Raw genomic sequence first — 54,479 nt, forward strand, 5'->3', positions numbered from 1 at the left:
CATGCCCGAGGCGGAGCGGGCCAGGCTGCACGCCTACGTGGAGACCGCCCACGCGGCAGGTTACAGGGTGCGCTTCTGGGCCACTCCGGACCAGCCCGGAACGGCTCGCGAGGCAATGTGGACCGAGCTCGCCGACGCCGGTGTTGACCACATCAACACCGATGACCTCCCTGCGCTGCAATCCTTCCTGCTCGCCCGGGACTAGTCACCCGGCATCACCCCTCACACGCAAAAGTTCCGAACTCCCCAAGGAATCCACCATGACCTTCAAGACTCTTTCCGCGGCGACAGCTGCTGCCCTCCTCGCGGTCGGGGCCCTTGCCCCCGCCGCCTCAGCCACGGCCAGCGAAGAGGAGGCCGCCAACCAGCAGGCGTTCAGCTTCGGTGTCATCGGCGACATCCCCTACGGCGAGGCCGAGATCGCAAAGTTCCCCTCGCGCATCCAGGACATTAATTCCGACCGCAGCCTGGATTTTGTGGCGCACGTGGGCGACATCAAGAACGGATCCTCCGTGTGTTCGGATGACTACTTCGAACACATCCGCTCCGAGTTCGATACGTTCGAGCATCCGCTGGTCTACACGCCCGGTGACAACGAATGGGTGGACTGCCACCGCGGAAACAACGGCGCGTACAACCCGCTGGAACGGCTGGCCAAGCTCCGGGAGGTGTTCTTTGACGCGCCCGGCAAGACCCTCGGTGCGACGATGCCGGTCAAGAGCCAGGAAGAGCTGGGGCTGCCGGAAAACGTCCGCTTCACCAGGAACCGTGTGGCGTTCTCCGTGGTGAACATCCAGGGCAGCAACAACTCGCTCCAGCCATGGACCGGCATCGGTGAAACGGCGGTCACGCCCGAACAGCAGGCTGAAGTGGACCACCGGACGAAGGCCGTCCTGGAACAGGTGCGGGACACGTTCAACGACGCGGCCCGCCGCGACGACCGGGCAGTCGTCCTGATGACCCAGGCCGACATGTTCGACCCCTCGCTCCTCGCTGCTGCCACCGCCAACCCGGACGCGGTATCAGGCTTCCGGGAAGTCATCGCGGCCATCGTCGAAGAGACCAACCGCTTCGACGGCCCGGTCTATCTCATCAACGGCGACAGCCACGTCTATGCCGAAAACCAGCCGCTCGCGCAAGGATCGCCCTGGCTGGACATCTACAACCAGGAGGCTGCCGATGATCTGCAGCGCATCACCGTGGACGGGTCCGCCAACGCCACCAACTATGTGAGGTTCACTGTCGCTTCCAACAGTGCCACCGGCCCGGGCGCGCTGTCCTGGGAAAAGGTCCCCTTCAAGCAGTAGCCGGGTGATAATGAAGGCCCGGACCGGAAGGCGCCACCATGGAAATGGCAAAGCCCACTGAGGCTGACAAAGAGCAGTTCAGATCGCTGGTGAGCGGGCTGCCCGGCATTGACGTCAAACCGATGTTCGGCAACCTGGGCGCCTTCGTCAACGGAAACATGTTCGCCGGGCTTTTCGGTTCCACCCTGGGCCTGAGGCTCGCGGATGCTGACCGCGAGGAGCTGGCGGGCAGCCGCGAAACCCTGCCCTTCGGCCCGGCCGAACGGCCCATGGGCGGCTACGTCGGGCTCCCGGTCCAGGGTCCGCCGGAGGAGATTGAGCCATGGCTGGCCCGGGCGCTGGCCCATGTCGCAGCACTGGCGCCCAAGGTTCCCAAAACGGCGAAGGCCCCGAAGGCCCCGAAAGTTCCCAAACCGAAAACGGAATGAACGACGACGGCGGGACGTCCCGCCGTCGTCCGCGGTCCCCTCGCTGTCCTAAGCGCTGTTCCGCAACCGCCGTACGAGGGCGTCAAGGATGGGAAGCTGGCCTTTCACCAGCTTGGTTCGCGCTTCGGTCTGGTTGAACCAGCGGGCGTCGTCGATCTCCGGGTAGTGCTTGATGACGCCGGACCCGCGGGGCCATTCCAGCGGGAAGGTGTTGCTCACAATGCTTTCGGGCCGGAAGTCCCACTCGGCCGCGAACGCTGTGATGACCTTTCCTGACGGCTGCCTGAAAGAGCCCAGATCGCTGTAGTCGGCCGGCGGCGGCGGATTGCCCATTTCCTCGGCGAACTCCCGCCGGGCGGCCGTTAGCGGGTCCTCGTCCTCAGCGTATTCACCCTTCGGGATGGACCACGCGTGCTCGTCCTTGCGGGCCCAGAAGGGTCCGCCCATGTGGGCTATCCAGACCTCCAGCCCGGCGGCCGGGGACCACCGGTAGAGCAAGATGCCTGCACTACGAACCGTCATGTCGCCTCCTGTTCCAAGGCTATATGCGGGCGGCGGCGAGGGCCGGCTCTCGGGTAGTGTGTGGGCATGGTGCGTGGACTTGCCGACATGGGGGCGGAAGCCGTCCTGCTCGCCGGGGCGGGACGCGCAATTTTGCTGCAGATCGCGAACCCTGCGGTAGGTCACGGCGTGGCCGAGCACAGCAACTTCGCGGACCGTCCGCTCGAACGGCTCCGCTCCACCCTGACCTACGTCTACGCCGTGGTGTACGGGACGGAGGACCAGGTAGCGGCCGTGCGCCGCAGCGTCAACCGAGCCCATGGGCCGGTCCGCAGGAAGCCCGATGCAGGTTCCCCCGGCTACAGCGCCTTCGACGCGGAATCACAGCTCTGGGTGGTGGCCACGCTGTACGACACCGCCGTCACCGTCTACGAAAAAATCTACGGTCCGCTGGACGACGAGACGGCCGACCTCATGTACCGGGACTACGCCAGAATCGGCACGGCCCTGCAGCTTCCCCCGGAGCTGTGGCCTGCCGACCGCGAGGCGTTCAGCCGCTACTGGCAGGGTTGCCTGCAGCGGCTGGAAGCCGACGCCGTGACGTCAGGCGTGGCCCGCAGCCTGCTGTATCCGCGGGAACCCCCGACCTGGCAGCGTGTGGTCATGCCGCTGGCCCGCTTCATCACCGCAGGGCTTCTGCCGGACCAGCTGCGCCAAGGGTTCGGGCTACCGTGGACTGCACGTCACGGCCGCTGGTTCGACCGCACCGTACGGTGGTCCGCGGTGGTGTATCCACGGCTGCCGCGCCGAGTCCGGCACTGGCCAAAGAACTACTGCCTGGGCAGGCTCGGTGCAGCCTAGGGAAATGGGGGATCCGTGCGGAGCTTCACATCCGTAGAGCTTTTGATCGATCAGCGGGCACACCGGTTTTTGGACAGCGCGCCCGCGGGCGTTACCCGGTCCAGGCTCACCGAGTTTGTGGTTTTCGGGCTCAAACAGGGCTGGGCATGCATCTTTGGCGCAGCGCTCCTCGCCGTACTGCTGGCAGCGCGCCTGTGGTATCCGGACGACGCCGGTTTGGCCCGGAACGACTTCCTGACCCTCGCTGCCGTCGTCATCCAGATCCTGATGGTGGCAGCACGGCTGGAAACCGTCCGCAGCTCAGGGTCATTGTGCTGTTCCACATTGTGGGGACGGTGATGGAGCTGTTCAAGACCGACGTCGGCTCATGGTCCTACGAGGCCGAAGGGTTCCTGCGCGTCGGGGCGGTCCCGCTCTTCAGCGGCTTCATGTACGCCGCGGTGGGCTCCTACATGGTGCGCGTCTACCGGCTTTTCGACCTGCGCTTCGCCCGGTACCCGCGGCGGTGGATCACGGCGGTCGTCGCCGCGGCCATCTACGTGAACTTCTTCACCCACCACTACATCTGGGACGCGCGCTGGGTGCTGCTGGCCGCCGTCGTGATCGTCTTTGGACGGTGCGTCATGCATTTCCGCGTGTTCCGCGGGAAGTTCCGGATGCCTCTGGTGGCCGCGTTCCTGCTGGTGGCGCTGTTCATCTGGATTGCGGAGAACATCGCCACCTGGTCCGGGGCATGGCTTTACCCGAGCCAGGTGGACGGCTGGCACATGGTCTCGCTCGACAAACTGGTGTCCTGGTTCCTGCTGATGATCATCTCGGTGGTGCTGGTGGCCTGGGTGTACAAGCCGGAGCCGCCGGAGGAGCTTGAGGATGCCCGCGGTGAAGCTGCCCGCGCACTATCGGCCGGGCCGCTGGCCGCGCCGGCCAGCCAGCCGCGCCGATAGCGGTGTCGCTTGGCTCTACAGCCCGGCATTGGAGAACACGCTGCCGAAGAATGCCGCCAGCCGGTCGGCGGTGGCCCGGGCTTCGTCCTGTGACGATGTCCTGGTATTGGCCTCCACGGACAACATCTCCTTGCGCGCGCCGGCACGGACGTGCCATTCGCCCGTCCCGTCCGATAACTGATAGGCGACGGCGTAGCTTGAGTCGGCGGCAATGGTTGTGTTCAGCTGCGAGACGGCCGACCACTCGCGCGAGCCGCCGCCAAGGATGTCCTCCCGGACCGTCGTGCAGTCACGGAGGGCGGCGGCCCGGGTGTCGAACGGATAAGGCGGCGCCGCCGCCGTAGGCATATTGATCACGCTGAACTCGGTATAGTCCAACTTGGTGGCACCCTGAATCTGCCCCTGGCCGCGGACCGAGCCCAGGAGCGAACCGTAATACGCCGAATCGCTAAAGGTACAGGGAGGCACGGGCCCCTGCGGCGAAGGAGCGGCACTGAAGCCCGGCGCCGAGCCGATGACCGAAGCGCCGGGCAGGGCTACGGGACTGCCGTCCGGGCCGGTGACGCCCTTGAACAGTGCCACGAGCTCGTCAGCGGTGCGGGAGTTGGACGGCGGCGGGACAACGGTCGGCGGCTTAGTCACGGCCAGGTCGATGAGCTCCCTCGCCACGCCGGCCATGGAATCGAGGGCAGCTTTGGCATCGGACTCGGAGTTGAGCACGGCCACCGAAAGACTCAGGGTGACGGAAACGGTTCCTGCAAGCACCCGCAACCCGACCAAGCCGAAATCCCCTGGCCCCTTCGGCTTCGTGGTCTGCATCAGGCCGTATTGTTTCTCCCCGAGGGGCTTCCCTCCGACGAGGGGAGCCGGCAGCAGTTGGAGTGCATATGTTGAGGACCGTCCGGACTCCGTCGATGCCAGGTCAAACTGGCTGCAGCGGGAGGCCAGATCGTCCGTGTACCCAAAATCGGCCTTGGCGATGGCATCCTTTTCGGCGCTGCGCAGGGTGACCATGATGGTGGTGGTCGGTCCCGACTGCGCCCCGATCGGCATTACACCCTCGGCGAAGTTCACGCTCTTGTCTACCCAGCGCACGAACGGGTGTTCGGGGACGAAGGCGATGCACTCGCTGGGGGTTGCCTGGGTGCTGACCTGGGGGAAGGAGCCGCTGGCCGCTCCGCTGCGCTGGCGCTCGGAGTCCTGGGCGGCGGGGAACTGCACGTTCCGGTTCTGCGCTACTCCGTTGATGATTGTCGCGAGCTCCTGGTCCGTGAAGACTGCCTCCGGAAAGCCGGTTGCGGCAGGGCTGCCCGATGAGGAGGCAGGCGGCGCAGTAGTTGTCGCCGTGGGTGTCCCGCCTGGTGAAGTGGCGCCCGGCGTCCCGCCTCCGGATGAACATCCCGCCAGAGCCACCAGGCTCACCACGGCGCAGGCCACCCGGCGCCGGCTCTTCGTGCCCACCCTGAACGTCACGGTTTCGACTCCACGAACGGACATCATCGGCCTCCTTAGCCAGAAGCCAAGGTTATGATCCAACGGGCATACCGGCTAGGGTATTTTGACCTCAGGGGCGGACCGCCGCCCCCGTAGTTTCGCGGGCACGTAGTCCGCGACGGCAATGCATGTGTGCGGCCGCATATTCAGGTGTCGGCTACTCGTGACGGGCCTGGTGGGACTCCTTAGACTTCGGTCACCGGCAGGTGCCGGCAGCCGGATCGCGGAAGGGCAACAGGCAGAGGGCGTGACGTGTCCCAGCAGAATACCTGCTCCTGTCGCACTTGAGCGGTTCACTTATTCGGAAGGAAGCTCGTCATGGGAATTCTCGGTTTTCTCCTGCTCGGCTTGATCGCGGGAGCTATCGCAAAGGCCATACTTCCCGGCAGGCAGGGTGGCGGCTGGGTAGTCACGATGGTTCTGGGTGTGGTCGGCGCCATCCTTGGAGGATGGATCGGCTCGCTGGTCTTCGGCGGCGGCCTCGCTGAATTCTTCGATCTCAGGACCTGGCTGCTGGCTATTCTGGGCGCCGTGATTGTGCTGGGCATCTACGGCGCCGTGACGCGCCGAAGCAGGGCCTAACCGCGCGGTCCGTGAGGCCGCACACCGCAGCAGACCGAGACAGACGACGGCGGCTCCTCCCCGCCGTCGTCCCCTCACTGACGCCTGCCGCGCGAACTACGCTTCCAGGTACCCGCCGCTGGCCCAGCGCCGCAGCGACACCTTCTCGCCGTCGTCGAACTCCATCAGCGCCACCCGGCACAGTTCCTCCACGTTCTCGGTCCAGGCCGCCGCCAGGCCGTCCGCCGTCGCAGTCTCATTGAGGGAGTAGTTGACGTAGCCCAGGCCTTGAATGACAAAGTTCACGGCACCACGGGAGACGGGCTGGCCCGCGGTGACACAGTCGTCCCGGACCAGCCGGGACAGTTCGTTGCGGTTGACCGGCTCGTTGCGGTTGACCGGCGTCTCGCGAAGCCTGGCAGCCATTGCCTGGAACAACTGCCGGAACTGGGCCTGCGACAGCGCGGGCACGTCCGTCACCCTGGTGACCCGCTCTTCGATGCCGGGCTCGACGTCGGCATCCGCGGGCAGGTCGTCACTGGAAAACCTCTGCGCGTCCCAGACCCAGCCGCCCCGGGAGGGGGAGTATTCAACACCGTTGCCGATCTGGGCCACCCAGGTCCCGAACTTTCCGCACCCTCCCCAGTCGGTCTTCAGGGAAGGATCCGCCGTCAGTGCACGGTGGGCCACCATTGCCCCGACAACCGGACCCGGGGCGGCGCGAACGAACTCGCAGACCTCGCGGACGGCAGCGGAAACACTCTTCGACGATGTTTTGGGCTTCGCTTTTGCGGCCGACTGGGCCTGCGGCGACTGAACCGAGGCCACGGCGTGGATCGGCTCTCCGGTGGTGCCGTTGAGGATGGCCACGAAGTCGTGGGACTCCACCACGCTGTCGGCCATCTCGCGGTAGGCAAAGGCCACGGCTCCGGCGGCGATCACGGTGGTCATCTTGTCCGCGGCACGGAAACGCTGGATCAGGGACGTGAAGTCAGCGTCTGCCGAGGCGATGAAGAACTCGTCGATGCCGCCGCCGCCGGACAGGGCGTCCATCGCATCCAGCACCAGGTTGATGTCGGTGCTGGATTTCCCGCGCTGCGTCAGCGACGGGCAGTCAATCACACGGAAACCCGCACGGGTCCAGTACGTCCGGTACTTCGAGTACACCACCGGGTTGAGGTAGCAGTTTCGGATCAGGAAGCGGCGGGAACTTTCGGCGGAGCCGCCGGCGGACAAGGCATCCGCCCAATGTTTGGGGTCTTCGGCGAACCGCTTCGCCGCCAAGGGATCGAGGGCCAGCAGGCCGGTGTACACGTTGTCGAAATCGACAAACATGGCCGCCCGGATTCCGGGCCGTCGGAAGGGAGATCGCGCCTCTTTCATTGGCTCAGTGTGCCAGCAAGCGGGGGTTCCGGGGAGCTTTTTCGCGAAACGCCCGACCAAGCAGACGACGGCGGGAGGTCCCGCCGTCGTCCGCCCGCCGTTGCCGGTGGTGCTTTAGCTCCATTCGGGCGGCTGGAAGGTCGCTCCGCCGTACATGGGGTAGGAGAGGATGCCGCGCTGGTCCTTGAGCTGGGACCAGGGTTTATTGATCCCGAACGTTCCGTATTCTCTGGCCTGTGTCACCCGGTCCAGGTCCAGGACGCCGTAGAGGATCTCCTCCCCGCCCCGGGCCCGCTGCATGATGGTGCCTTCCGGGTCCACGATGACGCTTTCGCCGACCCCTGACGGATCCGCACCGTTGACGTTCACCACAAAGACCTGGTTGACGAAGGCATTTGCCCGGGACATGACCACTTCCATTTCACGGTCCCGCGTGGTGGTGAGGGTGGGCTGGATGATTACCTCGGCCCCGAGCCAGGCCAGCTGCCGGGAGACCTCAGGGAAGCTGCCGTCAAAACAGATTGCCAGCCCCACGCGGCCTTTGCCGGGGATATCGAACGTGATGAACGAATCCCCTGGTGTTGTCGTTTCAAAGGGACGCCAAGGGAAAACCTTCCGGTAGCGGGCAACGATCTCACCCTCGGGTGACACGGCGATGGCCGTGTTGTAGGTGCGCCCGTTGTCCTCCTCCAGCAGTGATCCGGGGACGAGCCAGACTCCCAACCGCCGGGCCAGCCCGGTGATCCGCGTGGTGAGATCGCTGGGGATGGGTGCGGCGGACCGGGTGTCCGCGTCGGGATCCGGCTGGAGGAATTCGCCGGGGGCGGAGAGCAGAAGCTCGGGTGCGACAATGACGTCCACTTCCGGGCCGAGGTTCTTGGCGCACTCGGCCTGCCTGGCGAAGCGCTGCCAGGTCGCTTCGACGTCGTAGGGAACCGACTTGGTCTGAATGGCGGCTACGGACAGGACTCGCATTTATGCCTCAGTTTCGCTGGTGAGAGTGGTGGCCAGTTCGGCCCGGTTGGTGACGTTGCCGCGGGGGATGGTTTGCGCCGAGAAGAACTCCCGGAACCGGTTTTGCAGCAGGGCGGTGACGATCAGGCCGGTGACCAGGGCGCCGACGCCGGTCCAGAACACTGTTCCGATGCCCAGCCAGGAGAGCCCCACGTAGTCGGGGGAGTACATGTCGAGGGCGCTCAGGACGAATGCCGCGATCATCATGGCTGCGCCGACTGACGGCAGGATCCCCTTCATCAGGAGCGACCCGGCGGAGGTGCGCATCTGCGGGGCGAAATACACCACGCAGGCGAGGGCCGTTGCGGCGTAGTACGCGGCTATGAGCAGCCCGATCGACAGGACGGCGAAGCCGATGAAGTCCGCGGCGATGGCCGTTAGTCCCACAGTCATTCCGACGCTCAGCAGCGCCCACCAGAGAATCGAGGTGGTGGGTGTCCCCCGGATGGGATGCATGGTTGCGGCGGCGCGGGGAAGCGCACGGTAGGTGCCCATGCTGAGCCAGGACCGCGGCGTGCTGACGGCCACGGTCATGAGTGCGGCAAGGGCCGATAAGCCAACGGCGAGGATGATGATTTGGCCGAAGACGGTGCCTGTGGCCTGCGGTCCGAGCACCGAGAGCACGTCCGAGACGGTCCCCGGGTCCGTGATGCCGGCGACGCCCGCAAATCCGACAGCCGCCACTGCTGTGACCACATAGAACACCAGCAGAATGGTGGTTGTTATGACGACCGCGCGTCCAGGGGTGCTTTTGCGGTTTGTGGTTTCCTCGTTGACGGCGATCAGGGCATCCCATCCCCAGTAGATGAAGAGGCACAGAATCACGCCCGAGACGAGTCCCGAGGCGTCGTCGAAGGCGAAGGGATTCAGCCAGTCGAGGCTTGGCGGTTCGGCGCCTTCGAGCGTGCCGCTGGCGCCGATCGCGGTGAACGCGCCGACGCAGAAACCGCCAAGCGCCACGAGCTGCAACCCGATGAGGGCATATTGGAGCAAGGCCGAAAGCTCGATGCCCCGCGCTGAAACGACAGCGCTCAGCCCGATGAGGCTGCAGGCAAGGAGGGCCACCAGGATGGGCTGTTCGGCGATGCCCCCGAGGCCCAGGAACTCCAGCAGGTACGTCGCCGCAACCTGCGCAAGGGCTGCTGTGGCAATGAAGGTTGCGATCTGCGGAACCCAGCCGCCAAGGAACCACCCGGCTCGGGGTCCGAAGACCCGGGTAATCCAGACGAAGACTCCTCCGCAGTCAGGCATCTCCTTATTCAGCTCACGGAAGGCGAAGGCAGTGAACAGGATGGGGACGAAACCGAGGAGGAAAGCCGCAGGGGTGTGCACGCCCACAGCGAGGACGACGAAGCCCAATGTGACGGCCAGGCTGTAGGCCGGCGCCACGGCGGCCAGGCCGAGGGCGACGGTAGGGCCGATGCCGATGGACCCTGCTTTCAGGCCTTTGGCGGAGGCCGCGGGCGTGGCGGTTGGGGGCGGAGGTTGGGGAACGGGGCGGGACATGGAACTCCTCGTTGAGTCAGGAAATTTGAATGACATTCAAATTTGAACACCATTCAATATGTGACTAGGATCATTGTCAATAGCCGATTGTCAAGAAGAACGGGGCAGTGCGTTGATGACCGGTCCAACTAAGAAGGAGCTCCGGCGGGGCCATATCCTCGCGGCTGCCCAGGCCGTGGCAGCGCGGGACGGTGCGGGGGCGGCGACGCTGCGGGCGATTGCGTCAGAAGCGGGCATGGCGCCAAACGCCGTGCTCTATTACTTCGGCGGACTGGCCGAAATCGAAGCTGCGGCGGTGCAGGCATCCTCGGACCGGTTCCTGCTAAGTCTGGCGGCAGCTGTGGAATCCCGTGAGGGGCCTACTGACCGGCTCGCGGCCGCGCTGCAGGCTGGAATTTCGGGCGGACTGGAGGACGACGCCTCCCGGATTCTTTACGAGTATTGGTCCCACTCCCTCCGGAACGCTGAACTTCGGCGCATTCAGGAGGAGTTCACCAGGGCGCAGCAGTCCAGCTATGAGGGCATCATCGCCGACGGGATTGCCTCAGGCGAATTTCATCCCGTTCTGGAGCCATCGGACATTGCACGCATCATCGTGGCCCAGGAAGACGGGCTGGTCATGGACGTGCTTTCCGGGGTGGCCAGCAGCCGCCACGTTTTCGAACTCAACGCGCGGCTCGCAGCCGTTCTGCTCGCTGTGGACCCCGCACGACTGCTCCAGCCCGCCGCCGTCCGTTAGCGGAACCTCCGCCAGCGCGGGCTTCACAGTCCCGGCCATTCTGACCGCCCACTGCACCATAGCTACCGTTAGCTGGACAAAAAGGCCGGTGGACGACGGCGGGACCTCCCGGCGTCGTACCCTTCTGTCAGGCACCGCAGCGATGCAGCCTGTCTGGTCTCACCTGACATGAAGCAACGGCACAACGAAGGGTATGTGAATGACGAGGATGCTGATTATTGGCCCGCCCGGTTCCGGAAAAGGCACGCAGGCGGAGCGGATCTCCGAACGCCTCGGCGTCGTGGCGATCTCCACCGGCGACATCTTCCGCGCGAACGTGAAGGGCGGGACGCCCCTTGGCATCGAGGCCAGGAAGTACATGGACGTGGGTGACTTTGTCCCTGACAGCGTCACCAACGAAATGGTGCGCAGCCGCCTCAGCCAGGACGACGTCGAAACCGGCTTCCTGCTGGACGGCTACCCGCGCACTGAGGCCCAGGTGGACTATCTGGATGAGATCCTGGCCAACGGTGACCAGAAGCTGGAGGTGGTCCTGCAGTTGACCGCCGATGACGACGAACTGGTCCACCGCCTGTTGGGCCGCGCCCGGGAGACCGGCAGCAGCGACGACAACGAAGCCGTCATCCGGCACCGGCTGGACCTGTACCACGAGCAGACCGAGGCCGTCGTGGCGAAGTATGCCGAGCGGGGAATACTGACCAGGGTTGACGGCATCGGCGGCGTCGACGAAGTGACCGACAGGGTCATGATGGCCGTCGACAACCAGAAGAAAGTTACCGTCGCCAACTGACGGTGACCCCGGACCACGTAAACCCGTGGGGACCACAAGCCGGAGGACGGCGGCGGGATTTCCCGCCGTCGTCCTCCGCTTCTGTTACAGGGCACCGCACTACCGGCCGGCGCGGAGCAGCCGTCCGAGGATCTCGGGTGTCCCGGCAACAGCCGCGGCCTCTGCGGCTTCCGAAGGGTCTCCGTATCCCCAGGACACAAAGATCGTCGGGATCCCGTGCACGGCCGCGCCGGCAACGTCGTAGCTCCGGTCGCCCACCATGACCGGGCTGGAAATGTCCACACCCTGCGCCTTCAGCCGCGCCAGCGCTTCGGCAATGACATCCTCCTTGGAGGCCCTTCCGGCTGCGTCGGACGCGCCGCAGATGTCAACGAAATGACGGTCAATCCCGAAAGCGCGCGCCAGCCGGACGGCCTGATCCTCCACTTTTGACGTTGCCACCGCCATCCGGCACTGCACTGAACCCAACTGGTTCAAGAGGCCGGCAATACCGTCGAAAAGGCTGGATTGCCCGGCCCCTGTTTCGGCGTAGGCCGCGCGGTAGTGCCGGAGCGCTTCCCGGGCGGTTGCCGCGTCCAGGCCCGCGCTGTGCCGAAACGACTCGTACATGGGCGGTCCGACATATGTGAGCAGGTCCCGGTGCGGAGGGACCGGCGCATTCACTGCTTTGAGGGCCCGGGCAGCGCTGTCCATCACCCCCGGTGCCGAGTCCAGGAGCGTCCCGTCCATGTCGAACAGAATGCAGCTGACGGCGGCGGATGCCTGATTGTCCAGGTGTAGACGTATCATTTCTGCGGAGCCTTTCTGGCTACGGTTTCGGAGCGCACAGTCCCAGGGGCAGCGGCGCGCCGATGATTGCGGCGGAGGGTAGGGATGGACGGGACGGGTTTGGATCACATCGACCAGAAGATCCTTGCGGAGCTCACCAAGAACGCCCGGGTGTCCCATGCCGAGCTGGCCAGCAGGGTGCTCCTGTCCCGGAACGCCGTGCGGCAGCGTGTGGACCGCCTGGAGCGGCAGGGCTACATCCAGGGCTACACGATCGTGGCGGGGGCTGTGGGCCAGAGCATGGTTTCCGCCTTCCTCATGATTTACCGCAAGGACCGCATGCGCGGCGCAGACGTCCTCGCAGCATTGCGGACCATTCCCGAAGTGGTCCTATGTGATGTCCTGAGCGGCGACTTCGACCTGCTGGTCAGGCTGGAGGCGCGCTCGTTGGACAGGGTGCAGGAGATCTGGGAGCAGATCGCGGCTCTCCCCGGCGTGGCCGACACCGTTACCGCACTGACCCTGTCCAACGTCATCCGACGGCGGGGAGCCGACGGGCCCGGCGACGTGCCCGTCGCCGGGCTCTAGCCCGGCCGCCCCGCTAGCTCCTGATGCAGACCACCTTGGCCTGGGTCATCTCCTCGTAGGCGAACCGGACGCCTTCCCGGCCCATGCTGCCGTATTTGGACCCGCCGAACGGCATGCCGTCGAACCGGTAGTCGGAGCTGTCGTTGATCATCACGCCGCCTGCGTCCAGATCCCGGGCCGCACGCATGGCCGCCGCGAGGGAGCGGGTGAAGATGCCCGCATGAAGGCTGAAATCGATCGAGTTGGCCAGCTCGATCGCTTCGTCATAGGTGCTGAACACCTTGAGCATGACCACCGGTCCGAACACTTCCTCCTGCCAGAGGCGGCAATCCTCCGGAACGGACTCCAGGACCGTCGGCAGCAGGATGTTTCCCTCCGCACGGTTGCCGGCCAGGACTGTTCCGCCGCCGTCGATGGCGCCCTGGATCTTGAGCTGGACCTCCCTGACCGCGCCGCGGGTAATCATGGGACCAACGTCGGTCTGTTCCTCGGCGGGATCGCCGGTGACCAGTGCAGTAGTGGCCGCCACGAACTTCCGGCGGAATTCGCCGTAGACGGAGCGGTGGACCAGAATCCGCTGCACCCCCACACAGTTCTGCCCCGCGGCCCAGAACGCGCCGGACACACATGAGTCCACCGCCTGGTCCACGTCCGCATCGTCCAGGACGATCACCGGCGCGTTTCCGCCCAGGTCCATGGCGAGTTTCTTCAGCCCGGCCGCGCGGGCGATTGCCTCACCGGTCGCGAAACCGCCGGTAAAGGAAACCATCCGCACATCCCGGTTCCCGATGATGGCCGCCGCAACGTCCCTTCCGCCGTGGACCACCGTGAGGACCTCCGGCGGCAGGCCGGCGTCGAACAGGGAGTCGGCCAGCAGCTGGGCGGACAGCGGCGTGAGGGCTGACGGCTTGAGCACGACGGCGTTGCCTCCTGCGATCGCCGGGCCCACCTTGTGGGCCACCAGGTTAAGGGGATCGTTGAACGGCGTGATTGCCGCAATGATCCCGAGCGGCTCCCGCGTGAACCAGCCTGTCCGGTCCTCCGATCCGGCATAGGAGTCGAAGGGGATGACCTCGCCGGTACCGCGTTTGGCTTCCTCCGCGGACAGCCGAAGGGTGTTGATGGCCCGGTCCACCTCCTTGCGTGCCTGGCGGATGGTTTTCCCGGCCTCCGCCACGATGGTCCGGGCGAACACCTCGCTTCTGCGCTCAATGTCCGCCGCGGCCGCGGACAGGATGACGGCGCGTGCGTGGCGGGACAGGGACTTTGCCACCGCGGCGCCGGCGCGCGCCGCGGCCATCAGCGCAACAGCCGCGTTGGCATCGGTGGTGGGTACGGCTCCGACAACTCTGCCATCGTAGGGACTGGCCACCTCGTGCAGCTGGGGAACCCGGACGTCCTGAAGAACGGTGGTATCAGACACGGGCCAGACCTCCGGTGACCGTGGCAGCCTGGCGGGACTCCGCTGCTGCCTGGTGGATGGCGATGATGTCGGAGAGCAGCGCATAGGCCGTCTCGATGCGCCCGGCCCCGGGACCGGACACCGTCACCGGGCCCAGCAGGTCAGTGTCGAACGAAACCGCGTTCGTGGCACCCGAGATTCCTGCAAGGCTGTGTTCCACATCGAGGGCGCGCGGTGCAACGCTCGCCGCGATGCCGCCGTCGGGAGTCCGCCTGGCGGATCCGATCAGCTTCCAGCGCCGGCCGGCAGAAGCGGCTGCACGGATATCCTCCGGCGTTATTGCGGAGATGCCCTCCCGCCGGACGTCCTTGAGCTGGAGTTTCCCGCCGAGCAGCTCGTTGGCGAGGATCAGCACCTTCAGCTGCACGTCGAAACCCTCAAGGTCCGCGGCAGGATTCGCCTCTGCGTAACCCAGCTCCTGGGCCTCCCGGACCGCCTCGCCCAGGTCAAGGCCGGCTTCCATGCGTCCCAGAACGTAGTTGCTGGTGCCGTTCATGATTCCTTCGAAGCCATTAAGCTTCAGCCCGCTGAACATCTGCTTGGCGAGCCGGATCACCGGAGTGCCGCTCATGACGGCGCCTTCGAACTCAAAGCGGACTCCCTGCTGTTCCGCCAGGGCCGCAAGTTCCCCGCCCCGGAGCGCCACCGGTCCCTTGTTTGTGGTGCAGACGCTCTTGCCCGACTCCAGGGCCCAGCGCACATGCGAAACCGCGGGCTCGCCGTCGTCGGGGTTGGTGAAAGTGGCCTCACAGATGATGTCGGCCGTGCAGTTGCGGATTACCGACTCGTTGTCGGGCTCCGCGGAGCCGCCGTGCCGGGCAAAGGTCTCGCCGTCGCTGCCCCGCGCCAGGGCCATGGACAGATCAATGCCGTCCGCGTCTACCAGTGAACCGAGGCGCAGATCAGTGATGGCAACCACGCGCAGGCCGAAGCCCAGCTCGGTGCGGAGGGCTTCGCCGCGGGCGGCGATCAGCTCGGCCAGGCTGCGGTTCACGCCGCCGAAGCCAATAAGTGCAAGGTCGTAGGTGGTCATGCCGTGTCCTTCTCTCGGGATTGCCTGGTGGTTCCATGCTCAGGCCGGTCCGTGCCCGTCCCGCCATGTGATTCCGCCCAAAGGACTGCGCAAAGTGACCAAGGATGACGCCGTTTGTACCGTCGCCTCTTAATATTCGTGCAATATATGCATTTACGAATGTTTTTAAAGACCAGAAAAGCGTTTTGGTGTTACTTTCATCACAGCGGCTGGGTGTCCGGACTGGTCCCCAACCCCTCCGAGGCTTTCCGGTGCATCAATCCCGTTCGCACCTCGACTACTTTCCCGGGAGCAATTCATGGAACTCTCTTCCACTACACGCTTGGATCCGCAGACTTCTTCACCACTTGAACCGGGACCCGCCGAACCGGGACCCGCTGAATCAGGGCTGCCTGCGCCGGGGCTCCGTCGGTCCATGGGCCCGCGGCACCTGGTGATGATCGCCATGGGCGGCGTCATCGGGTCCGGCCTCTTCCTCAGTTCGGGCTACACGATTTCACAGGCCGGCCCGCTGGGCGCGGTCCTCGCGTATCTCGTGGGCGCCTTCGTCGTCTACCTGGTCATGGCCTGCCTCGGGGAGCTGGCCATCGCCTATCCGGTCTCAGGCGCGTTCCACATCTACGCTGCCAGATCCATCGGTCCGGCCACCGGGTTCACCACGGCCTGGTTGTACTGGCTGTGCTGGGCCGTGGCCCTGGGGTCGGAGTTCACCGCGGCCGGCCTGCTCATGCAGCGTTGGTTCCCGGGAATTGAGGTGTGGGTCTGGTGCGTCGTCTTCGCTTCCGTACTTTTTGCCCTGAACGCCGTCTCATCGCGCTTCTTCGGCGAATCCGAGTTCTGGTTTTCCATCATCAAGGTGGGCGCTATCGTCGTCCTGATTGCCTTCGGCGGCGCCGCGCTGGTCGGGTTCCACCCGCTGGCCGGGGGTCCCCACCCGTTCCTGCTCGAAAACTTCAACACGTCGGGCGGACTGTTCCCCAACGGCTTCTCCGGCGTCCTGGTGACTGCCCTGGCGGTCTTCTACGCGTTCTCCGGATCAGAACTGATCGGCGTCGCAGCGGGCGAAACGGCCAACCCCGAGACCAGCATTCCCAAGGCAATGCGGACCACGGTGTTCCGCCTGCTGATCTTCTTCGTGGGGGCTATCGCTGTCATCGCCGCCACCATTCCCTATGATCAAGTGGGCCTCGACGAGAGCCCCTTCGTCACCGTCTTTTCGTCCATCGGCATCCCCTACGCCGCTGACATCATGAACTTCGTCATCATCACCGCCCTGCTCTCCGCCGGAAACAGCGGCCTGTTCTCCTGCGCCAGGATGCTCTTTTCCCTGTCCGAGGAAGGGCATGCGCCGAAGGCTTTCCGGAAGCTGACCAAACAGGGGATTCCCCTCATCGCCCTTTGCGTCAGCATGGTCGGCGGGCTGGCCTCCCTCATCAGCAGCGTCGTCGCTCCGGAAACGGTGTATCTCGTGCTGGTCTCTGTCGCCGGGTTCGCCGTTGTGGGAGTCTGGATGTCCATCACGGCGTCGCACTTCTTCCACAGGAGGGCCTTCGTGCGGAACGGTGGAAACATCTACGATCTCGCCTACAGGGCCCCGCTGTTCCCGGCGGTTCCGATCCTTGCCTTCACGCTGTGCCTCATCTCGCTGATCGGCATCGCCTTCGACCCGAATCAGGTCGCTGCGCTGTACTTCGGCATTCCTTTCGTGGGCGCCTGCTACGCCTTCTTCTACTTCAAGTACGGACGACGGCGGCAGCTCGCGAAGTAGCCTCCTGTGGCAGTGTTGCAGTAACGTCTCCGGCCGGCGGCCCAACCAGTGTTGGGCCGCCGGGGCTGTGTGAGAATGGGCGTTGAAGTCCACCAGAGGGAGCGGTTCAGCTTGGAATTGTCGGAAGCGTCGTCGCTGGGCCAGGGCCTTCGCATTGTTCGGCTCATTGTGGACCGCGAGAAGCGGGGCAGGGGACTGCTGGGTGTATCGCAGCTCGCCGCCGAGCTGGACATGGACCAGGGCCGCGTGTCCCGGCTTACCCGGGAGCTGTGCGATCTAGCCATTCTGGAGCGGGTGGAACGCGGACCGTTCCGTGCCGGTCCGGCATTCTTCCAGCTTGCGGCCAGCCTCAATGCTGGTTGGATCGGCCGGGCCCGGAGCGAGCTGGAACTGTTCGTGGCGGAGTTCGGGCTCCGGGCGCGGCTGTCCGTCCGTGACGGTGTGCGCGTGATCCTGCTCAGGACGTCCAGCAATGACGGCGTGCCGGGAAGCTTTGTGAAACCCGGCATGGTCACTCCTGTCTGGTGCACAGGATCAGGCCGGGCACTCCTCTGGGACCACAAGGCCACCGACGTTGAGGAGCTTCTTCAGGGTGTGGACTTTATCGGCGTGGGCGGCCCCAGGGCAGCCCACTCTGTGTCGGAAGTGTGTGAGTTGATGGAACGGGACCGCCCGCAGGGCTTCGTCGGGGCGGCCGAGGAGTTCGAGCACGACGTCCATGAGGTGGCCGTTCCCGTCAGGGACCCGGGCGGACGCGTGACCGCAGCCCTCGCGGTCCTCGGCAGCAGTGCCGCTTTTGAGGGCCGGGCAGGGGAAATTGCCGAGGCGCTCCACTCGGCAGCAAAGCGCCTGTCAGCGGTAGGCTCAGGCCGCGGGGGAGTCAGCTAGGGGCTGGTCCGGCCAGAGCCTCAGGCCGCCCCAGGGCCGCTTCAAGCCATCCGCCCCACTTCCGGGCCGCGGCGGCAATCTCGTCGCGTTTCGGTTCCAGCCGCGCCTTTGCTCCGACCACCTGCAGGGCAGCGACGGCCTCACCGCGGAAGTCGCGTACTGGCACGGCCACTGAGTACAGATTGGGTTCTGCCTCTTCATCCACCACGGAATAGCCGCGTTCCCGCGCCCCGGCAAGGCGGGCCAGGAAGTCGTCAATGTTGGCGGGAGTGTTGGGGCCATGGCGGACAAAATCGGTCTGGCTAAAGACCGCCCGGACCTCGGCGTCGCTGGCGTCCCACAGCAGCGCCTGGCCCGCGTCGCTGCAGTAAGCAGGGTAGGGCCGGCCGATCCACGAACCCACCATCCTGCTGTTCGCCGGGACATGCTCACCGATCGTCACGGTGCTGTCCCCGCTGAGGACACCGAGGAAGCAGCCTTCCCCGGTGTCCTCGACGAGCGCCTCCAGCGCCGTCATCCCCTCGGTCCGGAGTCTTTGCTCAGTCAGTAGCTGGGCATCCGTGTAGAGGCTCCAGTCCAGCGAATACTCCCGGTGCTCGCCACGGAGCAGGAAATGCTCCTGCTGGGCGGCCTTAAGTCCCCGGGATATCTGGCTGCGGTCCTTGCCGAGGTCTGCGGCGATGTCCCCGACGGTCGAGCCCCGCGCTCCTCCCTCGTGACGGGCGCCGACGGCGAAAACGACCTGCATTCCGCGGCCCATGCTGGAGATCTTCGACATGGATCCGATCCTAGTTGCTGCCACCCGGCTGTGTGGGACCGAGTTTAGTGTGGGAGTGAATTTAGTGTGGGACCGGGTTTGGTGAGGGACTGCGTCTAATGGATCGCAAAGACCCGGGCGGGGAATCCGCTTCCGCCTTGAGGCTTCGGCCAGGTAGCCACAAGCACCGCTCCTGACTCCGGCAGGCTGTCCAGGTTTGCGAGCAGCTCTATCTGCCAGCAGTCCTGCGCAAGGATGTAGGTTTCCAGGCTGAAGTCCTGGTGCGACGTCGCTTGGCCCGGGTCCGTATCTGTCTGCTCGTGGCCGATCGCCATGATGTTCCGCTCGGCGACCAGGAAGGTCAGCACGTCCCTGGACCAGCCCGGGGTGTGGCTGACACCGTCGGAATCCCGGTTCGCCATCGCCTCGGCGTCCGGCCAGCGGTTGCTCCACCCGGTTCGGAGCGCCACAAACGCGCCCGCCGGAATCCGGCCGTTGCGCTGCTCCCATTCGCTGACGTCATCGAGGGTTGGCGTCGCGTCAGCGTCGCCCGCCGCCCGCGTGCTGATGTCCAGCACCACCAGGGGCAGCATCATCTCTTCCACCGGGATGTTGTCCAGGGTTCGCCCGCCCCGGATGAAGTGCGACGGCGGGTCCACGTGGGTGCCCCACTGGCCGACGATGGAGTAGACGTGCGCCGTGAAGCCATCGCCCTTTTCCAGGTCGAACAGGGCCGTCCTGCGTTCGTCCGGAAAAGCAGGGAAGTGTGGCTGGCCGGGGTGGAAGGAGTGCGTCAGGTCGGTGAATGACCGGCCGGCCAGCAGTGACCGAAAGTCCTGCCAGAGGCCGGTTGACTGGGCGCCGGTGGACTGGACTGTCATGACGCCTGTCCCAGGGCCGGACGAACTGACGCCGCCGTGGAAACCCGGACAGGATCGGAGAGTTCGATGACCGGCACCTCCCAGGGGTGGACTTCGATCATGCGCTCCAGGAGCCGGCATATGGCCTCTTCAGACAGATCCGCGTCCAGGTAGGTGGTCAGGACAAAGGTGGGCGAAAACGTCCGCTCACCTGCGCGGCCGAAGGTGGGATTCGCCGCCGCCGATGCCGTGAACCCCTCGAAGCCGAGACTCGATTCGAAGACATGCCGGTAGTTTCCAAAGTCCCCCAGATCGGGGCAGGACTCGAGTGTGTCAAAAAGTGACGCGAGTCCGGGGTCCGCTTTCAGGACGTCCAGGTCGCCCTCCACCAGGTGCCTCAGGGAGACTGCATCAATGGGCCAGTGGACGCGGAGTTTGCGCACACTTCTCATTCCAATATTCATGTCTGTTGCCTCTTCCGTGAATCGCGGAGCCCGCCCGTGCGGCTTGAGCATCATCCTGACAGAAAGGTGATGAGCGGCACAAGCATATTTACTTGTCTATAATGCACATAAAGCTTGTTCCGTCCATGAAAGCGAAGTGAACCGTCTTGAGCACCACCACCTCCCCGCTGCTTTTCGCCCTCTACGAACAGGCCAGCGTCGGTTGCGGCGGCGCCCCGAGCCTCTGGACGCACCCGCTTGATAACCGCCTGGAGCTCAACTCCCTGGACCGGTGGCGGGATGTGGCCATCACGGCGGAACAGGCCAATCTTGATGCGCTGTTCTTTGCCGATGTCCTGGGCCTCTATGACGTGTACGGCGGATCGGCCGACGCCGCCCTGGGCTGGGCTGTGGAAGCACCTGCCAATGATCCCTTTATGTATGTGCCCGCCCTGGCCGCCCTGACGCAGCGACTGTCGTTCGTCATTACGGCCTCGACGACCTATGAGCACCCGGTTTCCCTGGCCCGCCGATTCGGCACCCTGGACCATCTCAGCAACGGCCGGATCGGGTGGAATGTCGTCACGTCCTACCTTTCCAGCGCGGCCCGGAACTTCGGTATGGACGAGATGCTCAAGCACGCGGACCGGTATGGCCGCGCGGACGAGTTCATGGATGTGTTCTACAAACTGCTCGAAGGCAGCTGGGCGGGCGACGCCGTCGTCGGAAGCAAGAGCGAAAAGGTGTACGTGCGCCCCGGTTCGGTCCGTCCGGTCAACCACGACGGCGAGCATTTCCGCGTGGACGGACCGTCGCTGACCTCGCCGTCGCCGCAGCGGACACCCACGCTGTTCCAGGCGGGGTGGTCGCCCCGTGGCCGCGAATTCGCTGCCAGGCACGCCGAAGTGATCCTGCTGCCCAAGAAGGACCCGGAGGAAATAGCCGCCGGGCTGGCGGACATCAACCGCCGGGCGCTGGAGCGCGGCCGTCCCGCCGGCGAGGTGCGATCCATGGCACTGGCCCGGATCGTCACCGCGCCAACGGCGATCGAAGCGCAGGAAAAGTATGACGAACTTCAGCGCAACTACCACCTGGAGGCTCAGCTGGTCAGCTATGCCGGTGACACCGGGATCGACCTCAGTAAATATGCCGACGACGAGCCGCTGGCCACCGCGTCCAACGGACTCACCTCCTACGTGGTCAAGGGGGCGCCGCAGGACCAGCCGCTCACCGCAGGGGACGTGCGGCGTAAATTCTCCGAGGTCACGCGTGGAACGGACCTGCTGTTCATTGGCACGCCGGAGGATGTCGCGTCGCAGATCCAGGACCACGCGGCGGTGTCTGGGCTGGATGGCTACATGCTCAACCCGCTGGTGAGCCCGGGCTCCTTGAACGACTTCGCCGAAATGGTGGTGCCGGAACTTGCCAAGAGGGGACTCTACGACACGGAACCCAAGAGGGGCACCTTGCGCTCCCGGCTCCGGGCTGACGGGGCCGACCTGATGGCCGACACGTCCTACGGGGCGGCATTCCGCCAGCGCTAAACATTGACACTCATCTGAGCCGGTTGTATTCTACAACCAAATGGTTGTAGATCAGATGAGTGAAGCCGAACTGGACCGCCTCTTTCAGGCGCTCGCCGATGCCACCCGCCGCGACATTGTGCGGCGGGTGACAATCGGGGAGTATTCGGTCTCCGGCCTGGCCGCCCTCTACGCCATGAGCTTCGCTGCCGTCCAGAAACATGTGGCGGTGTTGGAGCGCGCTTCCCTGATCGCCAAGGAGAAGCGCGGAAGGGAGCAGATCGTGCGGGGAAACCGTGAAGGCCTGGAGAAAGCCCGCCGCCTGCTTGATGAGTACGAGGCGATCTGGCGGCAGCGTGCCGAGCGGATCGCGGACATTCTGGCTGAAGGATAGGAAAGGGTTTCGCAATGACTGTCATCAGTTCAACCAAGAATCTCGAGGCGCTCAGCCTTACCCTAGTGGCTGAGTTCGACGCCGGCGTCGAGCGCGTCTGGCAGATCTGGGAAGACCCCCGGCAGCTTGAGCGCTGGTGGGGCCCGCCCAACTACCCGGCCACGTTTGACCGGTTCGACTTCCAGCCCGGCGGGAAGGCCGACTATTACATGACCACCCCCGAAGGCGAGAAGCCCCGGGGCTGGTGGAAATTTAGAACCATCGAAGCGCCGCGCAAGCTCGAATTTGATGACGGTTTCGCGGACGAAACCGGAGCGCCCGTGGATGCCATGGGCAGTGCCCATGCCACTGTTGACCTTGAGGACATTGGCGGCCGCACCCGCATGACCATCATGTCCACCTTCGATTCCGAGGAGCAGATGGAAGAGATGGTCAAGATGGGCATGGAGGAAGGCATGAAGGAGGCCGCGGGCCAGATCGATGCCCTGCTCGCCGAGCACTCCCACGCCTGACGCGGTCCGCTGGCTTTTTGTTGCGTCTAAAGTCCGTGGCTACGCCTAGACTGCTGCGCCCTGGGCGGCGCTGCGGTTCAGGCTCACCGTGAAGGTGTTAGGACCGCTAAGGGTAACGGCGACGTCGTTCCGGTGGGCGTTGGCCTTCGAGGAAATGTCGTGCACGAGGGCGTCCAGCGTGTGGTCGATCGCGGAGCGGTCCCAGATTTTCACGGTCACGGAGTGATTGGTTTCGAACGTCATTATTCGGTGCCTCATTCATAAATTCGGTCGTGGGCTTCGCATCGGCGCGGAGCCCGGGACGGGTCTATTCATGAACGCTCAGAGGCCTTGCACAGCTCGGCGAGCTCACTGGTTTGGCCTCGTTGCGTCCACCAGGTTGGGTCGTTCCTTGCCGCTGCATTCTCTCCGCCGAAGCGCGAAATCAGGGCTGGTGCGGTTGTGAAATCGCGTTCTCAACCGTCCTTTCCATGATGCACAGAGGGGCGGGGGCGTCTCAAGCCAATATCGGTTCATTGCGCGTGAGACTCATCACAGGGCCATTATCGGCCGATGATCAGGGCCGGTGCCCTTGACAAGTGTACGGCGTACACCTAACGTCGATTCCGTAAGGTGTACGCCGTATACCAAGCCTGCAAAGGATCCGCCATGCCAACCGAAGTCATCAGTCCCGCCGCCACGTCCGTCCGGCGCTCACGGCCCCAGTGGCCCGTGCCCGCCGGCCTCATCCTGCTGAGCCTGATCCCCGTGATCTTTGGCGCCCTGCGGCTGACCGAGCTGACGTCCGGTTCGGCGGTCACGCCCCAGAATGCGCGGTTTTTCGCCTCTCCCGTCCCGGTGGTGACACACATTGTCAGCGTCACGGTGTACTCCCTGCTAGGGGCATTCCAGTTCGTGCCAGCCCTTCGGGGCAGGCGCGGCTGGCATCGCATCGCCGGGCGCATCCTCATCCCCGCCGGCTTGCTCGCGGCGCTTTCCGGACTGTGGATGTCCGTTTTCTATGCACTCCCGGATGGTCTCACCGACGTTCCGCTCCGGCTGTTCTTCGGCTCGGCCATGCTGGTGAGCCTCGTTTTGGGGGTGGCCGCAATTGTGCGCCGGGATTTCGTGGGGCACGGTGCCTGGATGACGCGCGCTTACGCGATCGCCGTCGGCGCGGGAACGCAGGCGTTGGTGGGCATCCCGTGGCTGCTGCTGATCGGGCCCACGGACGTGCCCACCCGTGCAGTGCTGCTAGGGGCGGGCTGGGTGATCAACGTGGCGGTGGCCGAGTACGTCATCCGGCGGGGCGCCACCCGCCGCAGGGTCGCGGGCGTGCCCCGCCGATAGGTCAGTACGCCTTCACCCGCTGCTCCACGATGAGGTGAATGAGGGCAAACGTCCCGTCCCGGTCGATGGCCTGGAACGCGGCGTCGAGGGCGGCCGGCACGTCCTCGTCCCGGGTGACCGTGATGCCGTACCCGCCGAAGGCCCTGGCCATCAGGCCGAAGTCGGGGTTCTTCAGCTGGGTCCCCGATACCCGGGACGGGTAGTGCCGTTCCTGGTGGGTGCGGATGGTGCCGTACTCCTGGTTGTCCATCACGACGATGAGCGGGGTGGCCCCGTACTGGGCGGCGGTGGCCAGTTCCTGCCCGTTCATCAGGAATTCACCGTCGCCTGCGATGGTCACCACCCGGCGCTGCGGACTGGCCAGCGATGCGGCGATGGCCGACGGGATGGAGTAGCCCATGGAGCCGTTCCTTGCGCTGATCATGGAGGCGTAGCGGCGCGTGGGGAAGTACCGGTGCGCCCAGTTGGTGTGCTCGCCTGCCCCGAACGTCACCATGGCGTCCTGGGGCAGCGGCGGGACGAGATTGGCCATCAGGGTGTCCATCTTCGCGGGACCTTCCGCCGCGGACTTGGGCAGGGCGGCAAAGGACGTCTGTTCGGCACGCATCCTGGCCGTCCAGGCTTTCCACTCCTCCTTCACCGGCAGGTTGATCTCCAGCAGATCGCGGACGAAGGCATCCGGCTTGGCCACGATCTGCCGCGAGACGGGGCCTGAGCGGCCCCGCAGCGAGGGGTCGATGGTGACCAGGAAGTTCTGCTTGTTCCAGTCCTGCCGGCAGAGGAATCCGTCCGTAATCACGTCCCCCGGGACTGTCCCGACGAAAACGAGCAGGTCGGTTTCCTCCAGGAGGTCGTACGTGGGGCGGGGGCGGCCGTAGCCAATCGGGCCCACGTAGGACGGCGAATCGAAGGAGACAGTGCCCTGCGTGCGCCATTCAGCGGCGGCGGGTATATGGTGCTTTTCGAGCCAGCCGGTGAGCTGCCCGGCCGCTTCCTGCGTCCAGTCGTTGCCTCCGGTGACAAACAGCGGCTTCTTGGAAAGTGAAAGGGCGCTGGCGAGGGCTTCGGCATCCGTGCTGCTCATCCCGCCGGTGGCAACCGGAATGGCGGGGTGCAGCGCAGGGTCGACCTGCTGCCGGATGATGTCTTCGGGCAGGCCCACCACAACAGGTCCCGGCCGTCCGCTCATGGCAGCGAACATGGCTTCGGCAACAATCTCGGACGCCCGCTCGGCATGGTCAAGCACCATGACCCGCTTGGCCCCGGTGTCGAACCAGGCCTTGATGTCGAATTCCTGGAACGCCTCGCGGTCACGGTGCGCAAAAGGGATGAGCCCGACGAAGAGCAGCATGGGGGTGGAATCCTGCCAGGCCGTGTGCAGGCCTACATGGGCGTTGGCCGCCCCTGGTCCGCGGGTCACCATGGCGACGCCGGGGCGCTGGTTCATCTTGCCGTCGGCTTCAGCCATGTAGGCGGCACCGCCCTCGTGGCGGCAGACGACGGTGTCGATGTCCGAACCGTGCAGCCCGTCCAGTACGTCCAGGAAGCTCTCGCCGGGAACAACGAAGGTGCGCTCCACGCCATGGGCCACAAGGGAGTCAACAATCACGTGCCCGGCGGATTTCAGGGCCCCGCGGCCGCCCATGGCCTCGGGGCCAGCCGAAGGAAGGGGCCGCTCCGGGAGGTGGTTGAGGGTGTCGCCGTCGATCGGCTGTGTGTCGGTTGCTGTCATGGTGGATGCGGACTCCGTTGTCATCACTACTTGTCTTCCGGGGTTGGTTGGATGTGAATGCGGATGTGAATGCGGTGCGCGGCTGTTCGACTACCGGATGGGAGTCGGGTTGGCCACCACGGGCGCGGCGCCGGTGTAGCCGTCACGTGCCTCGGCGATTTCGTGGATCCGTTTCCGGCAGGCGTACCAGCCGGCAACCATGAGGGCGCAGGCGATGAGGGTGACCAAAAGGGTGAGCGGGGAATCGATGAAGACCATCACGAGGACGCTGGCGAGGAACAGGAGTGAGAGGTAGCCGGTGTAGGGAGCACCGAACATCCGGAAGGAGGGGCGTTTCAGCCAGCCCCTGTCCGCCCAGCGTTTGAGCTGCATCTGGCAGAGGACGATAGTTGCCCAGGTGACGACGATGCCTACGGAGGCGACATTGAGGACGATCTCAAAAGCCTGGGAGGGGACGAGGTAGTTCAGCGGGACGCCGAGGAGGGACACTCCGGCGGTGATGGCGATGCCGCCGTAGGGGACGCCGGCTTTGTTCATGCGCTGGGCGAACCGGGGGGCGGAGCCGGCCACGGACATGGAGCGAAGGATGCGGCCGGTGGAATAGAGGCCCGCGTTGAGGGACGACAGCGCGGCGGTGAGGACCACGAGGTTCATGATGACGTCCACGCCCTGGATGCCGATGGAGCCGAAGAAGGTCACGAAGGGGCTGACGCCCTTTTCGTACGAGGTATAGGGCAGGAGGAGGGCCAGCAGGATGACGGAGCCGACGTAGAACACGGCGATGCGGAAGACCACGGAGTTGATGGCCTTGGGCATGATCTTTTCCGGGTGTTCGGTTTCGCCGGCGGCGGTGCCGACCAGTTCGATCGAGGCGTAGGCGAACAGCACGCCCTGCATGAGGATGATCATGGGCAGGACGCCGTTGGGGAAGATTCCGCCGTTGTCGGTGATGAGGCTGAAGCCGACTGCCTGTCCGTCCACCGGCGTGCCGAAGATGACGAAGTAGGTGCCGATGATGAGGAACGCCACGAGGGCGACGACTTTGATGATGGCGAACCAGAATTCCATCTCGCCGAAAACCTTGACTGAAACGAGGTTCAGGCACAGCACGGCAATAAGGGCAATCAGGGCCCATGCCCACTGCGGGACGTCCGCCATCCAGGGGATGTAGTGGCCGAAGAAGTTCATGTAGAGCGCTGCGGCGGTGATGTCCACGATGGTGGTGGTGGCCCAGTTGATCCAGTAAAACCAGCCCGAGACAAAGGCTGCCTTCTCGCCGAAGAATTCACGGGCATAGGAGACAAAGGAGCCTGACGACGGGCGGTGCAGCACCAGTTCGCCCAGTGCGCGGAGAATGAGGAAGGCGAAGAAACCGCAGACGGCGTAAGCGATGACCAGGGATGGGCCTGCAGCGTTCAGCCGGCCGCCGGCACCGAGGAACAGGCCGGTGCCAATCGCGCCGCCGATCGCGATCATCTGGATCTGCCGCGGTTTCAGGCTCTTGTGGTAGCCCTTATCCTCCGCATGAAGGAGTCTGTCAGAGGCGTGCGCGTGGCCGCCGTCTGCCTCGTACTGGCCAACCTCGTCATTGGGGTTGTTGGACATGGGTGATCCTTTCGACCGGTTGAAGATCTACATGGGGTTCTATTGGGGTTTGCGGGAAACAGCTGAGGGGCAGATCAGAAAACAGACCACCCGTTGCGCTCGGCCAGATCGGCAAGGGCAGCAGTCCCGGCCAGGGAATTGCCCTTGGCGTCCAGCCGGGGGCTCCAGACGCAGATGGCGCCTTCGCCGGGGACGATGGCCAGGATTCCGCCGCCTACGCCGCTCTTCCCCGGGAGTCCGACGCGGTAGGCAAATTCGCCGGCGGCGTCATACATGCCGCACGTCAGCATGATGGAGCTGATGCGTTTGGCCTCACTGCGGGAGACCACGGTGCCCTGCGCTCCCTGGCCGTCCTGGGCAAGGAACAGTGCAGCTTTCGCCGTCTCCACGCAGGTCATCATGATGGAGCACTGCCGGACGTAGTTCTCCACCACTGCCTGGGCGGGACGCCGCAGGTTGCCGAAGTCCTTCAGGAAGTGGGCAAGGGCAAGGTTGCGGCTGCTGTTGGCGAGCTCGCTGTCCGCGGCGGCCTCGTCAATGAAAGGGCCTTGCGCGCCCTTTTGGTATCCCGCTTGCCTGGAAAGGAATCGCAGGACCTGGTCTGCGGCGTCGGGAAATCTCTCCATAAGGTGGTCGGTGACCACCAGGGCGCCCGAGTTGATGAAGGGATTCCGGGGAATGCCATGCTCTACTTCGAGCTGGACCAGGGAGTTGAAGGATGTGCCTGACGGTTCGCGGAGCACCCGGGACCAGAGCGCGCCGGGGTCGTCCCCGCCGAGTGCCAGGGCCAGGGTGAAGACCTTCGAGATGCTCTGGATGGAGAACGGAAGATCGGCGTCACCGGCGCTGAACACGTCGCCGGAACTTGTGGCCACCGCAATCCCGAAACGGCTGAACGGCGGAGCCGACAGATGGGGGATGCCGGCGGGAACGGACCCTGCCTCAATCCGGGGCCGGTGGCATCGCACGATGTCGTCCAGGACCAGGCTGAGGGGCGGTGATTCGAGTGCTGTGTTCATGTGTTGCCCAGATGCTCCTTATGCTTGCCGGCCCACTCCTGGATGTGGAGCAGGGCGACCAATGAATGGCGGGGATCGCTGAAGTTCAAACCGGTCACCCGGCTGGCCTTGCTGATCCTGTAATAGACAGTGTTTTTGTGCAGCTTCATGCGCTTTGCGCATTCACCAACGTCCAGCGACGCCTCGAAATACACTCGGAGAGTCTCGGCCAGTTCCCGGTCGTCGCCGAGGAGCGACCAGAGGCTGCGATGGCGGAACGCGGACGCTGTGAAATGTCCGAGTGCTTCGTGGAAGAGGATGTCCGCTTCGAAATCGTCCACGGTGGCCACCGCTGCAGTCCCGGAGCGCCGCATGCAGCCGAGCAGGGCCTCCGTTTTGGCGGTGACGGAATGAAGCGACAGCAGGTCCGGGGCGATGGGTCCCACCGCCGCGAAGGGACTGAGCCCCAGATGCTTCCCGGCGTCCCGAACGATGGCTTCAGCCAGGCTCCGCAGTCCGGCTTCGGCATTGGCGGACTGGAGCGCCGGGATGATCACGGCGGTGTCGCCGTTGAACTGTCCCACGATGGCCGACTGTTTGTAGGCAGCAGCATGGATGGAGGCAAGGTTGGCGAGTTCCCCGTGTTTGAGCGCCGCATCGTCTGACTGCGCCTCACTGGCTGACATTCCGATCAGAAGGAGTGCGGAGGGCCGGTCCGCCGGGATCTTCTCGCTGTGGGCGCTCGCCGCGGCTTCCGCCGGACCCGAGAGGAGCCGCGCAATCCGGTCCTGGCGCATGTGCACCGACTGCTGGTTGCGGTAGCGGATCAGCTCGGCTGAGACCCGCGCCGCGGACCCCGTGAGGACGTAGTCGACGTCGTCCCCGAAACCGCCTCCGGTTTCCTGCAGCCAGATGTATCCCATGATGCGGTCGCCCGCGAACAGGGTGACGGCGATGCGCTCCCGCAGGCCGTCCTGGGGCCGGGCCGGAACCCTGACAGGCAGCCGGGTCCGGTGCAGTTCGCGGTAGGCGCCAAGGTCCTTGAGGAGGAGTTCGTATTTTCGCGGACCGCGGCGGGCAAGGATCGATGCCTTGCGGAGTTCGTCGATGTCATTCGTCACCGTTGAATAGGCCAGGACCTTGTTGGCGGCGTCCTCAATCACCACGTGGCTCGACGTCAGCCGTGCAGTGGTCTGCGCAATGGCGAACAGGTCCTCTTCCAGCAGCGTCAGCACTTCGCTTTGGTAGCTGCGGGGCGTAATCCGGTCCTTGGCTATGGACAGGAGCCGGTCCCAGTCCGCGGCGGGGTCCACCAGGAGAAGGCCTGTTCCGGCTGCCCGGAGCAGCTCTTCAGCTTCCCCGAGTTCGCCGGGAGTGCCTTTGACGGCCAGCACGAGGGGAGGATTCCTGACAAGGCGCCGCAGCGCCGGCAAAGCGGAGCGTCCGCGAACCCCGATCAGCAGGACAAACGAAGCGCCGCCGTCGGACGTCTCGTCGTCGGCGTCAACGATCAGGAAGCGTTCAATCGGCGCATCTGCGCGGAACGGCCGGAGGATGAGACTGGCGAAACCCACGGGGAGGTCCGACAGGATGTCGTCCACTGTAACTGCGGCCATGGGCTTCTTTCTGCATTGATACCCGCCCGGACGGCTCTGTCCGGTCACCCCATGCTATCCAGAGCATTTGCGGGAAAATATGGATGCCGGACTAAATCCGGCGGCACCTTTTAGGTCCCGGAACCAAGGCGCACCCGGCTCGGGGAGAACAGCCCTGGCCCCTTGCCTGTAGTGCCCGGCGGACGACGGCGGGAGGTCCCGCCGTCGTCCGACCATTAGGTGGCCCGTGCCTTTCGGTCAGGAGCCCGAAACTGTTCTTTCAGGGGTGAGGGCGTAGAACGGTGTGAACCGGCTTCTTTCTCCGGGGGCGATGTTCGAACGGACGATCGCAGCGCTCTCAAGCGCGGCCAGATGGTGCCTTACGGAGTCCCGGCAGCAGGCGATGCCGTTGCTGATGTCGGCTACTTTGCTTGCGCCGTTGCTCGCAAGGTAGTCGACGATTAGTGCCTTGATCGGTGTTCTTCGCGTCTTTTTCCCTCGTTGCATGGTTTGCGCGTCCGTCGGGCTCTGAAGCTCCAAGTCAGCGGTCATTGGCCATGGCCTTTCGTTCGGTGGGTGGATTCGGCTGGTTGAAGCGGGTGTGGCTGGGTGAGCGGTCAGTGCATCGAAACGCGCTCAGGTTCCCTGCTGTATTCGGTGTCGTCGGCGCGCGGGGTTGCGGCAGGTTCCGCTTCGAGGCGGGAAGAGGACCTGTCATGCTTCTGGCCGATGACCGCGGTGGCAATGGCATTTCCCAGGATGTTGGTGGCGGTGCGTCCCATGTCCAGGAGCTGGTCGATCACCAGCAGGACACCGATTCCGGCGGCGGGGATGCCGAACCCGGGGACGACGGCCGCTACGACGACGAGTGATCCGCGCGGCACGCCGGCCATGCCTTTGCTGCTGAGCAGAAGCATTGCGGTCATGGCGATCTGCTGGCCAAGGTCCATGTCGATGCCGTAGGCATTGATCAGGAAGACCGACGCGAAGGTCATGTACATCATGGAACCGTCCACGTTGAAGGAGTAGCCGAGCGGCAGCACAAAACCGGTGGTGCGTTTCTCGATGCCGAACCTGGTCAGGCCTTCAATGAGCTTGGGCAGGGCGGCTTCGCTGCTGGAGGTTGCAAACGCGATGACCATCGGTTCGCGCACAATCCGGACCAGCCGGAAGGCAGCGGTTCCGAGGAAGGCAACAGCGACGGCGATCATGACGATCCAGAGGGCCGAGAGGGACATGTAGAAGCCGCCAATGAACGAAGCGTAGGTGGCGAAGGCGTCCAGGCCCTGGGACGTGAAAGCCGCTGCGATACCGGCAAAAACGCCTACTGGAGCAGCCAGCATGACATACCCGGTGACCTTCAGCATGACGCCCATGAGTTCGTCGATGGCATCCGCTATGGAGGAGCGGCCCTTCTTGCGCAGGTTCAGCAGTGCGATGCCGAAGAGAGCACCGAAAACAAGGATTTGCAGCGGGTTGTTGGCCGTCAGGGCTGCGAAGACGCTCGTGGGGATGATGTGGGTCATGAACTCCTGGTAATCGAGGGGCTTCGTTTCCATCCCTGCGTCACCGCCCGGCATTAGGTTCAATCCGTCACCGACGTTGAGGATATGGGCGGTGATGAATCCGAAGGCCCCCACCAGGACGGAGGCGGACAGGAACCAGACCATGGAGCGGCCAAAGAGCTTGCCCACTCCGGCGGATTTTGCCGCGCCGGCGATGCCGGAAACAAGGGTGGCAAAGATCAGCGGGGCAATGATCATCTTGATGAGGTTCAGGAACATGTGCGTCACGGTGTCGAGGACCGTCACAAGGGATTCGCGTGCTTCCACCGGCAGCAGCCAGTGGCAGACCAGCCCGCTGAGGATTCCGAAGACGAGTGCGGCCAGAATCCACATCGTTGATTTGTTTTTCATATTCAGTCCTTGGGTAGGGGTCGGGGATTTTTGGGCACGGCGGTGTGCCCCTGCTCCCTTAATCGGGTGGGGTCCTTAGTTGAGGGACTACTTGCTGAGGTTGGCCAGGCGTTGGGGGCTGAGGAGTTCTTCGAGTTGCTCGGCGGTGAGCAGCTGGTGTTCGAGGACGAGTTCGGCCACGCCCTTGCCGGTGGCGAGGGCTTCCTGGGCGATGGCGGTGGCGGTGGCGTAGCCGAGGTGGGGGTTGAGTGCGGTGACCAGGCCGATGGATTGTTCGACGGTGAGGCGGAGGTGTTCGGTGTTGGCGGTGATGCCCCGGACGCAGCGTGCCGTGAGGGTGCGGCAGGCGGCTTCGAGGTGGGAGATGCTCTTGTGGAGGCTGTGGACGATGATGGGTTCGAAGGCGTTGAGCTGGAGTTGTCCGGCTTCGGCGGCCATGGTGATGGTGACGTCGTTGCCGATGACTTCGTAGGCGACCTGGGAGACCACTTCCGGGATCACCGGGTTGATTTTGCCGGGCATGATGGAGGAGCCGGACTGCACGGCGGGGAGGTTGATTTCGCCGAGGCCGGCGCGGGGGCCGGAGGAGAGCAGGCGCAGGTCGTTGCAGATTTTGGAGAGTTTCACGGCGACGCGTTTGAGGACGCCGGAGAGGTGCACGAAGGCGCCGACGTCCTGGGTGGCTTCGATGAGGTCCACGGCGGTGACCAGGGGCAGGCCGGTGATGTCGGCCAGGTGCCGGCAGGCTGTTTCGGCGTAGCCGGCAGGGGCGTTCAGGCCGGTGCCGATGGCGGTGGCGCCGAGGTTGATTTCGTGGATCAGCAGGTCCGCTTCGGCCAGGCGGAGCCGGTCTTCGCCGATGGTGACGGCGTAGGTCCCGAATTCCTGGCCGAGGGTCATGGGGACGGCGTCCTGGAGTTGGGTGCGTCCCATTTTTACCACGGTGCGGAATTCGGCGGCTTTGTTCGCGAAGGCTTCTTCGAGTTCGGCCAGGGCGGCGAGTAGTTCGCGGGCGGCGAAGATGGTGCCGAGTTTCACGGCGGTGGGGTAGACGTCGTTGGTGGACTGGGAGAGGTTGACGTGGTCGTTCGGGTGGAGGCGGGCGTAGTCGCCTTTGGGGTGTCCGAGGATTTCCAGGGCGCGGTTGGCGATGACTTCGTTGGCGTTCATGTTTGAGGATGTTCCGGCGCCGCCCTGGATGACGTCGACGACGAACTGGTCGCTGAGTTTGCCGTTCAGGACGTCGGTGCAGGCGGCCTCGATGGCGTCGGCGCGTTCGGCGTCGAGCAGGCCGAGTTCGCGGTTGGTGCGGGCGGCGGCGAGCTTCACGGCGGCCAGGCCGCGGACCAGGTGCATGTTGGAGGAGAGCGGCTGGCCGCTGATGGGGAAGTTCTCCACGGCGCGGAGTGTGTGGACGCCCCAGTACGCGGAAGCGGGGACGTCGCGGTCACCCAGCAGGTCGTGCTCGGAACGGAAAGCGGCGGCAAAAGGGATGGTCATGGGGTCCTCACGGGGCTTCTTTGACGGGTTTGGACGGGCAATTTTGGACGGGCAACTGGGCAGAAAAGATCAAGGATTTGGGCAGGCTTGAGGGACGCCGCAGCCAGGACGGAGGCATGGGTGTGCCACGGCAGGGGAGCCGCGCGGTCTTGCGCGGTTGGTCAGGTCAGGGGTGGCTGGGCGAACTGCGGGGCTTGGCGGTTAGCGTGTCGGGCCGGAGTTCTCGCTTCCAGGGACGATGGTGCCCAGGGCGCATTCCACCCCGTGCAGATGCATCCGCATTGCCTGGGATGCTTCCTCGGCTGAACCGCTCTCAATGGCAGCAAAAATGCGTGCGTGTTCTTCGCCCGATTCCTTGCGTCGGTCAGCCACGAGGTTGAGGGTGTTGGACTGGTTGGCCATGGCGTCGCAGATGTCCGACAGGAATGATTCGAACACGCCGTTGCCGCTGCACCGGGCGATGGTCACATGAAACTCGGTGTTCAACAGCACCCACTGGTGGATATCATCCTCCTCGGACATCTCCCGGAGGATTTCCCGGAGAGCCTCCACATCTTCGGCACTGCGGCGCTGGGCTGCCAGGCCCGCCGCAGGCACCTCCACGTGGGGGCGGGCCTCCACCAGGGCGCTTGCCGAGTATTTGCCGAGCTTGAGGTCCTGGGCAACCTTGTCAGCGATGACGAAGGTGCCCTTGCCTGTATGTGTGGCCGTCAATCCCAGGGCGGTGCACGAACGCAGTGCCTCCCTGACCATCGTCCGGCTCACGCCGTACTGCTTGGCGAGCGAGGCTTCCGAGTCGAGACGGGTGCCTACCGGGATCCTGCCGCCTTCTATGGCACCGCGGAGGGACGCGAACACGGCTTCCGCCGCGCCAACTCGCACCACTCGATCTTGCGCAGCTGTCCAGCTGTCCAACAGGTTCATATGAAGACTATGGCACCTGTCACACAGCCTGTCAAAGGGCTCCTGAATGTTGCGGTGTCCGGGGCGGCTCGGCGCCCGCAAGGAACGCCGAATCAGCCGCGGTAGTCCTCCACCTGCTTGGCAGGGCGCACCTCAGCCTCATCCGGATTCTCGCCGTACTGCAGCTTGGCACGTCGCTGGCGAAGCAGGTCCCAGCACTGGTCCAGGTCCTCTTCGATGCGCTTGAGCCGCGTGCGGTCCGGGGCATGCTCGGGCCCGGGCGCAGCAGATTCCGCTTTTTCGCGAAGCTCGCGTTCCTCCTCAACAAGCCCTTGGATGCGTTGCAGGATGTCCTGTTCGTCCATGGTGTCCTTCTTCCTGGCGGGGTACCAGCCAGCGTAGTGTTGGCCGCCGTGCCTGACCAGAACCCCTGTTGAACGGTGGGTTCTGATGGTGACTTTTTACCTCACAGCTGCGGAACGCACTCGCCGCCGCCCAGCAGGGCCAGACCGGCGCGGTCTCCGTCGGCAAGACCCGTCACATGGTTTCCGTCGCCGTACATGAGCTGGCTCGGGTCATTGACGTGGTCAAGTCCCAGGACATGGCCGAGTTCATGAATGATGATGGCGCGCGCCGGCGCGGATCCCTCCGGCCATTGCATGATGTCGGACAGCGTAGGCGCGTCCAGGCGCACCTGTCCCGCGACGAGGACATACGGGGATCCAAAGGTATTCACCATGCTGCTGCCGCCCAGGCCGGCCACATTTCCCGCAAGGCCGGGCGACTCTTCCGGGTTGGACCATGCGATCAGGACCGGCGCCCAGCGTTTGCCGTAAGGTCCGGCTGGTAGGTTTTTCGCTGGTCGCTCGGAGCCTCCGTAGTGACTCCGTCGTACACGAACCGCAGCCCGCTGGCGGCAGAAACCTCGGCGACGGCCTCCGCGACCAGCTGGTCCGCGCCCGGCGGCGCGTTATCCGGACGAACTACATAATGCACAGGCCGGCACGGATCATAGGCGGCGAAACGCTGTTCGGGGTCGGGCGATGGCTGCAGCGCGAAAGAGCGGGACTCCGTAGGCGCAGGCGGGTGGCCCAGCGGGGAAGAAGCGGCCTCAACACCCGGCGGCGGTACGTTGGCGCCCGGCAGGTGCGGGAGAACCATTGGGAGGACGTACCTTTCCAAGAGCGATGGCGTGAAGTACAGCCCCACAACAAGGGCTATCGCCAGGGCAACGGTGGACTTCCGCCCCGCCCTTCGGGTGACAGCCCTCCAAGCGGGACGCCGGAAGAAGCCCGGCTCTCCGGAATTTGAACGCAACAGTGTCCCCCTGGCTGCACAACTCCGTCTCCCCGGACGGATGAGGAAAGCATAAGGGCTGACCAGGTGAAACCAGCATCCAGGCTCTGGCCGCCGCCGGTGTTGTGTGCTGGACTGGCTGGTGGGCGGCACCTGTCACGGGCACAGCCCACCAGTCGGCCAGCCGGCTCAGACCGGCCCAAAGAAGGGATCTGTCGCATGGCAACGTTCAAGATCGGCTACTTCGTCGGAAGTTTGGCCTCCGGCTCCATCAACCGCACCCTCGCCAACGCGTTGATCAAACTGGCTCCGGAGGACCTCGAATTTACGGAGATCCCCATCAAGGACCTCCCGCTCTACAGCTACGACTACGACGCCGACTTCCCGCCCGCCGGGCGTGCCCTGAAGGAGGCCGTCGAGGGCTCGGACGGCATCCTGTTCGTGTCCCCCGAATACAACCGCTCCATCCCCGGCGCGCTCAAGAACGCCATCGACTGGGGATCACGCCCCTGGGGCACCAACTCCTTCGCCCGCAAACCCACCGGCATCATCGGGGCATCACCGGGCAGCATCGGCACCGCGGTCATGCAGTCCTCCATGCGGGCGGTCCTCAGCTTCCTCGATGCGCCCCAGCTCAACGCCCCAGAGGCCTACCTGAAGTTCAATCTCGCCGATTTTGCCGACGACGGCACGGTCACCAACCAGGGCACTGCGGACTTCCTGCGCCACTACATGGAGGAATACGGCGCCTTCGTGCAGCGTGTGCTCGCCGCCAACGCGCCCGGCCACATCGGCGACCCCACCCCGGACGAGGCCAAGCTCACCCGGTAGGGCGGTGAAATCGAGCGAAGCGATGATTGAATCTCCCGCGGGGCCTCTGAATACTGGAAAGCAGAAAATTCAGGATCGGCCAGGGACGGTGCGGACATGCCCAGTGAAGAAGCCGGCGGCGCGTTCAGGCGCCGTCTGGAGCGTGCCGTCGAACTGCGTGCCGTCCGTGCCACCGGCATGACAGTCCAAGAGGAGGCGGAGCTAGCCGCTGCCGAGGAAAAGGAAAAAGAAAAGCGCCGGAAGGTGGATGACGCCAAACGGGCCGAATACCTGATCCGGGATGCCATGGCCCAGGGGAAATTCGACAACCTGAAGTACGCGGGGAAGCCGATCCCCGGGCTGGGCGAAAACTACGATCCGGACTGGTGGGTCAAGGGCCTGATCCAGCGCGAAAACCTCACCGGCATGGGGCCGAAAGCCATCCTCCTGCGGACTGAAGACGCCGAACTGGACGCCCGGCTTGACGCCCAATACTCGGAGAAGCAGGTCCGCGACATCGTGCAGGACTTCAACAAACGCGTGATCGATGCCCGCCGACAGCTCCAGGGCGGCCCGCCGGTCATCACCAAGACCCGTGACGTGGACGCCGAAGTGCAACGCTGGCGCGAACGCCGGGCTGCCCGCGCCGCCGCTGAGCCGCCACCGGAGCCGGAAGTGAAGCGCTCGTGGTGGCGGCGGATCCGGGACGGCGGAACGTGAGGAAGCCGCCGGCGACTGAACCTCGGCGCCTGAACCTCAGCGTCTGAACCTTAGACCGTGCGGGGAGCCCGGGCTGCGCTCTCGGTCAGCTCGGCTGCAGTCTGGCGCACGACGTAGGCCGGACGGTCGCGTTCCACTCGCCAGCTTTCGGACAGCGGGCCGACATTGACGGTGTCGAAGCCGAACTCGTCGTAAAGCCTTGCCACGAGTTCCGCAGCCTCCGGGTAGTCGCTGGCCGTGGCCAGGGCACGGCGGCCCGCGGTGCCGGCAGGCGTCCCGTCAGTGGTGATCTCCTTCGCCATGATGTGGTTGAACCCCTTGGCAACCTTGGACGTGGGAAGGTGTTTCTGCAACAACCCGGACGTTGTGGCCTCACCGCTGTCCAGTTCCGGGAACCGGCCATCCCGCTCCCAGTAGTAGTTGTTCGTGTCAATCACGATCTTGCCCTCCAGCGCGTGCACGGGAAGGTCCCCGATGCTCCTGAGCGGCACGGTCACGACGGCGAACTCGCCGGCCGCGGCCGCCTCCGCCGCTGTTGCGGCCCGGGCCCGGGGTCCCAGTTCAGCCACGAGGTCCTCCAGCGTCTCCGGCCCCCGCGAATTGCTGACGACCACGTCATAGCCGAGCTCAACGGCCTTGCGGGCGATCTGGCTTCCAATGTGTCCTGCACCGATGATTCCGATTGTTGTCATGTCCGGGCCAACACCGCCCGAACGGGGGATATTTCACGGCGTGCCACAAAACGTCATGCAAGGCGCCGGCATCACCGCCAGTCTTCTTCGAAGTCCGGGTGCTCGGCATAGGGCAGTGCCAGGGCCTTCAGCGAACGCGTGGTCCATTCGATGGCCTCCGGGATCCAGCGGGATTCCTCCTCGAAGGGGTCGCTCACCATGGTGGCCAGCGCCGTCTGCCGGGCCGACTCGACGATGCGGATGACCCTCTTCTTCGCCTCGCACTCCAGTAACAGGCGGTGTTCGTACCATCTCGCCGATTCGGAGACCGTACGGTCGCTGAGGATTTTTCGGGCCGCTGCCTCGTCTTCCCGGATGCGCTCGGAGAGGAACTCGACAATGTCCACAACCGTTAGCCTCCGGCGGATGTGCCTTCTGTGATATCGCCGCCTGTGCTATCCCGGGCTGTGACATCCCCGCCTGTGATATCCCGGCCTTCGGCCGGATCCTGCGAATGCACCCGGATGTCCCTCGGATCAGCGTTCTCGTCGCCCTCTGCCGGAGCCTCGCTGTGGACACGCTCCGACGCCTGTGGGTTCTCGCTCATGTCCGCTCCTTCTGCGGTGGTTCGTGCTGTGACTAGTGGACTCCCACTACTGATCATCTAGCTCCCGGAGCCGAGGGGCTGTCAAGGACCAGTCCGGCACTACCCTGGCCGCGCGGGTGGAGGACAATAAGTCCCATCGGAGGACAGCCCAGCGAAGGAGCAGGACAGTGTCAGAGACGAACGGACCACGGCGCGCAGCGCAGCAGATGCAGGAGGCGGCCCGGTATCTGGCCCGTGCCGCCAGGAACCTGGACACACCCTCGGACAGCCACGAAATCCTCCGCAGCCTCACCGAAACCCAGGGCTCCATCGCGCAGGCCATCCGTGAACTGGCCCAATGGCACAGGACCGCGGCAGCAGGAACGCATTACTCACGCCCGCACAACGAAAGCGCCCGCGGCGTGATGATAGCCGTGTCCGAACTGGACCTCGCGGCACAGGAGGCAGACGCCCTCCAGGAGACGCTCAACCGGGCGCACGGCGGCAGCAGCGTGGTGAACTGGCTGGAGACCTCCGAATCCGAGGCGGCCACCAGCGACGACTGAAGCGGGTCTCCACTAACGCCCGCCGCGGCAGTAGCCGCAGCTCTGCCCGGCGGGCAGCCGCTGACGCAAGCGGACGACGGCGGGAAGTCCCGCCGTCGTCCGCTGCTTTCAGTTGTCAGTGCCCGGATGCATGCTGTGCGGGCGTGCTGCTACGCGTGTGAATAGGTGAGGCAGTCCGCATTGTCTGCGCCGGGACCCACATGGACCTCGGGTGCCTTGCACATGAGATGGTCGTTGTGGACGCATTCCGAGCGCTGGCAAGCCCCGACGTCGGCCAGGACCTTCGGCAGGCCGCCGTGCATTCCGGTGTCGATGAACGTGGCGCAGGACGCATGATCCTGGCTGCCGCCCACCGTGATGGCGGCGGCGTTGCAATTCGAATGGTCATTGAAGGAACAATTGGAAACACTGCAGTCTGCGACGTGCGTTGTCATAGGAAGATCCTCCGTGGTTCGGCTGCCCGGGCGGGCGGCTCCCTGTGTCCACGGTAGGCCTGCCCGGCCGGATCAAAAAGACCCAAACGTGTGACCTAATTACGGAAACCGTGGCAAGCAGGGCATAACGGCCTATGGTCCCGCAGGCTCCTGCTTCCTAAAATAAAGGTAGGGCCGACGGCACGACTCCCGGCACGTCCGGGGGGCCTTCCCAAACCGCCGCCGGCCCCTCAACCCTGACAACCGCGCAAGGCAGCTATACGAGGCTGTCTTCTTTTTCCTGCGCCTGGTTACCTGCCGGAGCGTTACCTGCCGGAGCATTCACCTGGTGGTGGAAGGGGTTGAACCGGCTGCGGGACAGCTCGCCGAAGGCGTAGGCAGTTTCCGCGTGTTCGGAAAGGTCCACTCCGACGTTTTCCGCTTCCTCACTGACCCGGAAGCCGAGAGTCTTGTGGATGGCCAGGCCCAGGACAGCGGTCACCAGACCGGAGAGCAGCACGGTGACCAGCACGGCCACCGACTGGGCCACCAGCTGCTGGAGCCCGCCGCCGTAGAAGAGGCCGCCGCCCTGGCCGTCCACCGGCAGCGCGATGAAGCCCAGTGCCAGCGTGCCGATAAGGCCGCCGCCGAGGTGGACGCCCACCACGTCGAGGGAGTCGTCCAGGCCGAAGCGGTACTTCAGGTCCACGAAGATCGCGCAGAGGGCGCCTGCCACCAGGCCCAGGCCGATGGCGGCCACCGGGCTGATGTTGGCGCAGGACGGGGTGATGGCCACCAGCCCGGCCACCACGCCCGAGGCGGCACCCAGGGAGGTGGGGTGGCCGTGGCGGATCTTTTCCGTAACCAGCCAGCTCAGCATGGCCGCGGCCGGCGCCACCAGGGTGTTGATCCAGATAAGGCCGGCCTGTTCCGCGGTGGTGGCGGCACCGCCGTTGAAACCGAACCAGCCAAACCAGAGGATGGCCGCACCCAGCATGATGAAGGGAATGTTGTGCGGGCGGTGGTTGGGGTCCTTGCCGAAGCCCTGGCGTTTGCCCACGATGACGGCCAGGACCAGCGCGGCGACTCCGGAGCTGATCTCCACCACGGTGCCGCCGGCGAAGTCGATGACCTGCCCGAACACGGAGGTGATGGCGCCGTTGGCGCCCAGCAGGCCGCCGCCCCAGACCATGTAGGCCAGCGGGCAGTAAACCAATGTGACCCAGATGGGCACGAAGAGCGCCCAGGAGCTGAACTTGGCGCGGTCTGCGATGGCGCCGCTGATGAGGGCGACAGTGACCATGGCAAACGTTCCCGCGTAGGCTGCCTTGATGAGGTCGGGGGACCCGATGAGATTGGTGAGCCCGAAGCTGGCGAACGGGTTGCCGAAGATGCCCAGCACGCCTTCCCCGCCGGTCATCGAGTAACCCCACAGCACCCAGATGACGCCGACGATGCCGGCCGAGATGAAGCTCATCATGATCATGTTGAGCGCCGCCTTGGCACGGGTCATGCCGCCATAAAAGAGGCCAAGGCCGGGGGTCATGATCAGCACGAGGGCCGTTGACACCAGCACCCAGACGTTTTCCGCAGTGATTTCCACCTGCGTGTCCCTTCTCATCAAGTCATCTGTACGGGGCCCCGAGTGTTCCGGGCCGCGCCCCCGCTCAATGTTTCACGCACCGTGTTTCCGGCAATGGGGCGAAAAGTTGCAGGGACGTTACAGGAACGCGGTCTGCGTGAAGATCACGTGACCGGCTTGTTTCGGGAATGTTAACGACGCCTCCTGGCGGAAGGGACGGAGGGCGGCTGGTGCTGCACGTTTCGGCAAGATGAACGGCGGCTCACTGTGGCCGGGTTGGAGGCTGGTGTCCCGGCCGTGCAATAAAAATGCCGCGCATTAAAAAGCAGTACGACGGCGGGATGTCCCGCCGTCGTACTGCTTTTGTTCTGTTCCGGTTGGGTTGGCCGGCTAACTAACCGGCCAAACCTGCCAGGCCGAAGATGGCGGCAGCGATGGCGAAGCCCATGACGCCGATGAGCGTTTCCATGACGGTCCAGGTCTTCAGGGTGGTCTTGACGTCCATGCCGAAGAAGCGGCCAACCAGCCAGAAGCCGGAGTCGTTGACGTGGGAGACCACCACGGAGCCGGCGGCCACGGCGATGACCAGGGCGGCCACCTGCATGCCGTTCATGCCCGCAAGGGCAACGGCCGGGGCGATCAGCCCGGCGGTGGTGGTCAGGGCCACGGTGGCCGAACCCTGGGCGATGCGCAGGATGGCCGAGATCAGGAAGCCGGCGAGCAGCAGTGGAATGCCGACGTCGCCCAGGACGTCGGCGAGGGCTGACCCGATGCCGGAGGTGCGAAGCACTCCGCCGAACATGCCGCCGGCGCCGGTGATCAGAATGACCGAGCAGACCGGGCCAAGGGAGGATTCGAGCAGCTTCTCCAGGGTGGCGCCGCGGGAGCCGCGGAGCCTGCCCAGGACGAACATGGCCACCAGCACGGCGATCAGCAGTGCCACCGGCGTTTCACCGAGGGTGCGCAGGATCTGGAACCAGGCTTCGTTCTTGGCCGAGGCGGGAAGGACGCCGGCGGAAGCCAGGGTGTTCAGGCCGGTGTTGAGGAAGATGAGGACCAGCGGGAGGAGCAACACACCCACGATGGTGCGGAACCGCGGAGGGTTCTGCTCGGCGGCGGGGTCGGCGTGGCCCAGCAATTCCGGGACCGGGAGCACCAGCTTCTTGCCGGTCCACAGGCCGAACAGGTAGGCGGTGACGTACCAGGTGGGGATCGCGGTGATGAGGCCCGCGATCATCACCAGGCCCACATTGGCGTCGAAGAACGTTGCGGCAGAGACCGGGCCCGGGTGCGGGGGCAGGAAGATGTGCATCACGGAGAACGCGCCTGCAGCGGGCAGGCCGTAACGCAGCACGCCGCCGCCAAGGCGGTGGGCAACGGCGAAGACCACGGGCAGCATGACCACCAGGCCGGCGTCGAAGAAGATGGGGAAGCCGAAGATCAGGGAGGCGAGGCCCAGCGCGAAGGGTGCGCGCTTTTCGCCGAAGAGGTTGATGAGGTAGTCGGCAAGCGCCTTGGCGCCGCCGCTGGTCTCCACGATGCGGCCGAGCATCGCGCCGAGGCCAACCAGCAGGGCCACGGTGCCCAGCGTGCTGCCGAAGCCGCTGACCAGCACCGGAACCACCTTGTCCGCCGGGATGCCGGTGGCGAAGGCGGTTGCCAGGCTGACCAGGATCAGGGCCAGCAGCGCGTGCATGCGCAGTTTGATGATGAGGAACAGCAGCACCAGAATGGCGCCGCCGGCAATCAGCAGCAGGGGGCCTGCGCCGAGGGTTTGAGTCCATCCTTCGATGGTCATGATTCTCCTTTGAAGCGGTTTGTTGGGGGCTGTGGAGCTAAAGGAAGTTAGGGATCAGGAAGCGCTGGGAGCGTGGCCCGCCGGCAGGTGAAGCGCGGCCTTGATGGCCTGCACTAGGTCCTCGGGGGTGCGGGTGATATCCAGCCGCAGGCTGCCGGCCGCGAGTTCCTCCGGCGTCAATGGTTCCAGGGTGGCCAGCTGGCTGGGCAGCAGCGTCACCGGCATGAAGTGGCCCTCGCGTCCGCGCATGCGCTCGCCGAGCAGGGCGGGGTCGCCGTTGAGGTGGATGAACACCACCTTGCCCTCTGCCCCGGAAAGCAGTTCCCGGTAGCTGTGCTTCAGGGCGGAACAGGTCAGGACCGTGCTTTTGCCTTCCGTTGCCTGGGCGGTCATCCAGTCGCGGATGGACTCGAGCCAGGGCCAGCGGTCCTCGTCCTGGAGCGGGGTGCCGGCGTTCATCTTGGCGATGTTGGCCTCGGGGTGGAACTGGTCAGCCTCTGCCATGTCCCACCCGAGATCGCGGGAGAGGGCTCCGGCAATGGTGGACTTGCCGGCTCCGGCGACACCCATGACTACCAAATGCATGGCAGGAAACTTCATTGTTCTACCTCCGTAGAAGACGTCGTTGGCTTCGGATGAAGCTCAGGCCAGCAAGAGACGCTGGTTAGGAAAATAAGATAGCACCATTAAACAGTATTAGTAGCATCTTTTTGTAACACAGGTCATACCTTTGCCTTCCTGTGGCCTAAACTGGAAGCCAGGCGCCACGGCGCAGAGGGAGGCTTCACGAATGTCGACGGCGACAGAGGACCAGGCAGGGACAAGCGACGGGGATGCGTCGGTACCGGCCCTGCACCTGCGCATATTGGATGCCCTCGGCGAAGCAATCGTCTCCGGCGAGCTAGCCCCCGGCAGGCGGCTCACCCTGGATGACCTCCAGCAGCACTACAACGTGTCGCGCACCCTGGCACGGGACACCATGCGCGTCTTGGAATCAATGAACCTGGTGTACTCCCGCCGCCGGGTTGGCATCGTGGTGCAGGACCCCGAGCTGTGGAACGTGTTCGATCCCAAGCTGGTGCGGTGGCGGCTCGCGTCCAGCCGCCGTGCCGAGCAGTACAGCAGCCTCACGGAACTCCGGATCGCCGTCGAACCCATCGCCGCGGCGGGTGCTGCCCGCCGCGCGGGCGCAGCAGAGCGCCGCCAGCTGACGGCGCTGGCCGCCGAACTCAGGCGGCTGGGCGAAGCAGGGGAGCTGGAGGCATTCCTCAAGGCGGACATCGCTTTTCACAGCCTGCTCCTGCACAGCTGCGGGAACGAAATGTTCAAGGCCCTGGACGGCATGGTGGCCCAGGTCCTGTCCAGCAGGACCAAACAGGGCCTGATGCCGTTCAAGCCGCGCCCCGAAGCGCTCGCGGCCCACGAGGCAGTGGCAGCTGCGGTTGCTGCGGGCGATGCCGGTACCGCGGAGACCGCCATGCACCACATCCTGGACGAGGTCCGCACCGCGATGGGACTGCCCTAGGCCCCTGCGGAAAGGTGCCCGGCTAACGGGAGGGGGCCGGCGTCGGCTGCGGAGTGCTCATGGAGGGCGGCGGTGGCGGGAAGGCCGCCGCGGGGTACAGCCCGGCCACCTGCATCATGTAGTTGGCCCACTGCGGCCCGGCCAGCATGTAGCCGTCGATCGCCTTGTAGAAGGTGCCGTTGATGGTGATGTTCTGGCCTGCCCGTTTCTGCCCCTCCAGGGTGTCCCCGAAGAAGGACGCCGTGGCAAGGCCCGACGTGTAGCCCGCAACCCAGGTGGCGCCGTTGTTGTTGGACGTTCCCGTCTTGGCCGCGACCGGCACCCGGCTCTGGACCTTCGGGTTGATGTAGACGCCGGAGCCCATCTTCAGCACGTCCTGGAGCACAGCGTTGACGCCGCGGGCCACCTCGGGCTTGACGGCGTTGCGGCACTGGGAGGCCTCGGACGGGAGGTGCCGCCCTGCCGGGTCGCTGACGTCCGCGATGGCGATGGGGCTGCAGTAGCGGCCGTCATTGGCGAACGTGGCGAAGGCATTGGCGAGGTGGAGCGGAGCCACGCCGATGGCGCCCAGCAGGTTGCCGAGCTGGTGCATGTTCACCTGCGCTCCGTCCAGGCCGCTGTGGATCCCCACTGCATCCACCATCTTCTGGATCCCGCAGAAATCCAGCTGAGTGGCAGAGGCGAAGGTGGCCGTGTTGATCGAGTTGTAGAGGCCGTAATTGATGGGCATGGGGCGGTAGTAGCCCTCGTCGTTGTTCCGGAGATCGTCCGCCGCGCCCTCATTCCTCTGGGCGGTGTTGTAGGCGCCAAGGACCTTCCCGCAGCTGGACCGCCACGGAAAGTCCAGCGGATAGGTCCGCCGGGACGCATCGATGACCGCGTTAAGAGGCTTGCCTTCGTTCAGCCATTCCGCGAACGTGAACGGCTTCATGGTGGACCCGGGCTGGAACCCGCCGGCACCGTTGAGGTCATTGCCGTTGGCGTCCCTCGAGTCGACGTTGAAGTTCAGCTGGGTGTCGAATTTTCCTTCCGCCGGAAGGAACACGGTGTTCTGCGCCATGGCAAGGATCCGGCCGGAACCAGGCTGGACCGTGACCAGGGCGGCACCCCATTTGTCCGGATTAGCTCCGGCGGTTGCGTCCACCTGGGCCTGCGCTACGGCCTGCAGCCTGCTGTCCAGGGTGGTGACGATGGTCAGGCCGCCGCGGTACAGCAGACGCTCCCGGTCCTTGAGCTCCACACCGTAGGCCGGGTTGTTAAGGATCAGATGGGACACATAATCGCAGAAGTACGTTGCCATGACGGCGGCGGCGCAACCCTGCCTGCCCGGGGTGATCTTCAGGTCAACTCCGGTGGCCACGGCGGCGTCGTGCTCGGCCCGGGTAATTTTTCCCAGTTCCAGCATGCTGCCCAGGACCTGGTTGCGGCGCTGCAGCGAGTTTTCCGGGTTCGCGGCGGGGTCATAGAAGCTGGGGCTGTTCACGAGCCCGGCCAGCAGCGCGGCCTGCGGCAAGGTGAGGTCCTTGGCGGATGAGCTGAAGAAGTGCCTTGCTGCGGCCTCGATGCCGTAGGCGTCGCGGTTGAAGAACACGATGTTCAGGTAGCCCTCGAGGATCTGGTCCTTGGTGTATTTCTTCTCCAGCTCGATAGCGAGCTTCATCTCCCGCAGCTTGTCGCCAACGCTCTTCTGGCCGCTGAGGATGACCTCTTCGCCCTGGTCCGCGGAAAGGTAGGACTCGTTGATGACGTTGGTGACGTACTGCTGGGTCAGGGTGGACGCACCCTGCCGGCCGCCCTGGGTGACGTTGTACGTCAGCGCCCGGAGGATGCCCTGCGGGTCGATGCCGGCATGATCATAGAAGCGGCTGTCTTCAATCGCGATGATCGCGTCCTTCATGTACGGCGACATCTGGTCGAGGCTGACACGCACGCGGTTCTCCATGTAGAACGTGGCGATGGGCTGGCCGTCGGCGGTCACCATGGTGGTTGACTGCGACGGAGTGTCGACCGTGAGTTCTCCCGGCAGGTTGTTGAAGAAGGTGATCGAATTGCTGACCGTCACCCCGGCGGCCGCCACGCTGGGTACCACCAGGCTGGCGGCCAGGACTCCGCAGATGGCGCTCACGGCGAAAAATCCCACGAGCCTTCCCAAGGCTGCGGCCAGACGAGAACCCCATCGCTTCTTCGGCGCCATTTGTGTCCAGCTATCAACGTGCCAGTGACTCCAGAATACGACCGGCGGCCACCCGCCAGCCAGAGTCCAACTGCCCACCCGCCGGCCGGAGCACGACGGCGGCGCCCGGCGGGTTTCCGGCGGCGTCCCTGCCGGCTCAGCCCGCGTAGGGGTCCGCGATGCCGATGTACTGGGTGGTGGTGTATTCGGCGATTCCTTCGGAGCCGCCTTCGCGGCCCAGCCCGGATTGCTTGACGCCGCCGAAGGGTGCTGCGGCGTTGGAGATGACGCCGGCGTTGAAGCCCACCATGCCGAATTCGATCTGCTCGGCCACGCGCAGGAGCCGGTTGAAGTCGCGGCTGTAGAGGTAGGAGGCGAGGCCGTACTCGGTGGCGTTGGCCAGCCGGATCGCGTCTTCCTCGGTGCTGAAGGTGGTGACGGGGGCGACAGGTCCGAAGATTTCCTGTCCCAGGATCGCGGCGTCGTTGGGGACGTTGGCGAGGACCGTGGGCGGGTAGAAGTAGCCGGGCCCGTCCACCGGTGCGCCGCCGGTCACGGCAACGGCGCCGGCGTCGACGGCGGCGGCCACCAGTGCGTGCACGTCGTCCCGGGCGCCGGCGTCGATGAGCGGCCCCACCTGGGTGGCGGGGTCGGTACCGCGGCCGGTGGCCAGGGCTCCCATGGCTGCGGCGAACTTCTGCGTGAATTCGGCGGCCACGGAATCCTGCACCAGGAACCGGTTGGCGGCGGTGCAGGCCTCGCCCATGTTCCGCATCTTGGCCGCCATGGCCCCTTCCACGGCCTTGTCCAGGTCCGCGTCCTCGAACACGATGAACGGCGCGTTGCCGCCCAGCTCCATGGACGTTCGCAGGACGTTCTGGGCGGCGTCGGCCATGAGCCGCTTGCCCACCGGGGTGGAGCCGGTAAAGGAAATCTTCCTCAGCCGCGGATCGGCGAGCAGCGGGCCGGAGATCCCGGACGCGCTGGCGGAGGAGACGACGTTCAGGACCCCGGCGGGCAGGCCGGCGTCGAGCATGGTCTTCGCGAAGTACTGGGCAGTGAGCGGGGTCAGCTTGGCCGGCTTGAGCACCATGGTGCAGCCTGCGGCAATGGCGGGGGCGACCTTGCGGGTGGCCATCGCCAGCGGGAAGTTCCACGGCGTGATCAGCAGGCACGGGCCCACCGGCTTGTGCTGGACCAGGATCTTGTTCCTGCCCTCGGGGGTGGTGAGGTAGCGGCCGTAGTCACGGACGGTTTCCTCGGAGAACCAGCGCAGGAACTCGGCACCGTAGGTCACTTCGCCGCGGGCTTCGGCCAGGGGCTTGCCCATCTCCATCGTCATCAGCAGGGCGAAGTCATCGGCGCGTTCGGTGACCAGGTCGAAGGCCCGGCGGAGGATTTCGGCGCGCACCCGCGGCGCTGTCCGCGCCCAGGAGGCCTGCGCGGCATCGGCTGCGTCGAGCGCAGCGAGGGCGTCTTCGCCGGTGGCCGAGGCGAGGGTGGCGAGCACCTCCCCGGTGGCGGGGTCGTGCACGTCGAACGTGCCGCCGTCGGACGCGTCCGCCCACCGGCCGCCGATCAGCAGGCCGGTGGGGACGGAAGCGATCAGCGACGCTTCGCGTTCCGGGGAAAGGGCAGGGGGCAGCGCAGAAGTAACTGTCATCGAAGAGTCCTTAAGAAGGGGAGGTCAGTAGCTGGCCGGTGTGCCGCCGTCGGCGGGCTTGATGATGTATTGGGCGGCGAGGGCTTCGGAGCCTCTCGCCAGGATGGCGACGTCGGCCCCCACCAGGATGAACTTGGCGCCGCTGTCCAGGTAGTGGTGCGCGGTGTCGGGGTTGAAGGCGTTGACACCGCCAGGCTTCCCGGCCGCCGTGGCGGCTGCAAGGCAGCGTTCGACGGCGGCGCGAACCTCCGGGTGCTCCTGCTGGCCCAGGAGGCCCATCGAGGCGGCGAGGTCCGAGGGGCCCAGGAAGATGGCGTCCACACCGTCCACCGCCAGGATCTCCTCCACAGCGTCGACGGCGGCAGTGGATTCGATCTGGACTGTGACGCTGATGGTCTCGGAGGCGCGGGCGAGGTAGTCCGGCATCCGGTTCCAGCGGGCGGCACGGGCCAACGCCGAGCCGACGCCGCGGACGCCGTGCGGCGGGTAGCGGGTGGCAGCCACCGCAGCTTCGGCATCTGCCGCCGAGTTGACCATGGGGATAAGCAGGTTCTGCACGCCCACGTCCAGGTACTGCTTGATCACCACAGTGTCGTTGACCGGCGGCCGGACCAGTGTGTGGACGGGGTAGCCGTTGATTGCCTGGAGCTGGGCGAGGATGGATTCGAGGCCGTTGGGGCTGTGTTCGGCGTCCACCAGGAGCCAGTCCAGGCCCGCCCCGGCGCAGAGTTCGGCGATGAGCGGGCTGCCGGAGCACACCCACATCCCGGCCAGCGGACGGCCGGCAGCGCCCGTTTGGTGGTGCAGGGCGTCGCGGAACGTGGCGTCCGGTTCTACTCGAAGCGGCATGTGACAACTCCCAGGGGTCCGTAGTCGGCGTGCACGGTGTCGCCCTTGTACACCCACAGCGGCCGGGTGAAGGACCCAGCCAGGATGATGTCCCCGGCCTTCATGCCGTCCCCGTGCGCGGCGATCTTGTTGGCCAGCCAGTGCACGCCGTTGGCGGGGTGGTCCAGGACCCCGGCCGCCACGCCGGTCTCCTCCACGGTCTGGTTCTTGTAGAGGATGGCGGACACCCAGCGGAGGTCCACGGCGTCGGGCTTCACCGGGCGGCCGCCCACCACCATGGCGCCCATCGCGGCGTTGTCCGCGATGGTGTCCACGATGGTCCGGCCCTCCATCTCGATCCGGGAGTCCAGGATCTCGAGGGCCGGAACCACGTAGTCGGTGGCGTTCAGGACGTCGAAGATGGTGCAGCCGGGGCCCTTGAGCGCGTCCTTCAGGACAAAGGCGAGCTCCACCTCCACCCGCGGATGCGTGTACTTGTCCCATTGCACCGAGCAGCCGGTCTCGAGCACCATGTCGTCGAAGATGGCGCCGTAGTCCGGCTCGGTGATGCCGGTGGCCGCCTGCATGGCCTTGGACGTGAGGCCGATCTTGCGGCCCACAAGCTTCCGCCCGGCGTCCTCGTTGCGGTTCCGCCACAGCTGCTGCACGGCGTAGGAATCCTCCACCGTCATGTCCGGGTAGCGGGACGTCAGCCGGGGCACCGGCTTGCGGTTCCGGCCCGCCTCCAGCAGCTCGTCCGCGATGGCTTCGATCGTCTTCGCGTCCAGCATGGCTAGAGCTGCGCTCCGAGCTTGAAGCCTGTCCGGTCACCCTCGGGGGAGCCGTCCTTGCGGGTGTAGGAGAACCCGTCCGCGCCGACGGTGACGGCCATCTCGGACTTTTCCTCGCGGACGATGACGGGCTGCGGGTTGCCGTCCAGGTCCAGGACCAGGGAGGCCTCGGTGTACCAGGACGGGACAACCGGGTTGCCCCACCAGTCGCGGCGCTGGTTGTCGTGGACGTCCCAGGTGATGGTGGGGTTGTCGGGGTCGCCGGTGTAGTAGTCCTGGGTGTAGATCTCCACGCGGTGGCCGTCCGGGTCCAGGATGTAGAGGTAGAAGGCGTTGGACACGCCGTGCCGGCCGGGGCCGCGTTCGATCCGGTCGCTGATGCGCAGGGCGCCCATCTTGTCGCAGATCTGGATGATGTTGTGCTTCTCGTGCGTGGCGAACGCGACGTGGTGCATACGCGGGCCGTTGCCGCCGGTCAGGGCGGTGTCGTGGACCGTCTGCTTGCGGTGCATCCAGGCCGCGTAGGTGACGCCGTCGGAGTCCTGGATGTCCTCGGAGACGCGGAAGCCGAGGTCCTCCAGGTACTTGCGGCCGCGGGGAACATCCGGGGTCACTTGGTTGAAGTGGTCCAGCCGAACCAGCTCGCCGGCGGAGTACAGGTCGTAGCGCTGGGTGAGGCGTTCCACGTGCTCCACGTCGTAGAAGAACTCGTAGGGGAAGCCCAGCGGGTCCTCGACGCGGACGGAGTCGCCCACTCCCTTGGTGAAGCCTTCCTTGCGGCGTTCGGTGCGGCAGCCCAGTTCCTTGTAATAGGCCTCGGCGGCGTCCACTTCGGCGGGGGACTTCACCCGGTAGGCGAAGGCGGCGACGGCGGCGACGGGGCCCTTGCGCAGCACCAGGTTGTGGTGGATGAACTCTTCGAGGGTGCGCAGGTAGATGTTGTTTTCGTCTTCTTCGGTGACGTGCAGGCCGAGCATGTCCACGTAGAACTCGCGGGACTTGGCGAGGTCCGTGACCACGATTTCCATGTAGGCGCAGCGGACGATGTCCGGTGCCGGGACGGAGGGGGTGGGGATGAAGTTGTGCTGTGAAACTTGGCTGTTCATGGGATTCTCTCTTCGTTGAAAGGGGGCCGGTGAGCGCTGGGTCGAAAAACTCAGGCGCCGAACTTGGGGGTGTGGACGGTGCCGAGGGTGATGTGCACGGCCTGCTGGTCGGTGTAGAAGTCGATGGAGCGGTAGCCGCCCTCGTGGCCCAGGCCGGAGGCCTTGACACCGCCGAACGGGGTGCGGAGGTCGCGGACGTTGTGGCTGTTCAGCCACACCATGCCCGCCTCCACGTTCTGGGAGAAGTTGTGCGCGCGGGTCAGGTTCTGGGTCCAGATGTAGGCCGCCAGGCCGTACCTGGTGTTGTTCGCCAAAGCCAGCGCCTCGTCGTCGTTCTCGAACGGGGTGATGGCGACGACGGGGCCGAAGATCTCCTCCTGGAAGATCCGCGCGTCCGGGGCGACGTCGGCGAAGACGGTGGGGGCGATGTAGTTGCCGTCCGGGAGGCCTTCCGGCCGGCCGCCGCCTGCGAGGAGCCGTCCTTCGGACTTGCCGATCTCCACATAGGAGGCCACCTTGGCGAAGTGCTCCGGGTGGACCAGGGCGCCCACCTGGGTCTTGGGGTCGTGCGGATCGCCCACCACGATGTTTTTGGCGCGGGCGGCGTACTTTTCGCAGAACTCGTCGTAGATGGCGCGTTCCACCAGGATGCGGGAGCCGGCCGTGCAGCGTTCGCCGTTGAGCGAGAAGACACCGAACAGTGCGGAGTCGATCGCGGCGTCGAGGTCGGCGTCGGCGAACACGACGCAGGGGGACTTGCCGCCGAGCTCCATGGAGAGGCCCTTGAGGTTGGCCGCGGCGTTGCGGAAGATCGTCTGCCCGGTGGTGGTTTCGCCGGTGAAGGAGATCAGCGGTACGTCCGGGTGCTTGACCAAGGCGTCGCCGGCTTCCTCGCCGAGGCCGTTGACCAGGTTGAACACACCGTCCGGCAGGCCGGCGTCCTTGAAGATCTGTGCCCACAGGGAAGCGGAAAGCGGTGTGAACTCGGCCGGTTTGAGGACCACGGTGTTGCCGGTGGCCAGGGCCGGGGCCAGCTTCCAGGACTCGAGCATGAACGGGGTGTTCCACGGGGTGATGAGCCCGGCCACGCCGATCGGCTTGCGGTTCACGTAGTTGATCTGCGAGCCGGGGACCTTCATGGCGTCGTCGAACTGGGCCACGATCAGGTCCGCGAAGAACCGGAAGTTCTCCGCGGCACGCAGGGCCTGGCCCTTGGCCTGGGTGATGGGCAGACCGGTGTCGAATGTCTCCAGTTCGGCCAGGCGCTCCTCCTGGGCTTCGACGGCGTCCGCAATCTTGTTCAGGATGCGGGCGCGTTCGCGCGGCTTCATCTTCGGCCACGGGCCGTTCTTGAAGGCGTCGCGGGCCGCGGCAACAGCGAGGTCGATGTCCTCTTTCTGGCCCGCGGCGGCGGTGGCGTAGTTGGTGTTGGACACCGGGTCCAGGACGTCGAAGGTCTTGCCGCCCACGGAGTCAACGAATTCGCCGTTGATGTAGTGCTGGATGTGGGTGGGGAGGTCCTGCGGAACGTAGTGGGTGGCTTCTGCGGCAGTGAACGTCATTGTTTTTCCTTACTGCTGGGAGGGCTGCGGGGATGGAGCGAGATCAGTGCGGGCCGCCTGGGCCAGGTAGGCGTCCAGGGTGGCGCTGCGGTGGAGCCGGGCCGCCCGTTCGATCTGGTCTGCGCCGGCCCCGGTTTCGATGAGTTTCAGGATGGCTTCGTGTTCGTCCACCGAGTCATGGGCGCGGCCGGGGACGAAGCGGAAGGTGGAGGACCGCAGCGAGGCGAGCCGGTTCCAGCCGCGGTGGACGAGGTCCAGGATGTGCGGGTTGGGGCAGTGCTCGAACAGGACGCTGTGGAAGTCCTGGTTCAGCGCGGTGAAGCGGACGGGGTCGAAGTGCTGCAGGCATTCGCGCATTTCCTCGTTCACGGCACGTGCCCGGGCAATGTCCGCTTCGCCGATGAGGGGTGCGGACAACGCCGTGGCGGCACCTTCGACAATGCTCAGTGTCTGCATCGTGTAGAGGTATTCGGTGGGGTCGATGCCGGACACGGTGGCACCCACGTTCCGTTCGAACTTGACCAGTCCCTCGGCTTCGAGCCGGCGGATGGCTTCGCGGACCGGAACCACGCTGAACCCCAGGGCTTCGGCGATCTTCGCCAGCACCAGCCGGAAGCCGGGGGAGTAGGTCCCGTCCACGATCCGTGCCTTGACGGCGGCGTAGGCCTGCTCTGATTTGCTGCCAGCCATCACTGTTTCAGTCATGGGCCGGGCCGTCCCATGTTTCATACTTGGCACGCCATTCGGCATTCAGCGGGTACAGGCCGTCCACGCTGTGGCCCTGCTGCACCATTTCGGCGATGAACACTTCCTCGCGTTCCTGCGCAATGGAATCGTCCGCGAGCTCGTCGGCGAGGGCAGGCGGGATGACCAGGATGCCGTCGGAGTCCGCCACGATGATGTCCCCTGGCTGCACGGTGGTGCCGCCACAGGCGATGGTGATGTCGGTGTCCCACGGGATATGCCGGCGGCCCAGGACCGCGGGGTGGGGATTGGAATAGTAGGTGGGCATGTCCATGGCCGCCACCGCGGAGAAGTCGCGGACCCCGCCGTCGGTGATGACGGCTGCGGCACCGCGGACCTGGGCGCGGAGGGCCAGGATGTCGCCGATGGTGCCGGTGCCCTTTTCACCGCGGGCCTCCATCACCAGGATCTCGCCCTCGTTGACGGAATCGATGGCCTTCTTCTGGGCGTTGAAGCCGCCGCCGTGGGTCTTGAAGAGATCCTCGCGGTTGGGAACGTAGCGCAGCGTCCGGGCCAGGCCCACAATCCGCTTGTCCGGGCGGGTGGACGTGAGGCCGTCGATGCTGACGTTGTTCAGGCCGCGCTTGCGCAGCTGGGAGGACAGGGTGGCGGTGCAGACACTTTCGAGCTTCGCCTTCAGCTCCGGGGCCAGGACCGGCGCCGGCGCTTCAGCGGGTGCCAGGCCGGCCGCTTCGCGCGAACCGTAGGCCTCCTCCCGCTGGAGGTCATCGGTCCTGGGCCGGGCGCCGAAGTCGGCGAACGGCGTCGTGCCTTCCGTCACCCGGGTGACCAGCCGGCCGGTGGTGAGGGCGGCGGCAGTGCCGCCCGCCGTCGTCGTACTGGTGCTGACTTCAACCTCGACGACGTCGCCGGGCTTGGCCACGGAGGCCCCGGCCGGGGTGCCGGTGAGGATGATGTCGCCCTCTTCGAGGGTGAGGAGCTGGGACAGGTCCGCCACGAGCCGGGCGAACGGGAAGAGCAGGTCTTCGGTGGTGTCGTCCTGGACCAGGCTGCCGTTGTGCCAGGTGCGGACGCGGAGCTGTGCGGGGTCGACGGCGTCTGCCGCGATCAGTCCGGGGCCCACGGGGGTGAAGCCGTCGCCGCCCTTGGACCGGAGGTTGGAGCCCTTGTCCGCGTAGCGAAGGTCGTAGACGCCGAGGTCGTTGCTGGCCGTGACCCACTCGACGTGGCTCCAGGCGTCCGCCATGCCGACGCGGCGGGCGGGCTTGCCGATGATCAGGGCGATCTCGCCTTCGAAGCCGAGGAGTTCGCAGCCGGCCGGGCGTTCAACGCTTGAAGGGGCTGCTGCCGAACCGGCTGCCAGGGAGGACGAAGGCTTCAGGAAGTAGGAGGGCTGCTCCGGGGTGCGGCCGCGCTGGGCTGCCCGGCTGGGGTAGTTGATGTGCACCGCGATGACCTTGCGGGCCGCGGCCAGGATGTGGTCGGTGACCTGTTCCAAGTGTTACTCCTCATCGAGTACGAAATCGTATACGATAACTATTGCCTAGGAGCTTCCCGCCGTCAACCCCTGATTTTCCGGGAG

Annotated in this window: 55 protein-coding genes and 1 pseudogene (1 of these 56 cut by a window edge); 19 read left to right on the forward strand and 37 right to left on the reverse strand. The window is 65.4% G+C overall.

Annotated features, from left to right (window positions below):
- The 3 genes in view from RW112_RS15170 to RW112_RS15180 are tightly spaced (at most 55 nt apart) and all read left to right on the forward strand, a layout consistent with a single transcriptional unit that may run on beyond the window.
- Positions 1–205: the 3' portion of a phosphatidylinositol-specific phospholipase C/glycerophosphodiester phosphodiesterase family protein gene (locus RW112_RS15170; RefSeq protein ID WP_411709921.1), read on the forward strand. The gene continues 635 nt to the left of window position 1, outside the view; the window shows 205 of its 840 coding nt (coding positions 636–840); the start codon falls outside the window, past its left edge; the stop codon is at positions 203–205.
- A 55-nt stretch (positions 206–260) separates the two neighbouring features.
- Complete coding sequence (locus RW112_RS15175; protein ID WP_305942340.1) at positions 261–1,307, forward strand: hypothetical protein; 1,047 nt, start codon at positions 261–263, stop codon at positions 1,305–1,307.
- Between the two features lie 38 nt (positions 1,308–1,345).
- Entirely contained in the window at positions 1,346–1,735 is a 390-nt protein-coding gene (locus RW112_RS15180) for a TfoX/Sxy family protein (protein WP_317782570.1), read from the forward strand.
- 48 nt (positions 1,736–1,783) lie between these two features.
- Here the strand turns inward: RW112_RS15180 and RW112_RS15185 are convergent, their stop codons facing one another.
- The gene (locus tag RW112_RS15185; RefSeq protein WP_317782571.1) at positions 1,784–2,257 is read right to left on the reverse strand and encodes an NUDIX domain-containing protein; all 474 of its coding nucleotides are present in this window, start codon (positions 2,255–2,257) and stop codon (positions 1,784–1,786) included.
- Positions 2,258–2,323: 66 nt separating this feature from the next.
- Here RW112_RS15185 and RW112_RS15190 point away from each other — a divergent pair, with 66 nt between their 5' ends.
- On the forward strand, positions 2,324–3,097 hold the full coding sequence (locus tag RW112_RS15190) for an oxygenase MpaB family protein (RefSeq protein WP_317782572.1): 774 nt from the start codon (positions 2,324–2,326) through the stop codon (positions 3,095–3,097).
- A 15-nt stretch (positions 3,098–3,112) separates the two neighbouring features.
- Positions 3,113–4,041 (forward strand): annotated as a pseudogene (locus RW112_RS15195) (DUF817 domain-containing protein).
- A 15-nt stretch (positions 4,042–4,056) separates the two neighbouring features.
- On the opposite strand, the gene RW112_RS15200 reads toward RW112_RS15195, so the two are convergent.
- Entirely contained in the window at positions 4,057–5,541 is a 1,485-nt protein-coding gene (locus tag RW112_RS15200; RefSeq protein ID WP_317782573.1) for a hypothetical protein, read from the reverse strand.
- A 312-nt stretch (positions 5,542–5,853) separates the two neighbouring features.
- On the opposite strand from RW112_RS15200, the gene RW112_RS15205 reads away from it, so the two are divergent.
- Positions 5,854–6,117, forward strand: a complete 264-nt coding sequence (locus RW112_RS15205; RefSeq protein ID WP_043484223.1) for a GlsB/YeaQ/YmgE family stress response membrane protein — start codon at positions 5,854–5,856, stop codon at positions 6,115–6,117.
- A 96-nt stretch (positions 6,118–6,213) separates the two neighbouring features.
- On the opposite strand, the gene RW112_RS15210 is transcribed toward RW112_RS15205, so the two are convergent.
- The 3 genes from RW112_RS15210 to RW112_RS15220 form a co-directional block, all read right to left on the reverse strand.
- On the reverse strand, positions 6,214–7,479 hold the full coding sequence (locus RW112_RS15210; protein WP_317782574.1) for an NYN domain-containing protein: 1,266 nt from the start codon (positions 7,477–7,479) through the stop codon (positions 6,214–6,216).
- 114 nt (positions 7,480–7,593) lie between these two features.
- Complete coding sequence (locus RW112_RS15215) at positions 7,594–8,454, reverse strand: carbon-nitrogen hydrolase family protein (RefSeq protein ID WP_317782575.1); 861 nt, start codon at positions 8,452–8,454, stop codon at positions 7,594–7,596.
- Positions 8,455–9,999, reverse strand: coding sequence for an APC family permease (locus tag RW112_RS15220; protein WP_317782576.1), 1,545 nt, complete (start codon positions 9,997–9,999; stop codon positions 8,455–8,457).
- Positions 10,000–10,114: 115 nt separating this feature from the next.
- Here RW112_RS15220 and RW112_RS15225 point away from each other — a divergent pair, with 115 nt between their 5' ends.
- The gene (locus RW112_RS15225; RefSeq protein ID WP_317782577.1) at positions 10,115–10,738 is read left to right on the forward strand and encodes a TetR/AcrR family transcriptional regulator; all 624 of its coding nucleotides are present in this window, start codon (positions 10,115–10,117) and stop codon (positions 10,736–10,738) included.
- 208 nt (positions 10,739–10,946) lie between these two features.
- The gene (locus RW112_RS15230; protein WP_317782654.1) at positions 10,947–11,528 is read left to right on the forward strand and encodes an adenylate kinase; all 582 of its coding nucleotides are present in this window, start codon (positions 10,947–10,949) and stop codon (positions 11,526–11,528) included.
- Between the two features lie 99 nt (positions 11,529–11,627).
- Here RW112_RS15230 and RW112_RS15235 read toward each other — a convergent pair whose 3' ends face one another.
- A complete protein-coding gene (locus tag RW112_RS15235) occupies positions 11,628–12,317 on the reverse strand; it encodes an HAD hydrolase-like protein (protein WP_317782578.1) in 690 nt (229 codons plus the stop codon).
- Between the two features lie 84 nt (positions 12,318–12,401).
- Between RW112_RS15235 and RW112_RS15240 the strand changes: the two genes are divergently transcribed.
- Complete coding sequence (locus tag RW112_RS15240; protein WP_317782579.1) at positions 12,402–12,884, forward strand: Lrp/AsnC family transcriptional regulator; 483 nt, start codon at positions 12,402–12,404, stop codon at positions 12,882–12,884.
- Positions 12,885–12,897: 13 nt separating this feature from the next.
- Here RW112_RS15240 and RW112_RS15245 read toward each other — a convergent pair whose 3' ends face one another.
- Positions 12,898–14,307, reverse strand: coding sequence for an aldehyde dehydrogenase family protein (locus tag RW112_RS15245; RefSeq protein ID WP_317782580.1), 1,410 nt, complete (start codon positions 14,305–14,307; stop codon positions 12,898–12,900).
- Positions 14,300–15,379 carry a homoserine dehydrogenase gene (locus RW112_RS15250; protein ID WP_317782581.1) on the reverse strand — a complete coding sequence of 360 codons (1,080 nt, stop codon included), beginning with the start codon at positions 15,377–15,379 and terminating at the stop codon, positions 14,300–14,302. The genes RW112_RS15245 and RW112_RS15250 overlap by 8 nt, the downstream gene beginning before the upstream one ends.
- A 298-nt stretch (positions 15,380–15,677) precedes the next feature.
- On the opposite strand from RW112_RS15250, the gene RW112_RS15255 reads away from it, so the two are divergent.
- Positions 15,678–17,147 carry an amino acid permease gene (locus tag RW112_RS15255; protein ID WP_317782582.1) on the forward strand — a complete coding sequence of 490 codons (1,470 nt, stop codon included), beginning with the start codon at positions 15,678–15,680 and terminating at the stop codon, positions 17,145–17,147.
- A gap of 75 nt (positions 17,148–17,222) precedes the next feature.
- Positions 17,223–18,035: an IclR family transcriptional regulator gene (locus RW112_RS15260; RefSeq protein WP_411709916.1), complete on the forward strand. Its 813-nt coding sequence runs from the start codon at positions 17,223–17,225 to the stop codon at positions 18,033–18,035.
- Here the strand turns inward: RW112_RS15260 and RW112_RS15265 are convergent.
- The 3 genes from RW112_RS15265 to RW112_RS15275 form a co-directional block, all read right to left on the reverse strand.
- Complete coding sequence (locus RW112_RS15265; RefSeq protein ID WP_317782584.1) at positions 18,028–18,813, reverse strand: IclR family transcriptional regulator; 786 nt, start codon at positions 18,811–18,813, stop codon at positions 18,028–18,030. The genes RW112_RS15260 and RW112_RS15265 overlap by 8 nt on opposite strands.
- Positions 18,814–18,908: 95 nt before the next feature.
- Positions 18,909–19,673: a cyclase family protein gene (locus RW112_RS15270; RefSeq protein ID WP_317782585.1), complete on the reverse strand. Its 765-nt coding sequence runs from the start codon at positions 19,671–19,673 to the stop codon at positions 18,909–18,911.
- Entirely contained in the window at positions 19,670–20,104 is a 435-nt protein-coding gene (locus RW112_RS15275) for a hypothetical protein (protein ID WP_317782655.1), read from the reverse strand. The genes RW112_RS15270 and RW112_RS15275 overlap by 4 nt, the downstream gene beginning before the upstream one ends.
- 158 nt (positions 20,105–20,262) lie before the next feature.
- On the opposite strand from RW112_RS15275, the gene RW112_RS15280 reads away from it, so the two are divergent.
- Genes RW112_RS15280 through RW112_RS15290 form a run of 3 tightly spaced genes read left to right on the forward strand, consistent with a single transcriptional unit; the run spans position 20,263 to position 22,524 of the window.
- A complete protein-coding gene (locus RW112_RS15280; protein ID WP_317782586.1) occupies positions 20,263–21,639 on the forward strand; it encodes an NtaA/DmoA family FMN-dependent monooxygenase in 1,377 nt (458 codons plus the stop codon).
- A 40-nt stretch (positions 21,640–21,679) separates the two neighbouring features.
- The gene (locus RW112_RS15285) at positions 21,680–22,012 is read left to right on the forward strand and encodes a metalloregulator ArsR/SmtB family transcription factor (RefSeq protein ID WP_317782587.1); all 333 of its coding nucleotides are present in this window, start codon (positions 21,680–21,682) and stop codon (positions 22,010–22,012) included.
- A 14-nt stretch (positions 22,013–22,026) separates the two neighbouring features.
- Positions 22,027–22,524 (forward strand): SRPBCC domain-containing protein, encoded by a 498-nt coding sequence (locus tag RW112_RS15290; RefSeq protein WP_317782588.1) that lies wholly within the window; start codon positions 22,027–22,029, stop codon positions 22,522–22,524.
- Between the two features lie 45 nt (positions 22,525–22,569).
- On the opposite strand, the gene RW112_RS15295 is transcribed toward RW112_RS15290, so the two are convergent.
- Positions 22,570–22,767 (reverse strand): hypothetical protein, encoded by a 198-nt coding sequence (locus tag RW112_RS15295; protein WP_305942332.1) that lies wholly within the window; start codon positions 22,765–22,767, stop codon positions 22,570–22,572.
- A 405-nt stretch (positions 22,768–23,172) separates the two neighbouring features.
- Between RW112_RS15295 and RW112_RS15300 the strand changes: the two genes are divergently transcribed.
- Positions 23,173–23,853, forward strand: coding sequence for a DUF2306 domain-containing protein (locus tag RW112_RS15300; protein WP_317782589.1), 681 nt, complete (start codon positions 23,173–23,175; stop codon positions 23,851–23,853).
- 1 nt (position 23,854) lies between these two features.
- Here the strand turns inward: RW112_RS15300 and RW112_RS15305 are convergent, their stop codons facing one another.
- From RW112_RS15305 to RW112_RS15350, 10 genes are all read right to left on the reverse strand, one after another.
- Positions 23,855–25,585 carry a thiamine pyrophosphate-dependent enzyme gene (locus tag RW112_RS15305; protein ID WP_411709917.1) on the reverse strand — a complete coding sequence of 577 codons (1,731 nt, stop codon included), beginning with the start codon at positions 25,583–25,585 and terminating at the stop codon, positions 23,855–23,857.
- Between the two features lie 90 nt (positions 25,586–25,675).
- A complete protein-coding gene (locus tag RW112_RS15310) occupies positions 25,676–27,190 on the reverse strand; it encodes an amino acid permease (protein WP_317782590.1) in 1,515 nt (504 codons plus the stop codon).
- Positions 27,191–27,264: 74 nt separating this feature from the next.
- Positions 27,265–28,209: a glutaminase gene (locus RW112_RS15315; protein ID WP_317782591.1), complete on the reverse strand. Its 945-nt coding sequence runs from the start codon at positions 28,207–28,209 to the stop codon at positions 27,265–27,267.
- Positions 28,206–29,804, reverse strand: a complete 1,599-nt coding sequence (locus tag RW112_RS15320; RefSeq protein WP_317782592.1) for a PucR family transcriptional regulator — start codon at positions 29,802–29,804, stop codon at positions 28,206–28,208. The genes RW112_RS15315 and RW112_RS15320 overlap by 4 nt, the downstream gene beginning before the upstream one ends.
- 237 nt (positions 29,805–30,041) lie before the next feature.
- Positions 30,042–30,335, reverse strand: coding sequence for a hypothetical protein (locus RW112_RS15325; protein ID WP_317782593.1), 294 nt, complete (start codon positions 30,333–30,335; stop codon positions 30,042–30,044).
- A gap of 65 nt (positions 30,336–30,400) precedes the next feature.
- Positions 30,401–31,699 carry a dicarboxylate/amino acid:cation symporter gene (locus RW112_RS15330; protein ID WP_317782594.1) on the reverse strand — a complete coding sequence of 433 codons (1,299 nt, stop codon included), beginning with the start codon at positions 31,697–31,699 and terminating at the stop codon, positions 30,401–30,403.
- An 87-nt stretch (positions 31,700–31,786) separates the two neighbouring features.
- Complete coding sequence (locus tag RW112_RS15335) at positions 31,787–33,199, reverse strand: aspartate ammonia-lyase (RefSeq protein ID WP_317782595.1); 1,413 nt, start codon at positions 33,197–33,199, stop codon at positions 31,787–31,789.
- 201 nt (positions 33,200–33,400) lie between these two features.
- On the reverse strand, positions 33,401–34,123 hold the full coding sequence (locus tag RW112_RS15340; protein WP_317782596.1) for a FadR/GntR family transcriptional regulator: 723 nt from the start codon (positions 34,121–34,123) through the stop codon (positions 33,401–33,403).
- Positions 34,124–34,215: 92 nt separating this feature from the next.
- Positions 34,216–34,467 (reverse strand): DUF2630 family protein, encoded by a 252-nt coding sequence (locus RW112_RS15345; protein WP_317782597.1) that lies wholly within the window; start codon positions 34,465–34,467, stop codon positions 34,216–34,218.
- Positions 34,468–34,568: 101 nt separating this feature from the next.
- A complete protein-coding gene (locus RW112_RS15350; RefSeq protein ID WP_317782598.1) occupies positions 34,569–34,841 on the reverse strand; it encodes a matrixin family metalloprotease in 273 nt (90 codons plus the stop codon).
- 776 nt (positions 34,842–35,617) lie between these two features.
- On the opposite strand from RW112_RS15350, the gene RW112_RS15355 reads away from it, so the two are divergent.
- Both RW112_RS15355 and RW112_RS15360 read left to right on the forward strand, forming a co-directional pair.
- Positions 35,618–36,229: an NADPH-dependent FMN reductase gene (locus RW112_RS15355; protein ID WP_317782599.1), complete on the forward strand. Its 612-nt coding sequence runs from the start codon at positions 35,618–35,620 to the stop codon at positions 36,227–36,229.
- A 96-nt stretch (positions 36,230–36,325) separates the two neighbouring features.
- Positions 36,326–36,928, forward strand: coding sequence for a DUF1992 domain-containing protein (locus RW112_RS15360; protein ID WP_317782600.1), 603 nt, complete (start codon positions 36,326–36,328; stop codon positions 36,926–36,928).
- A gap of 50 nt (positions 36,929–36,978) precedes the next feature.
- Here RW112_RS15360 and RW112_RS15365 read toward each other — a convergent pair whose 3' ends face one another.
- From RW112_RS15365 to RW112_RS15375, 3 genes are all read right to left on the reverse strand, one after another.
- On the reverse strand, positions 36,979–37,620 hold the full coding sequence (locus RW112_RS15365) for an NADPH-dependent F420 reductase (protein WP_317782601.1): 642 nt from the start codon (positions 37,618–37,620) through the stop codon (positions 36,979–36,981).
- Between the two features lie 71 nt (positions 37,621–37,691).
- Complete coding sequence (locus RW112_RS15370) at positions 37,692–38,006, reverse strand: DUF6221 family protein (RefSeq protein WP_317782602.1); 315 nt, start codon at positions 38,004–38,006, stop codon at positions 37,692–37,694.
- A gap of 5 nt (positions 38,007–38,011) precedes the next feature.
- The gene (locus tag RW112_RS15375) at positions 38,012–38,206 is read right to left on the reverse strand and encodes a hypothetical protein (RefSeq protein WP_317782603.1); all 195 of its coding nucleotides are present in this window, start codon (positions 38,204–38,206) and stop codon (positions 38,012–38,014) included.
- A 167-nt stretch (positions 38,207–38,373) separates the two neighbouring features.
- On the opposite strand from RW112_RS15375, the gene RW112_RS15380 reads away from it, so the two are divergent.
- Complete coding sequence (locus RW112_RS15380) at positions 38,374–38,751, forward strand: hypothetical protein (protein WP_317782604.1); 378 nt, start codon at positions 38,374–38,376, stop codon at positions 38,749–38,751.
- Positions 38,752–38,900: 149 nt separating this feature from the next.
- Here RW112_RS15380 and RW112_RS15385 read toward each other — a convergent pair whose 3' ends face one another.
- The 4 genes from RW112_RS15385 to RW112_RS15400 form a co-directional block, all read right to left on the reverse strand.
- Positions 38,901–39,185 (reverse strand): DUF1540 domain-containing protein, encoded by a 285-nt coding sequence (locus RW112_RS15385; protein ID WP_305942317.1) that lies wholly within the window; start codon positions 39,183–39,185, stop codon positions 38,901–38,903.
- A 256-nt stretch (positions 39,186–39,441) separates the two neighbouring features.
- Positions 39,442–40,785, reverse strand: a complete 1,344-nt coding sequence (locus RW112_RS15390; protein ID WP_317782605.1) for an ammonium transporter — start codon at positions 40,783–40,785, stop codon at positions 39,442–39,444.
- 355 nt (positions 40,786–41,140) lie between these two features.
- The gene (locus tag RW112_RS15395) at positions 41,141–42,544 is read right to left on the reverse strand and encodes a GntP family permease (protein WP_317782606.1); all 1,404 of its coding nucleotides are present in this window, start codon (positions 42,542–42,544) and stop codon (positions 41,141–41,143) included.
- 54 nt (positions 42,545–42,598) lie between these two features.
- Positions 42,599–43,144 (reverse strand): gluconokinase, encoded by a 546-nt coding sequence (locus RW112_RS15400; RefSeq protein WP_317782607.1) that lies wholly within the window; start codon positions 43,142–43,144, stop codon positions 42,599–42,601.
- A gap of 190 nt (positions 43,145–43,334) precedes the next feature.
- On the opposite strand from RW112_RS15400, the gene RW112_RS15405 reads away from it, so the two are divergent.
- Positions 43,335–44,069, forward strand: a complete 735-nt coding sequence (locus tag RW112_RS15405) for a FadR/GntR family transcriptional regulator (RefSeq protein WP_317782608.1) — start codon at positions 43,335–43,337, stop codon at positions 44,067–44,069.
- A gap of 22 nt (positions 44,070–44,091) precedes the next feature.
- On the opposite strand, the gene RW112_RS15410 is transcribed toward RW112_RS15405, so the two are convergent.
- The 8 genes from RW112_RS15410 to RW112_RS15445 form a co-directional block, all read right to left on the reverse strand.
- A complete protein-coding gene (locus RW112_RS15410; RefSeq protein ID WP_317782609.1) occupies positions 44,092–46,263 on the reverse strand; it encodes a transglycosylase domain-containing protein in 2,172 nt (723 codons plus the stop codon).
- Between the two features lie 136 nt (positions 46,264–46,399).
- Positions 46,400–47,905, reverse strand: coding sequence for an NAD-dependent succinate-semialdehyde dehydrogenase (locus tag RW112_RS15415; RefSeq protein ID WP_317782610.1), 1,506 nt, complete (start codon positions 47,903–47,905; stop codon positions 46,400–46,402).
- 24 nt (positions 47,906–47,929) lie between these two features.
- Positions 47,930–48,754, reverse strand: coding sequence for an HpcH/HpaI aldolase/citrate lyase family protein (locus tag RW112_RS15420; RefSeq protein WP_317782611.1), 825 nt, complete (start codon positions 48,752–48,754; stop codon positions 47,930–47,932).
- Entirely contained in the window at positions 48,739–49,524 is a 786-nt protein-coding gene (gene hpaH / locus RW112_RS15425; protein ID WP_317782612.1) for a 2-oxo-hept-4-ene-1,7-dioate hydratase, read from the reverse strand. The genes RW112_RS15420 and hpaH overlap by 16 nt, the downstream gene beginning before the upstream one ends.
- 2 nt (positions 49,525–49,526) lie before the next feature.
- On the reverse strand, positions 49,527–50,630 hold the full coding sequence (hpaD, locus tag RW112_RS15430) for a 3,4-dihydroxyphenylacetate 2,3-dioxygenase (RefSeq protein WP_317782613.1): 1,104 nt from the start codon (positions 50,628–50,630) through the stop codon (positions 49,527–49,529).
- 50 nt (positions 50,631–50,680) lie between these two features.
- Entirely contained in the window at positions 50,681–52,192 is a 1,512-nt protein-coding gene (gene hpaE / locus RW112_RS15435) for a 5-carboxymethyl-2-hydroxymuconate semialdehyde dehydrogenase (protein ID WP_317782614.1), read from the reverse strand.
- Positions 52,193–52,201: 9 nt separating this feature from the next.
- Entirely contained in the window at positions 52,202–52,897 is a 696-nt protein-coding gene (locus RW112_RS15440; RefSeq protein ID WP_317782615.1) for a GntR family transcriptional regulator, read from the reverse strand.
- Complete coding sequence (locus RW112_RS15445) at positions 52,890–54,395, reverse strand: fumarylacetoacetate hydrolase family protein (protein ID WP_317782616.1); 1,506 nt, start codon at positions 54,393–54,395, stop codon at positions 52,890–52,892. Before RW112_RS15445 ends, RW112_RS15440 begins: the two co-directional genes overlap by 8 nt.
- Positions 54,396–54,479: the final 84 nt, after the last annotated feature.

Source organism: Arthrobacter sp. B10-11 (genome assembly GCF_033142195.1).
GTDB classification, from domain to species: domain Bacteria; phylum Actinomycetota; class Actinomycetes; order Actinomycetales; family Micrococcaceae; genus Arthrobacter; species Arthrobacter oryzae_C.

Excerpts from the sequence above, each read along its gene's own strand:
- RW112_RS15175 (WP_305942340.1), top strand. The coding sequence starts at position 261 with ATGACCTTCAAGACTCTTTCCGCGGCGACAGCTGCTGCCCTCCTCGCG.
- RW112_RS15180 (WP_317782570.1), top strand. The coding sequence starts at position 1,346 with ATGGAAATGGCAAAGCCCACTGAGGCTGACAAAGAGCAGTTCAGATCG.
- RW112_RS15185 (WP_317782571.1), bottom strand. The coding sequence starts at position 2,257 with ATGACGGTTCGTAGTGCAGGCATCTTGCTCTACCGGTGGTCCCCGGCC.
- RW112_RS15190 (WP_317782572.1), top strand. The coding sequence starts at position 2,324 with ATGGTGCGTGGACTTGCCGACATGGGGGCGGAAGCCGTCCTGCTCGCC.
- RW112_RS15200 (WP_317782573.1), bottom strand. The coding sequence starts at position 5,541 with ATGATGTCCGTTCGTGGAGTCGAAACCGTGACGTTCAGGGTGGGCACG.
- RW112_RS15205 (WP_043484223.1), top strand. The coding sequence starts at position 5,854 with ATGGGAATTCTCGGTTTTCTCCTGCTCGGCTTGATCGCGGGAGCTATC.
- RW112_RS15210 (WP_317782574.1), bottom strand. The coding sequence starts at position 7,479 with ATGAAAGAGGCGCGATCTCCCTTCCGACGGCCCGGAATCCGGGCGGCC.
- RW112_RS15215 (WP_317782575.1), bottom strand. The coding sequence starts at position 8,454 with ATGCGAGTCCTGTCCGTAGCCGCCATTCAGACCAAGTCGGTTCCCTAC.
- RW112_RS15220 (WP_317782576.1), bottom strand. The coding sequence starts at position 9,999 with ATGTCCCGCCCCGTTCCCCAACCTCCGCCCCCAACCGCCACGCCCGCG.
- RW112_RS15225 (WP_317782577.1), top strand. The coding sequence starts at position 10,115 with ATGACCGGTCCAACTAAGAAGGAGCTCCGGCGGGGCCATATCCTCGCG.
- RW112_RS15230 (WP_317782654.1), top strand. The coding sequence starts at position 10,947 with ATGCTGATTATTGGCCCGCCCGGTTCCGGAAAAGGCACGCAGGCGGAG.
- RW112_RS15235 (WP_317782578.1), bottom strand. The coding sequence starts at position 12,317 with ATGATACGTCTACACCTGGACAATCAGGCATCCGCCGCCGTCAGCTGC.
- RW112_RS15240 (WP_317782579.1), top strand. The coding sequence starts at position 12,402 with ATGGACGGGACGGGTTTGGATCACATCGACCAGAAGATCCTTGCGGAG.
- RW112_RS15250 (WP_317782581.1), bottom strand. The coding sequence starts at position 15,379 with ATGACCACCTACGACCTTGCACTTATTGGCTTCGGCGGCGTGAACCGC.
- RW112_RS15255 (WP_317782582.1), top strand. The coding sequence starts at position 15,678 with ATGGAACTCTCTTCCACTACACGCTTGGATCCGCAGACTTCTTCACCA.
- RW112_RS15260 (WP_411709916.1), top strand. The coding sequence starts at position 17,223 with ATGGGCGTTGAAGTCCACCAGAGGGAGCGGTTCAGCTTGGAATTGTCG.
- RW112_RS15265 (WP_317782584.1), bottom strand. The coding sequence starts at position 18,813 with ATGTCGAAGATCTCCAGCATGGGCCGCGGAATGCAGGTCGTTTTCGCC.
- RW112_RS15270 (WP_317782585.1), bottom strand. The coding sequence starts at position 19,673 with ATGACAGTCCAGTCCACCGGCGCCCAGTCAACCGGCCTCTGGCAGGAC.
- RW112_RS15275 (WP_317782655.1), bottom strand. The coding sequence starts at position 20,104 with ATGAGAAGTGTGCGCAAACTCCGCGTCCACTGGCCCATTGATGCAGTC.
- RW112_RS15285 (WP_317782587.1), top strand. The coding sequence starts at position 21,680 with ATGGTTGTAGATCAGATGAGTGAAGCCGAACTGGACCGCCTCTTTCAG.
- RW112_RS15290 (WP_317782588.1), top strand. The coding sequence starts at position 22,027 with ATGACTGTCATCAGTTCAACCAAGAATCTCGAGGCGCTCAGCCTTACC.
- RW112_RS15295 (WP_305942332.1), bottom strand. The coding sequence starts at position 22,767 with ATGACGTTCGAAACCAATCACTCCGTGACCGTGAAAATCTGGGACCGC.
- RW112_RS15300 (WP_317782589.1), top strand. The coding sequence starts at position 23,173 with ATGCCAACCGAAGTCATCAGTCCCGCCGCCACGTCCGTCCGGCGCTCA.
- RW112_RS15305 (WP_411709917.1), bottom strand. The coding sequence starts at position 25,585 with ATGACAGCAACCGACACACAGCCGATCGACGGCGACACCCTCAACCAC.
- RW112_RS15310 (WP_317782590.1), bottom strand. The coding sequence starts at position 27,190 with ATGTCCAACAACCCCAATGACGAGGTTGGCCAGTACGAGGCAGACGGC.
- RW112_RS15315 (WP_317782591.1), bottom strand. The coding sequence starts at position 28,209 with ATGAACACAGCACTCGAATCACCGCCCCTCAGCCTGGTCCTGGACGAC.
- RW112_RS15320 (WP_317782592.1), bottom strand. The coding sequence starts at position 29,804 with ATGGCCGCAGTTACAGTGGACGACATCCTGTCGGACCTCCCCGTGGGT.
- RW112_RS15325 (WP_317782593.1), bottom strand. The coding sequence starts at position 30,335 with ATGACCGCTGACTTGGAGCTTCAGAGCCCGACGGACGCGCAAACCATG.
- RW112_RS15330 (WP_317782594.1), bottom strand. The coding sequence starts at position 31,699 with ATGAAAAACAAATCAACGATGTGGATTCTGGCCGCACTCGTCTTCGGA.
- RW112_RS15335 (WP_317782595.1), bottom strand. The coding sequence starts at position 33,199 with ATGACCATCCCTTTTGCCGCCGCTTTCCGTTCCGAGCACGACCTGCTG.
- RW112_RS15340 (WP_317782596.1), bottom strand. The coding sequence starts at position 34,123 with ATGAACCTGTTGGACAGCTGGACAGCTGCGCAAGATCGAGTGGTGCGA.
- RW112_RS15345 (WP_317782597.1), bottom strand. The coding sequence starts at position 34,467 with ATGGACGAACAGGACATCCTGCAACGCATCCAAGGGCTTGTTGAGGAG.
- RW112_RS15350 (WP_317782598.1), bottom strand. The coding sequence starts at position 34,841 with ATGGTGAATACCTTTGGATCCCCGTATGTCCTCGTCGCGGGACAGGTG.
- RW112_RS15355 (WP_317782599.1), top strand. The coding sequence starts at position 35,618 with ATGGCAACGTTCAAGATCGGCTACTTCGTCGGAAGTTTGGCCTCCGGC.
- RW112_RS15360 (WP_317782600.1), top strand. The coding sequence starts at position 36,326 with ATGCCCAGTGAAGAAGCCGGCGGCGCGTTCAGGCGCCGTCTGGAGCGT.
- RW112_RS15365 (WP_317782601.1), bottom strand. The coding sequence starts at position 37,620 with ATGACAACAATCGGAATCATCGGTGCAGGACACATTGGAAGCCAGATC.
- RW112_RS15375 (WP_317782603.1), bottom strand. The coding sequence starts at position 38,206 with ATGAGCGAGAACCCACAGGCGTCGGAGCGTGTCCACAGCGAGGCTCCG.
- RW112_RS15385 (WP_305942317.1), bottom strand. The coding sequence starts at position 39,185 with ATGACAACGCACGTCGCAGACTGCAGTGTTTCCAATTGTTCCTTCAAT.
- RW112_RS15390 (WP_317782605.1), bottom strand. The coding sequence starts at position 40,785 with ATGAGAAGGGACACGCAGGTGGAAATCACTGCGGAAAACGTCTGGGTG.
- RW112_RS15395 (WP_317782606.1), bottom strand. The coding sequence starts at position 42,544 with ATGACCATCGAAGGATGGACTCAAACCCTCGGCGCAGGCCCCCTGCTG.
- RW112_RS15400 (WP_317782607.1), bottom strand. The coding sequence starts at position 43,144 with ATGAAGTTTCCTGCCATGCATTTGGTAGTCATGGGTGTCGCCGGAGCC.
- RW112_RS15405 (WP_317782608.1), top strand. The coding sequence starts at position 43,335 with ATGTCGACGGCGACAGAGGACCAGGCAGGGACAAGCGACGGGGATGCG.
- RW112_RS15410 (WP_317782609.1), bottom strand. The coding sequence starts at position 46,263 with ATGGCGCCGAAGAAGCGATGGGGTTCTCGTCTGGCCGCAGCCTTGGGA.
- RW112_RS15415 (WP_317782610.1), bottom strand. The coding sequence starts at position 47,905 with ATGACAGTTACTTCTGCGCTGCCCCCTGCCCTTTCCCCGGAACGCGAA.
- RW112_RS15420 (WP_317782611.1), bottom strand. The coding sequence starts at position 48,754 with ATGCCGCTTCGAGTAGAACCGGACGCCACGTTCCGCGACGCCCTGCAC.
- hpaH (WP_317782612.1), bottom strand. The coding sequence starts at position 49,524 with ATGCTGGACGCGAAGACGATCGAAGCCATCGCGGACGAGCTGCTGGAG.
- hpaD (WP_317782613.1), bottom strand. The coding sequence starts at position 50,630 with ATGAACAGCCAAGTTTCACAGCACAACTTCATCCCCACCCCCTCCGTC.
- hpaE (WP_317782614.1), bottom strand. The coding sequence starts at position 52,192 with ATGACGTTCACTGCCGCAGAAGCCACCCACTACGTTCCGCAGGACCTC.
- RW112_RS15440 (WP_317782615.1), bottom strand. The coding sequence starts at position 52,897 with ATGACTGAAACAGTGATGGCTGGCAGCAAATCAGAGCAGGCCTACGCC.